This is a genomic window from Luteibacter sp. HAY1-4A, assembly GCF_056755355.1.
Genome location: NZ_JBNDHZ010000031.1, coordinates 1 through 57,553 on the forward strand (window position 1 = coordinate 1; position 57,553 = coordinate 57,553).

47 protein-coding genes are annotated in these 57,553 nt (G+C 64.2%); 16 read left to right on the top strand and 31 right to left on the bottom strand.

Going from position 1 to position 57,553, the window contains the following annotated elements; translation table 11 throughout:
- On the bottom strand, positions 1–423 hold a 423-nt coding region (locus tag ACPYOD_RS11880), incomplete at its 3' end, for an ESPR domain-containing protein (protein WP_481301938.1).
- A gap of 256 nt (positions 424–679) precedes the next feature.
- Between ACPYOD_RS11880 and ACPYOD_RS11885 the strand changes: the two genes are divergently transcribed.
- Positions 680–877 (top strand): hypothetical protein, encoded by a 198-nt coding sequence (locus tag ACPYOD_RS11885; protein ID WP_481301939.1) that lies wholly within the window; start codon positions 680–682, stop codon positions 875–877.
- Positions 878–905: 28 nt separating this feature from the next.
- Here the strand turns inward: ACPYOD_RS11885 and ACPYOD_RS11890 are convergent, their stop codons facing one another.
- Together ACPYOD_RS11890 and ACPYOD_RS11895 are read right to left on the bottom strand one after the other, a co-directional pair.
- Positions 906–1,838, bottom strand: a complete 933-nt coding sequence (locus ACPYOD_RS11890; protein WP_481301940.1) for an RHS repeat-associated core domain-containing protein — start codon at positions 1,836–1,838, stop codon at positions 906–908.
- A 152-nt stretch (positions 1,839–1,990) separates the two neighbouring features.
- Complete coding sequence (locus tag ACPYOD_RS11895) at positions 1,991–7,306, bottom strand: hypothetical protein (RefSeq protein WP_481301941.1); 5,316 nt, start codon at positions 7,304–7,306, stop codon at positions 1,991–1,993.
- Between the two features lie 433 nt (positions 7,307–7,739).
- Between ACPYOD_RS11895 and bamE the strand changes: the two genes are divergently transcribed.
- Entirely contained in the window at positions 7,740–8,114 is a 375-nt protein-coding gene (gene bamE / locus ACPYOD_RS11900) for an outer membrane protein assembly factor BamE domain-containing protein (RefSeq protein ID WP_481301942.1), read from the top strand.
- Positions 8,115–8,189: 75 nt separating this feature from the next.
- Here the strand turns inward: bamE and ACPYOD_RS11905 are convergent, their stop codons facing one another.
- The 5 genes from ACPYOD_RS11905 to ACPYOD_RS11925 all read right to left on the bottom strand — a co-directional run bounded on the left by ACPYOD_RS11905 (position 8,190) and on the right by ACPYOD_RS11925 (position 15,048).
- The gene (locus ACPYOD_RS11905; protein ID WP_481301943.1) at positions 8,190–9,398 is read right to left on the bottom strand and encodes an epoxide hydrolase family protein; all 1,209 of its coding nucleotides are present in this window, start codon (positions 9,396–9,398) and stop codon (positions 8,190–8,192) included.
- Positions 9,399–9,555: 157 nt separating this feature from the next.
- Positions 9,556–10,101, bottom strand: a complete 546-nt coding sequence (locus ACPYOD_RS11910) for a hypothetical protein (RefSeq protein WP_481301944.1) — start codon at positions 10,099–10,101, stop codon at positions 9,556–9,558.
- A 152-nt stretch (positions 10,102–10,253) separates the two neighbouring features.
- Entirely contained in the window at positions 10,254–12,353 is a 2,100-nt protein-coding gene (locus ACPYOD_RS11915) for a peptidoglycan-binding domain-containing protein (protein WP_481301945.1), read from the bottom strand.
- 11 nt (positions 12,354–12,364) lie between these two features.
- Positions 12,365–13,198 carry a hypothetical protein gene (locus ACPYOD_RS11920; protein WP_481301946.1) on the bottom strand — a complete coding sequence of 278 codons (834 nt, stop codon included), beginning with the start codon at positions 13,196–13,198 and terminating at the stop codon, positions 12,365–12,367.
- A gap of 38 nt (positions 13,199–13,236) precedes the next feature.
- Positions 13,237–15,048: a type IV secretory system conjugative DNA transfer family protein gene (locus tag ACPYOD_RS11925; protein WP_481301947.1), complete on the bottom strand. Its 1,812-nt coding sequence runs from the start codon at positions 15,046–15,048 to the stop codon at positions 13,237–13,239.
- A gap of 146 nt (positions 15,049–15,194) precedes the next feature.
- Between ACPYOD_RS11925 and ACPYOD_RS11930 the strand changes: the two genes are divergently transcribed.
- The 5 genes from ACPYOD_RS11930 to ACPYOD_RS11950 all read left to right on the top strand — a co-directional run bounded on the left by ACPYOD_RS11930 (position 15,195) and on the right by ACPYOD_RS11950 (position 19,172).
- Positions 15,195–15,983 (top strand): CDP-alcohol phosphatidyltransferase family protein, encoded by a 789-nt coding sequence (locus tag ACPYOD_RS11930; protein WP_481301948.1) that lies wholly within the window; start codon positions 15,195–15,197, stop codon positions 15,981–15,983.
- Positions 15,980–16,927, top strand: a complete 948-nt coding sequence (locus tag ACPYOD_RS11935) for a phosphatidate cytidylyltransferase (RefSeq protein WP_481301949.1) — start codon at positions 15,980–15,982, stop codon at positions 16,925–16,927. The genes ACPYOD_RS11930 and ACPYOD_RS11935 overlap by 4 nt, the downstream gene beginning before the upstream one ends.
- 603 nt (positions 16,928–17,530) lie before the next feature.
- Entirely contained in the window at positions 17,531–17,809 is a 279-nt protein-coding gene (locus ACPYOD_RS11940; protein ID WP_481301950.1) for a hypothetical protein, read from the top strand.
- A 151-nt stretch (positions 17,810–17,960) separates the two neighbouring features.
- The gene (locus ACPYOD_RS11945) at positions 17,961–18,641 is read left to right on the top strand and encodes a hypothetical protein (protein ID WP_481301951.1); all 681 of its coding nucleotides are present in this window, start codon (positions 17,961–17,963) and stop codon (positions 18,639–18,641) included.
- Between the two features lie 36 nt (positions 18,642–18,677).
- Positions 18,678–19,172: a hypothetical protein gene (locus ACPYOD_RS11950; protein ID WP_481301952.1), complete on the top strand. Its 495-nt coding sequence runs from the start codon at positions 18,678–18,680 to the stop codon at positions 19,170–19,172.
- A 361-nt stretch (positions 19,173–19,533) separates the two neighbouring features.
- Here ACPYOD_RS11950 and ACPYOD_RS11955 read toward each other — a convergent pair whose 3' ends face one another.
- The 4 genes from ACPYOD_RS11955 to ACPYOD_RS11970 all read right to left on the bottom strand — a co-directional run bounded on the left by ACPYOD_RS11955 (position 19,534) and on the right by ACPYOD_RS11970 (position 25,112).
- The gene (locus ACPYOD_RS11955) at positions 19,534–20,829 is read right to left on the bottom strand and encodes an AAA family ATPase (RefSeq protein WP_481301953.1); all 1,296 of its coding nucleotides are present in this window, start codon (positions 20,827–20,829) and stop codon (positions 19,534–19,536) included.
- A gap of 275 nt (positions 20,830–21,104) precedes the next feature.
- Positions 21,105–21,878 carry a TSCPD domain-containing protein gene (locus tag ACPYOD_RS11960; protein WP_481301954.1) on the bottom strand — a complete coding sequence of 258 codons (774 nt, stop codon included), beginning with the start codon at positions 21,876–21,878 and terminating at the stop codon, positions 21,105–21,107.
- Positions 21,879–21,935: 57 nt separating this feature from the next.
- Entirely contained in the window at positions 21,936–22,943 is a 1,008-nt protein-coding gene (locus tag ACPYOD_RS11965) for a hypothetical protein (RefSeq protein WP_481301955.1), read from the bottom strand.
- A gap of 21 nt (positions 22,944–22,964) precedes the next feature.
- Positions 22,965–25,112 carry an adenosylcobalamin-dependent ribonucleoside-diphosphate reductase gene (locus tag ACPYOD_RS11970; protein ID WP_481301956.1) on the bottom strand — a complete coding sequence of 716 codons (2,148 nt, stop codon included), beginning with the start codon at positions 25,110–25,112 and terminating at the stop codon, positions 22,965–22,967.
- Between the two features lie 371 nt (positions 25,113–25,483).
- On the opposite strand from ACPYOD_RS11970, the gene ACPYOD_RS11975 reads away from it, so the two are divergent.
- The 4 genes from ACPYOD_RS11975 to ACPYOD_RS11990 all read left to right on the top strand — a co-directional run bounded on the left by ACPYOD_RS11975 (position 25,484) and on the right by ACPYOD_RS11990 (position 30,724).
- On the top strand, positions 25,484–26,854 hold the full coding sequence (locus tag ACPYOD_RS11975) for a DegQ family serine endoprotease (RefSeq protein WP_481301957.1): 1,371 nt from the start codon (positions 25,484–25,486) through the stop codon (positions 26,852–26,854).
- A 231-nt stretch (positions 26,855–27,085) separates the two neighbouring features.
- Entirely contained in the window at positions 27,086–28,579 is a 1,494-nt protein-coding gene (locus ACPYOD_RS11980; protein ID WP_481301958.1) for a LysM peptidoglycan-binding domain-containing protein, read from the top strand.
- A gap of 3 nt (positions 28,580–28,582) precedes the next feature.
- On the top strand, positions 28,583–29,281 hold the full coding sequence (locus ACPYOD_RS11985) for an HAD family hydrolase (RefSeq protein ID WP_481301959.1): 699 nt from the start codon (positions 28,583–28,585) through the stop codon (positions 29,279–29,281).
- Positions 29,282–29,350: 69 nt separating this feature from the next.
- Complete coding sequence (locus ACPYOD_RS11990; protein WP_481301960.1) at positions 29,351–30,724, top strand: leucyl aminopeptidase family protein; 1,374 nt, start codon at positions 29,351–29,353, stop codon at positions 30,722–30,724.
- A 151-nt stretch (positions 30,725–30,875) separates the two neighbouring features.
- Here ACPYOD_RS11990 and ACPYOD_RS11995 read toward each other — a convergent pair whose 3' ends face one another.
- A complete protein-coding gene (locus tag ACPYOD_RS11995; protein WP_481301961.1) occupies positions 30,876–31,178 on the bottom strand; it encodes a hypothetical protein in 303 nt (100 codons plus the stop codon).
- A gap of 274 nt (positions 31,179–31,452) precedes the next feature.
- Between ACPYOD_RS11995 and ACPYOD_RS12000 the strand changes: the two genes are divergently transcribed.
- A complete protein-coding gene (locus ACPYOD_RS12000; RefSeq protein ID WP_481301962.1) occupies positions 31,453–32,445 on the top strand; it encodes an alpha/beta fold hydrolase in 993 nt (330 codons plus the stop codon).
- Between the two features lie 120 nt (positions 32,446–32,565).
- Here the strand turns inward: ACPYOD_RS12000 and ACPYOD_RS12005 are convergent, their stop codons facing one another.
- The 9 genes from ACPYOD_RS12005 to ACPYOD_RS12045 form a co-directional block, all read right to left on the bottom strand.
- Positions 32,566–33,060 carry a DUF4019 domain-containing protein gene (locus ACPYOD_RS12005; RefSeq protein WP_481301963.1) on the bottom strand — a complete coding sequence of 165 codons (495 nt, stop codon included), beginning with the start codon at positions 33,058–33,060 and terminating at the stop codon, positions 32,566–32,568.
- 223 nt (positions 33,061–33,283) lie between these two features.
- The gene (locus ACPYOD_RS12010; RefSeq protein ID WP_481301964.1) at positions 33,284–33,943 is read right to left on the bottom strand and encodes a hypothetical protein; all 660 of its coding nucleotides are present in this window, start codon (positions 33,941–33,943) and stop codon (positions 33,284–33,286) included.
- A gap of 174 nt (positions 33,944–34,117) precedes the next feature.
- Positions 34,118–35,593, bottom strand: coding sequence for an anthranilate synthase component I (gene trpE / locus ACPYOD_RS12015; RefSeq protein WP_481301965.1), 1,476 nt, complete (start codon positions 35,591–35,593; stop codon positions 34,118–34,120).
- 125 nt (positions 35,594–35,718) lie between these two features.
- Complete coding sequence (locus ACPYOD_RS12020; RefSeq protein ID WP_481301966.1) at positions 35,719–37,716, bottom strand: ATP-binding protein; 1,998 nt, start codon at positions 37,714–37,716, stop codon at positions 35,719–35,721.
- Positions 37,717–37,795: 79 nt separating this feature from the next.
- Entirely contained in the window at positions 37,796–38,485 is a 690-nt protein-coding gene (gene pdsR, locus ACPYOD_RS12025; protein ID WP_481301967.1) for a proteobacterial dedicated sortase system response regulator, read from the bottom strand.
- Between the two features lie 589 nt (positions 38,486–39,074).
- Positions 39,075–39,824, bottom strand: coding sequence for a hypothetical protein (locus tag ACPYOD_RS12030; protein WP_481301968.1), 750 nt, complete (start codon positions 39,822–39,824; stop codon positions 39,075–39,077).
- A 186-nt stretch (positions 39,825–40,010) separates the two neighbouring features.
- Entirely contained in the window at positions 40,011–40,685 is a 675-nt protein-coding gene (rpe, locus tag ACPYOD_RS12035; protein ID WP_481301969.1) for a ribulose-phosphate 3-epimerase, read from the bottom strand.
- A 144-nt stretch (positions 40,686–40,829) separates the two neighbouring features.
- Positions 40,830–41,636: a co-chaperone DjlA gene (gene djlA, locus ACPYOD_RS12040; RefSeq protein WP_481301970.1), complete on the bottom strand. Its 807-nt coding sequence runs from the start codon at positions 41,634–41,636 to the stop codon at positions 40,830–40,832.
- Entirely contained in the window at positions 41,633–41,944 is a 312-nt protein-coding gene (locus ACPYOD_RS12045; RefSeq protein WP_481301971.1) for a c-type cytochrome, read from the bottom strand. Before ACPYOD_RS12045 ends, djlA begins: the two co-directional genes overlap by 4 nt.
- A gap of 209 nt (positions 41,945–42,153) precedes the next feature.
- On the opposite strand from ACPYOD_RS12045, the gene ACPYOD_RS12050 reads away from it, so the two are divergent.
- The 4 genes from ACPYOD_RS12050 (at position 42,154) to ACPYOD_RS12065 (ending at position 44,245) form a co-directional block, all read left to right on the top strand.
- Positions 42,154–43,050: a phosphoribosylaminoimidazolesuccinocarboxamide synthase gene (locus ACPYOD_RS12050; protein WP_481301972.1), complete on the top strand. Its 897-nt coding sequence runs from the start codon at positions 42,154–42,156 to the stop codon at positions 43,048–43,050.
- A 35-nt stretch (positions 43,051–43,085) separates the two neighbouring features.
- On the top strand, positions 43,086–43,553 hold the full coding sequence (locus ACPYOD_RS12055; protein WP_481301973.1) for an Mpo1 family 2-hydroxy fatty acid dioxygenase: 468 nt from the start codon (positions 43,086–43,088) through the stop codon (positions 43,551–43,553).
- A gap of 10 nt (positions 43,554–43,563) precedes the next feature.
- Positions 43,564–43,974: a hypothetical protein gene (locus ACPYOD_RS12060; protein WP_481301974.1), complete on the top strand. Its 411-nt coding sequence runs from the start codon at positions 43,564–43,566 to the stop codon at positions 43,972–43,974.
- Positions 43,975–44,062: 88 nt separating this feature from the next.
- The gene (locus ACPYOD_RS12065) at positions 44,063–44,245 is read left to right on the top strand and encodes a hypothetical protein (protein ID WP_481301975.1); all 183 of its coding nucleotides are present in this window, start codon (positions 44,063–44,065) and stop codon (positions 44,243–44,245) included.
- Here ACPYOD_RS12065 and ACPYOD_RS12070 read toward each other — a convergent pair.
- From ACPYOD_RS12070 to lipB, 9 genes are all read right to left on the bottom strand, one after another.
- Entirely contained in the window at positions 44,228–46,513 is a 2,286-nt protein-coding gene (locus tag ACPYOD_RS12070) for a beta-agarase (protein WP_481301976.1), read from the bottom strand. The two genes, ACPYOD_RS12065 and ACPYOD_RS12070, sit on opposite strands and share 18 nt — an antisense overlap.
- A 143-nt stretch (positions 46,514–46,656) precedes the next feature.
- Positions 46,657–47,982 (bottom strand): APC family permease, encoded by a 1,326-nt coding sequence (locus ACPYOD_RS12075; RefSeq protein ID WP_481301977.1) that lies wholly within the window; start codon positions 47,980–47,982, stop codon positions 46,657–46,659.
- Between the two features lie 164 nt (positions 47,983–48,146).
- Positions 48,147–48,605, bottom strand: a complete 459-nt coding sequence (locus ACPYOD_RS12080) for an REP-associated tyrosine transposase (RefSeq protein ID WP_481301978.1) — start codon at positions 48,603–48,605, stop codon at positions 48,147–48,149.
- 62 nt (positions 48,606–48,667) lie between these two features.
- On the bottom strand, positions 48,668–50,479 hold the full coding sequence (gene lpdA / locus ACPYOD_RS12085) for a dihydrolipoyl dehydrogenase (RefSeq protein ID WP_481301979.1): 1,812 nt from the start codon (positions 50,477–50,479) through the stop codon (positions 48,668–48,670).
- A 15-nt stretch (positions 50,480–50,494) separates the two neighbouring features.
- The gene (gene aceF / locus ACPYOD_RS12090; RefSeq protein ID WP_481301980.1) at positions 50,495–52,198 is read right to left on the bottom strand and encodes a dihydrolipoyllysine-residue acetyltransferase; all 1,704 of its coding nucleotides are present in this window, start codon (positions 52,196–52,198) and stop codon (positions 50,495–50,497) included.
- Positions 52,199–52,477: 279 nt separating this feature from the next.
- A complete protein-coding gene (locus ACPYOD_RS12095) occupies positions 52,478–53,317 on the bottom strand; it encodes a mechanosensitive ion channel family protein (RefSeq protein ID WP_481301981.1) in 840 nt (279 codons plus the stop codon).
- A 186-nt stretch (positions 53,318–53,503) separates the two neighbouring features.
- On the bottom strand, positions 53,504–55,831 hold the full coding sequence (locus ACPYOD_RS12100) for a carboxy terminal-processing peptidase (RefSeq protein ID WP_481301982.1): 2,328 nt from the start codon (positions 55,829–55,831) through the stop codon (positions 53,504–53,506).
- 29 nt (positions 55,832–55,860) lie between these two features.
- Entirely contained in the window at positions 55,861–56,859 is a 999-nt protein-coding gene (gene lipA, locus ACPYOD_RS12105; RefSeq protein ID WP_481301983.1) for a lipoyl synthase, read from the bottom strand.
- Between the two features lie 12 nt (positions 56,860–56,871).
- On the bottom strand, positions 56,872–57,513 hold the full coding sequence (gene lipB, locus ACPYOD_RS12110; RefSeq protein WP_481301984.1) for a lipoyl(octanoyl) transferase LipB: 642 nt from the start codon (positions 57,511–57,513) through the stop codon (positions 56,872–56,874).
- Positions 57,514–57,553 lie beyond the last annotated feature (40 nt).

The following is a 57,553-nucleotide window of genomic DNA, read 5'->3' on the forward strand; positions in this document are numbered from 1 at the left end:
GTGTATAAGAGACAGGCCGCCACCCGTACCGCCGGGCGTGCCATCGCGGTTGCCGGTGGCCCCCTGGCCGCCGCCCCCGTTCGACGGCAGCTCGCCCGGCTCCGGCGTCAGGGTGGTGTTGATGAGTATGTTGCTCCCGCCGCCCTGCCCGTTACCCGCACCGCCGATGCCGGGGCGATCGCCAAAGCCGACGCCGCCCTGCGCGCTGCACGCGGTGACATCCGCCACGGTGCAAACCTGCGCGAAGACGGGCGACGCGGTGGCGCAAAGGCCGACGGCAGCCAGCGCCGTCCACAACGACCGGCGGCGCGGCGACGGCGCCTCGACCGCGGCACGGCCACCGGCCTGCGACGAAGCCAGCTCCGAAGCCACCTGCACGACGCGCAGCGCCCCGTTCCACACGAGATGGTAAATGCGGTTCATTGGAATCCCCTGACGACAGCGCCCCCTGCCGGGCTGGCGCAACAGGCCGCATCTTAGCGCTGTCGGGGGCCTACTGCATGAGTTATGGAGCCGCCACCACATTGAGCAACTCAAGGGCTAGGTCGCGGCAAGCGCCCAAGCGGACAACTCGCCCCCCTTGGGACGCGTCTTTTCGTACAACGCCAGTCGCGCGGACGCGCCTCCCATTGAAAGATGAAGGCTGGGTAACGTCGTCGTACCTTGTCAACGATATGCAGTGACGGGTATTCCACTGCTCGTGATCACCCGCCCCAAGCCACAAATTGTGGTCCTCGTCAGCCAAACTGATCCAGGCCTCGACGGTAACAGTCTTTCCATCGAATGCATCGGGCCGAGCAAGGATCTCGATCATTTGCGGATCCGGATCGTGTCGAGGATTTTTTGGCTGGATGCAGGAAGCAAGGAGTATCGATGAGATCAGCAGGATCAGTTGCCTACACACTTCAATCTCCCTCTTTCATGAATTCTGGGGCCACCTGCTGTTTATCCAGACTTTTTTGCAGGGCATCTGACTCGTGTCTCGACATGCGACCATCGACCATCTGAAACTGAAGACGACCGTTCACGATCTCTGTTACGCCAACACGCCCTTGACTTACGACCCCATTGGGCAATCCTCGTGATATCGGCAGCGCGTCGGCTGGGCTCACCACACCGTCCGAGCGTCCGTCGATGTGCCCATGAATAACCGCTACTGCATTCTCCGGTTTGGTTGCCGATGCGGAGTCCGTCCTGGACGTACGCGAGGTCGTCGCATCTGACGCGAGCGAAACACTATAGCCGCCCTGGCCAGATGGCGTGACAAAACCAATTTTTTCTTTTGTCCCCCCAGGTCCCACCGCAACAACACCCTTGCCAGAAACCATAGCCTCCCGGACCGCTTGCGATGCAACAACTGTCTGACCTGTCGACCTGCTCGCGACGTAGGTGTCGGCCTGGATGCATACGGAACTTCTTTGCCCAGGACACGCCGAGCGGCCATCAGGATCGATGTTAGTGATCGGATTTCCGTCAGCATAGGCGTAGCGACCAAATGCTTGGATTTCCCCAGCACGGGCCGCAGCGGGATCGATGCTTAGAAAGCGACCGGAATCCGGATCATAGTAGCGCGCCTGCATATATATGAGACCCGAGCCTGGATCGTTCACATGCCCTGTGTATGCCGGACCCGCCTCGGGAGTGCCAAATACCCGAGCTCCGTAGGGCCGATAGTCCGAGGCAGAGAGGACAGCTCCAGTTGCATCGGTGGTAGCAAGCACCGTGCCCTGTTGATCTGTGTAGTAATAGGTAACCGTTTCTCCCGCACTTGCTCCTGATGCGAGTACAAGTAGAAGGAGCGTAAGGACTTGACTGCGGATACTCGTCTTCGACGTCATGGTCAATTTCCATATCAACGCGGTGTAAGCCGTACACTGGCACTGACCTCCCTTCCATTTTTTCATGTCGGTAGTTACGGCAAATGTCTCTCCCTTTGTTTTGCCTAGTGCCGTACTTGGCTCTGTTCTCGATGCATTCACCCCATTCTTTCTCAATTCCATGCCGAGCACCCCACAGCGTTGCATGCGCGCACTTCGTATCCGTAGAGGGGAATCTCGCCTACGGGCCCCGTTTCGACGAGCTGTTTGGTAGTGGGTGCATTCACGTACCAAACCTGCCCGGTTTGCCGGCAGTGCACCTCGTAGCGGGTCGCCCCGGTCGATGCGCTCCACTGGATCGTGAGGGTTTCCCGGCTACCGCTGAATCCGTTCACGCTCTGGACGGTGGCGGGAGGCGGCGGAATGTTGGTCACCGTTACCGTCACAACTGCACTATTGGGACCACACCCGCCCGCGTTGCACGCGGTCACGTAATAGGCGTACGAGCCATCACCCCGCCCCGCCGTCGACCACACGCCCGAGGCGTTGTTCTGCACGAGTGTCCAGCCATTACCGTTAAACCGTTCATACAGCGCGTAGCTGGCAGCGCCCGACACGCCCGTCCAGTTCACGCTCCATGCGCCGTTATTGACCGTCGCCGGCGCACTGATGGAAGGGGCGGCACTCGGCGCAATCGTGACCGCCACGCCGCCGCTGGCCTTGTAGGGTCCGCATCCACTGCTTCCGTTACAGCCGCGCACGCGATAGGTGTAGGTTCCAGTGAATCCGACACTGAAGGCCGTCGACGTTGCCGGGCCCGCGTACACTGAGTTCCAAGGACCGCCATTGGCGCTTTGCTCGAGCTGATACGACGTGGCGTAGGTTGCCGCCGACCAGGATACGGTGATGGGGCCGTTGCTCGTCGCGGGCACGGAGATCGTGGCAGGCGCGGGCGGGATATGTGCCACTGTGACCGTGTTCGATACCTTCTCGACGCTGCAATTCACGGTGACGCAGGCACGCACCCGGAAGGTCCAGGTACCGTCAGCCGGGTTGCTCACCACCGTGGAGAGATTCAAGCCGGTGTACACCGCGGTCCAGGCCCCGCCGTTGTACTGCCTCTCCACCTGGTAAGCCGTGGTGCGCGAAGACGCGGCCCAGCTGACCGTGATGGACGCAAGATCGCCTGACACAGCGGCGCTGATGCTTGCCGGGGTGTTGGGCGCCGAGGCCGACGCGGGCACGATCGGCACGCCCGAGTTCGCAAGCTGCTTGTCTGGCCCGCCGATGTTCGAATGCGCCACGACATAGATCGGGGCGCCGGCGTGGTCGAGCCGTGTCGCTTCCGGAATGACGATGGCGAAGCCGTAGGCCGTGCCGGCGGTGCCACACGCGGCGGTATCCGTCGTACTGCTCGGCTTGTTGGCAAGCACGGGAGCTCCCATCGACGTGCCCGTACCGGCGGGGCCCCCAATGAAGACCTCCACGGGTACGGCGTTCGTCGACCCTTGCGAGCAGGCCCAACCGTTGAGTGTCGCGGTCAGGCCACTCTGGGTCACGCCCGCTACGAACCCGAGCAGCGTCTCCTGCACGTTCTCGGCCGAGGCCACCAGCTTCTTGCCGAGGTAGATATAGTCCTTGGCTTTCTGCGAGGCCGGGTTGTATTCCCACATCAGCTGACCCGAGGCGCTATACGCCGAGTACTTCGGCAGCAGCGCCCCGGTAGAGGTCTGCTTCACGCGCCGGCCGTTCGCGTCGTACGCGTAGTTCGCGATGCTGGCAATGCCGCTGAGGCGATCGGCCAGGTCGAATGCCAGCACCTGGCTCCCGCGGTTCGTCACGTTGCCGCGCACGTCGTAGCCGTAGGTCGTGGTCACGCCAGCCGTGGTGGTGATGGAGTCCAGGCGGTTGCTGGCCCCATAGTTGTAGACACGACCGGTCGTCGCGCCGCCACTGAGCGTGTCGACGCCCGTGATGTTGTTCAGTACGTCGTAGTGGTAGGTGTCCTTGCCCCACAGCGACGACTCGGCCGTGGCAAGGCGATTGAGGGCGTCGTACGTGAACGCCTTGCTGCGCTGCGTGTTCACGCTATCGACGATGCTGAGGATGTTGTCTGCCGGGTCGTACGCCAGCGCCTGATCGATGACCGGCGAACCCGCCGTGCCATAGCTGAAGTCTTGCAGCGACTTCCGGCCGTTCTCGGTCGAGGTGTACGCCGCCCCGTTGCCGAACGCGAACGATTCGAGATTTCCGTCGGGGTAGTAGCTCACCGCCGTGGCATACGTGCCCGCCTGCGTGGAACGACCCAGCGCGTCCGGTGCATAAGGCACGACCTTGCCGTCGGGATACGTGATGGAGGCCAACGCGCCCTTGGCGTCGTAGTCGTAGCCGATGTCCCACTGCCGCCCGTCGACCTGTAGCCGCTCCAGGGTCATCAGGTTCATATGGTTGCGAGCATACGACCAGACGGTGTCCGAACCGGCCTGCGCGGTTTCCGGGTTGCCGAGGCCGTCATACGTCATCGTGACCGAGGGCGACCCGTCGGGATACGACACCGACGTCAGCCGATTCATGGCGTCGAAACCACGCACCACGGTGGCGCCAGCCGGCATGTCAGCAGCGGGCAGGCAGCCCGTGCCGGTCACGGCGATACCCCGCGCGGTCTGCACCACGTTGTCCGCACCGTCATACTGCATCACGGTGTTGCCCGTCTCCGGCTCGATCACCCGGCACACGCGATGGAACGCGTCGTACACGTATTGCTTGCTACCGCGCGGATCGCCGGCCAGCTGATGGATGGCTCCCACCTCGCCATAGATGTTGCGGTCGATGACCTGTTCCACGCCTTCCGGCGCCTGCACCCGAAGCGGCTGCTCGTAGGAAGGCGCATCGAACACCTGGAACGTCGTGATGGTCTCGTTCGTGCGCGGGTCGGTGATCTTGCGACGCGCACCGCTGAGGTAGGCCGTTCCCGTGGTAAGCACGCCATCGCTGCCCGCATCGCGTGCCACGCTGATCTCCCGCCCGAGAGCGTCGAAGGTGTGCCGCACGCCTTCCGCGGTGTCCCCGTAGGGCGCCGACCCGGCGATCGGGTACGAAGCGTAGCGCTGGTTACCGCGCCAGTCGTAGGCGGCCAGGGTGGTGATGGCAAGGGCCCCGTCCGAAGCGCGCCGCTGCTCGGTGGAGAGCGGTCGCAGCAAGGCGTCGAAGCGTTTGATCTCCGCACGGTCGAACTGCGTAACGGTCCGCCGCCAATGCACGCCGGCGATGCCGGGCTCGTCACCGACGAACTCATAGGCGAACACCTTGGACGCCCAGGTCTTGCCGTTCGACTCCGCCTGGTAGTCGGTCTGGGTCAGCCGGCCGATGCCGTCGTAGTGGTAAGCCGTGTTCACGCCACGCTGATCGGTCGCCGACACCACCTGCCCGAAGTCGTCGACGACGGCTGTCTGGGTGCGCGTATCGGGATAGGTCACGCTCTGCGGAATGCCGCGACGGTAGTTTCCCAGCGTGGTGGTGTGGGCATTGCCATCGGTGAACGACGCCAGGTCGCCTCCGTTCCACCCGTAGGTCATCACGGCACGCCCAAAGCTCCGGCGCTCGATCGGCCTGGCCAGGGCGTCGAAGATCGTCTCGGATACCGGCGTCGCTTGCGCGCCCTCGATCACCTCGACCTTGCCCGTCTGGCCCAGTACCCAGTACGCCAGGTTGTCGGCATACGCGGTGCGCTCGGTGCGGCTTGCCTGCCCCGCTATGCCGCCACCGCGAACGACGGTCAGCGGCCGGGCGAACGCGTCGAAGCTGCCCGGTGCCACCTCCCACAGGTATGAATCGCCGTCCTGTTGCAAGGTCCGTTTCCGGACCGGTGAAACCGTTTCGGTCTGGTCGTGGTTCATCAAACCCTGGAGGTTGTCGCCCAACCGCGCCGGCCACGGGCCCGCCGTGGCGGCGGCATATTCCGTGATCTCCGAACGCACGGGCGTCGAGCCGCCCGACGGGTAGGTGTCTTCCTGCAGGAGCTGCGTCTCGGTGGCGCCCCATTGGTTGGAGAAGGTATGCCTGACCCGGCTGTTGTCCGGATCGGTTTCCTCCGTCCATACCGTGTTGGCGCAGTCGCTAGCGCAATCGGTGTTCCAGCTTGCGTTCGCCGGCGAATAGGCGAACGTCCATGTCTGCGACACGCCGGCACCGGTGTACTGCTTCTGCGAGATCGCCGACGACACATAGGCGTGCGGGATCTGGATGATGTTCACGCCGCGGTCGAGGATGCAGCGCCGGGGCACATTGGAACGGCCGCGTACGACGGACGTGAGCGTAAAGGTACCCGTCAGTCCCGAAGGGTGGGTAACTGCAAGCGTGCCTGTCTGCGCAGGGCCCGATACGGAATACAGGCAGCCGGTGTAGTCCACGCTCAACTGGCCTGCACCGCCTCCTTGGCCAGTGCCAAGGGCGACCATATTGCTGAACGTCCAGCTAGAGCCGTTTGGCAACGTGACGCTGGAGAGCACGGGCTCATCGGCGGTGCCGCCGTAGTTGTACGTCCAAGTGCGGTCGCCTGTCGCAGCGTGTTGCGTCATGGTGGTCACGCGCTCGCCCATCGGGTAGACGCCCGCTGAGTGGGTCCATTGCTGATAGGTGAACGTGACGCTGCGACCGTCGTCTGCCGTGATCGAAGTGAGGTGGTTGTCGGCGTCGTATCCGTAAGTGAGCGTCCTGCCGAAGCGGTCCTCTGCATGGCTGGCCTGCAAGGTAACGATGCGGCGCTTCAGCGCGCCTCCGCCGGGATGCGCCAGACCCGAAGTCGGCCGCCACGACAAACGATCCAGCCAGTAACGTGTACCGTCGGGACTCACGGCCACGAACGTCTCACCGACGCCTGCCGTGTTCACGCATCCCAGCGCCCAATTCTGGCGCGTTACCGCGGTGAACGGCATGGGCGTGCCGTCTGAACGGGTCATCTGCGGCACATTGTTGTTGGACGGATCGCGTTTGAGCACGTCCTGTGTGCCTTGGCCGGGAATCTTCAGTTGGATGCCGTGCCACCACTGATCCGGTTCCCACATCACCCCTTCTTCACCGGGTTTCGTGGGCACGTCGATAGTGCCGGCGCCATAGAAGGTGCTGCAGCGTTGCGGCTCGTCGAGGAAGTACCAGAAATCGACGTTATTACCGGAAGTGTCGGTGAACTTGGTTTCCGCGGACAACGTTTCCAACTGTGGAGCCGTCAGCTCCCAGTCCGCGAATCCTTGAGACATCAGCGGGAACACATAAGCCTGCGGACCACCAATCGGCCTGGCATGGATGGTGCGTTCGACGACGATAGGAAGGCCGTTGCCTTTGGCCTCGAGGTCCACCTGCCGAAACGACAGAGATCCGTCATATGTACTTATGGATTCGCCAAGGGCATTGGGACCCAGCGGCTGGATGTCTTCGTTGACACGAAGAAGCTTCTTCCATTCCGACTCGATCGACACCGATTGCGCGGACACTGCCGTCGCCATCATCCCTAAGACACACGCGAGCAATGCGTCGCGCATCCGCGACTGCCGGAAAGCACCCATCCGTTATTTCCCCTGTCGAACGCCTTGTTCAGAACGAGAACGGACTAGGTGGCCCGGTCCTCGCGCGCACTTCGTGTCGCAGGTTTATACGAGTTGGCTAGTTGGAAACGCAAGTGCTTGGTGGGAAGTCGAAGGAACGTGCGAATGGGACGCCAACTCGACGAGTGAACTGTCCGCGAGGCTCTGCCGAAAACGTGCATAACGTTTTGAGAACGGCAAGCTGCCGCCTCGGCAAAGCTTATCGATGACGCATTTTTGGGCATTTCTTCCATTGTGAGGCTTCCACCGTCACTACAAACTTCCACCCGAAATTGGCGTGGCTCCTCATGAGTCGTGCGATTCCCGACAGGAAGGAGTGAAGATGAAACGATGGAGCATGTGGGTCGTGGCGGCAGCGGTAGCGATGGAGGCAAGCGGTTGCAGCCTGATGTCGAAGCTGGACACCGTGTCGGGCACCGAGGTCACGCAGGAACGTTTGAAGGGATTCCAAAAAGGAAAGACCACGCGGCAGGACGTCATCGCGGCGCTCGGCCACCCGCCGCAGAAGTCCGAGGTGCTGGGCAATGAAGTATGGACCTATCCGTTCACGCGGATCACGGCGATGCCGGGCGCATCGAATGTCAGCGAGAGCACCGTCTTCGAATTCGACAAGAAGGGCTTGCTGCTCAAGGCGTACAAGACGGGCGGTACGCCTGGGAAGAGCGGCAATCCGATGCTGGATGCGGCGGGCATGTAGTTGCGCGAACGTTTCATCGAGAACCGAGAGCCCGCTGTCCAGGCGCCCGACGCCTTACTGTCCGTCGTCCTGCGATCAGGGGCTCTCCGGTCTCAGCGGACGAAACATTGCCCGCAAGTCGTCGACCACTGCCGCGGGATTCTCGTAGTAGCCGAAGTGCCCACCATGCTCGTGGGCCTTCAGGTAGACCGTGTTGAAGAAGCCCGCTCGTGGCCCGGCCAGGAATGCATCCACTCGCCGTTCCGTCGTTATCCCCGCAGGATTCTCACCGCCAAGGAACGTGATCCCGGTGTGCGCCTCGACGGGGGGCTGGCGATCGTGGGACGGGCTCCACGGATAGCGCGCCGCATCGGCATAGGCGCGCATGGATGAGCCCGCCGTACCGGTTACCCAGTAGATCATCGCGGTCGTAATCATGTGTTCGCGCGTGAACACACGCTCCGGGTCGCCTTGGCTATCGCCCCATGCAACCCACCGTTCGAGCAACCACGCCAGCAGGCCCACGGGCGAGTCGGAGAACGCATAGGCCAGCGTCTGCGGATCCAGCACCTGCACCGCGAAATGCGACGCAAACTTCGTGCTACCCGCCGGAGCGACCTGCTTGCCGGTGTCCCACGATCGCGCGGTCACGTCCCACGGACGATCGGTGTTGAACTGGTCTAGGAGCATGGGGTGCATGAGGTGCACGCCGTAAAGGTCGGCAGCGTACTTGTGCCCCAGTTGCGACGATATGAGGGCACCCCAATCGCCGCCGCTCGTGGCGAACCGGCGATATCCGAGAACTTCCGTCATCAGCCGATGCCACAGATCCGCCGTGCGCCAGAAGTTGACGCCGGCGCGCAGCGGTGGTCCCGAGAAACCATAGCCGGGAAGCGACGGGACGATGACGTCGAACGCATCGGCAGGATCGCCACCGAATGCGCCCGGGTCCGCCAACGGCAGGATCACCTTGCGCATGTCCCAGAACGACCAGGGCCAGCCGTGGGTGATGATCAGGGGCATCGGGTTCGGACCGACGCCGCGCTGGTGGATGAAATGCACCGGCACGTCGTCGATGCGGGCCATGTACTGCGGGAAGGCGTTGATCTCCGCTTCGACCGCCCGCCAGTCGTATTCATGGCGCCAGTAGTCGACCAGGCGGCGGAGGTAGGCGGCATTTACGCCGTAGCGCCAATCGTCGTTGCCGGGGTCGTCGGGCCAACGCGTGCGGGCCAGGCGGTCGGCGAGGTCGGACAGGGTGGTGTCCGGTATGTGGATGGTGAAGGGGTCCAGGGTGTGCGTCATAGGGTTGGTCCCGGGGCTTGGGGCATGTTAGTCGCCGCGCGCTGTAGGGCGCGGCGGCTTACGGAGAGGGACCGGGGAATGTAGGGAGCGCTTTCAGTTGGGGGATAGCGGCGACGACAGGGCTGGGCGGCTCCCGGGCACTGCCCAACAACCATGCTCACTCGACGACGGACTTGTTCTTCATAAGTGCCCGGTCGATATGGTCGGGATCAAACCTCTCCATGGAAATAAGACCGAAGTCCGTTGGAAAGGCCGCCTCTTCCTTTGCGATCACAACGCCATGAGATGATCTCTCGTCATCCTTATAGAACCGCGTTGCGGATTCAAGGTGCCACACATCTCTCGAGAACGCGAAGGTGTAGCTATAGGAACCACCCCTGGGATTCTCGTTGAGGAACGTCACGGAGTTCGGTGAAAGCTCAATCCCATCGTTCAGTCCCAGGTTCGGGGCCCGTCGGTTGAACTCGTTCCAGTCACAGTCGACGACTGAGGCGCTCCGTCCTGTAATCCGCGCAGTTGCGCCCCGCACGTTCACCATCAGCAACTCGCAAGTGTAGGAGACACGGTCGTCCCAGGACGTTGCCCCTTCCGTCTCCGACTCCCCTGGCGAACGCAACACGATGGCCACTACCTCTCCCCCGCTGCCATCAGGAACTGATTTATGAGCAAGAAGGGCTTTGCCCGGCTCAATCAGGGCGGCCACCGGGTCTGAGGACAATGAACGATCAGTAGAACTCCGAGCGGGCAAGGCGCACTTGGCAGACGCGACGCCACATAACGCGACGCCAGCCATCATACTTAGCCATCCTGAGCACGCGGGACGGCACCGCCGAACACCCTTCCAACGACCGCCATTCAACGCGAATGCCCCGCGCTCAACTGAGCCTGCTGGGACTGCACCTCGGCCATCACCTGCGCTTCCTGCTGGTCATGCTGCTGAATTTGCGCGACAGCCTGGTCCGTACGAGGGGGTTCGGCATCAAGGTTTATCTGGGCAGGACTGGTCAATGGACCGGTACCGATAAACGTTATCGTCGACGCCTTGTCGTCAAGGCGGATCTCAGAGAGGTTACCGGCGGTGATCAAGTTCTCATGGCAAGCCGCCGTGAACTGAAGCAGGCGTTCTTCAGAGGCTTGAGGAATGCAGCGACTCAGTTCCTCATAGAGCTCATGCTGCGGGCTATCCGCGTGCCTCGGATCGTTGGCATCGAACTTTGGACCGGATGTCAGCTGATTACCGCCGGTAGCCCGCGCTTCGTGGGAACGGGGCCTAAGATCACCGACACCCTCACTCTCCCTGCGACCAGGGTATGCAGGGTCGTTAGACCCATCCCCAACATCAGGGACGGACTGGAGCGGTATTGACGGATGCGATTGAGACGCTGGCGAAACACGCTGTGCCGTCGGCTCTGAAGACGCGTATGGAACGTTAAATGACTCGACGGTCGCCCGCGCAAGGCTGTCGTAATGCGACTGCTCCACAGTCGCCCTACCATCATAAAGATAGGCAATCTCTCCAGGGTCGACCGAACGTCGCGCATCAATGACTTCTTCGCGCACGGCCTTGAGCGTGGCCGGGCCCGCGATCCCATCCGATACCAAATCGTGCTCGCGTTGAAAGCCTTGGATGGCGGCATGGGTGGCTGGCCCGAAATGCCCGTCCGCATGCAACGGGCGCCCACGAGCGTCGGTAAAGCCAAGCTCCGCGAGCTGCTCTTGAAGCTGCTTCACTTGTTGTCCGTGCATACCCGGCTTCAGTGTTGAGTGCTCGGCGGCCATGCGGTGCGCATGTCCATCGGGGCGGACATGCATCAGAGCACCAAGAGCATCGTCACTGTTGAACGAAAGCACTACAGAACGATCTGGACTATCGATACGCGTCAGTTGGTCACGAGATATCTCCGACCAGGAGCCATTCAGATATGCCACCCCGTGTCCATCGGCATTCCATTGAACGAAGTCTGACCCGGTAGCAAAATAGCCGCTCGCAGTGCGCACATTCGGTTGCGTCTGCGGTGTTCCACGCGCGAAATCTCGACCTTCCTCCAACGCATCGATGAATGATTTAGCATTCGCCGTATCGAGGAACAGGTTCTTGACTGCACGGTAATGCGGAGAAAGGTTGGATCGAGCAGGTTCACTGTCGATAGAAGCCGGGAACACCAACGGGTCACGAAGAACATCATGCCAAGCGTCGTGCAGAGGATGGTCGCTCGGCATAGCGTGAAGGCGGGCAAATATGGCTGAGGCACGGAGCGCATCGTTTCGCCCGTCCTTCATAATCTTATTGAACTTATCGTCGGTGTAAGCCCGGACTTCATCTGCATAGCGAAGTTTCGCCGGACCCATTGCATCAGACATTTGTCCGAGCATTTGCTTGGCGGCCTTCTCGCTCTGATTGAATCCCTTGGCCACTACCGTCGCGAGTTGGATCTTATCGTCGATTGAAGCCTGCACATACGCCGGAGTCACTATAAGCTTAGATAGCGCATATGTGTAGATACGCTCAACTTGAGCAACATCCCTCGCATGCACAAACCTTCTTCCGCCATCCGACCTAAGAAAGTTGTCCAATCGCTCCTTAAGGTCGGAATCGATGGCCCGTCCTCCATCTTCCCGCAATTGCCTTCCGTTCCGGGAAAGATCTTTAATCGCAGCAATTTCCTCATCACTAGAAAGCACTTTGTCAGCTTGATTCGTCTTTGCCCAAGATTGATACGCCGACAATAGCGCTTTCGCCGTCTCTTTCCCGTCCTGCCCAAGATCTTTTTGTAGCGTGCCGATGGAAAGGCCGCTCTGGCCTACCGGGATCATCTTCCCATCCCTGTATTTCCCGGCAAATGACAGCCTTGCCGACACGTCGTGACCACGCAGGCTTCCTTCTGAGCCTACGCCCACCACAAAGTAGGCGATCGCCTTGAGTTCCCTTTCACTGAGATCCGAACGAACCAACATGCCATTTCTCCTTATTTAATGCCGAGCTTCCGATCCAGATAACGAGTGATGTTTTCGATCTTCTCGTCTGCCGCTTCGCTAATCGCCCGCCGTAACGCAACCTCCTCCACGATGTGTAAGTGGGGCGCCGATCCCACCGGACTAAGATCCCTCTGTCGGATTCGAAATACGTACTTTCCACCCGTTATCAGCATTGTTCCGTCCCCGAGATCAAGCGCGGTATTGATAAACGACTCCCACACTCCTTCCGGACACAACGGATGCTCTCCCGACTTATAGAGGGGAAGCTTGCTCCATCTAATAGTCCCGTCATCTTCCTTGCCGCGCACCACCGTCAAATCCACTGGACCACATGCAGTGCCAGCACCAAATTCGATGTACGGCGCACTCACGCCGCGAAAGTCGATACCACCAAGCCCGCCACCGGGTCGCGGGTCCATGAGGCTGAGAAAGACATTGTCCTCGTGCACGACACCCTTCTCGTCAACGAATGAGTCGATGACGCCGTAGTCCGTATTGACAGTGGCGAGGACGATCTCACCCGAGAAGAAGTCGAGCGCCTTCGCCTGTCCGTTCACCGGCGCCATGATCACCCACACCGTCCATTTGCCGTCCACGTACTCGGCGAACATGCTTTCGGGATAGTTGAGGTCGCCATCGCCAAGCTGGCGCTCTGCTATTCCGTTGTCTGGCCAAACCGGGCGGCGAGGACCTTCCTGAGTCTCCGGTGCGGCAGTCGCCGTGGCTGCCAGAGCAGCCGCCATTGCCGCCGATCTAAATTTTTTGTGGACTGGAATATGTGACGATGGGCGTGCGACTGCCTCGTTAAATTCTTCTTGCTTCATGCGTAAATCCATCCTTCGATCAGACCGCGCGTTCGGCGTTACGCCGGGCGCCGAGAGAGTTTGTTCATTACTTGGCTCGCATGCATCAGATCCGCACGCCGCAACTTGACCTTCGCTTTCTCCACTGGCTCTTCTTCTTTATCTACCTCGACCTTTGGCATGGAAGACCTCGCAAGGAACGTCTTGTCTTTAAAGAACCAATTCTTCTGGGCCCTAATCGGCTTGCACCCTTCGTAAAAAATCAACTCGTCATCGGAAGGAAGCTCCTTGATTTCCTGGGGCAGCATCAACGGGCGCCGCTCTTCCACGAAGCTCGTGGAAACCTGCCGCCCGCCCCCTCCGCGGCTGGTGCTCTGCTGTCGCTTTCGTAGTGTCCGATTCCCAAGCATTTCGCTGTACTCGTTGGCATCCGCCTGCTCGCGGGGCGCGAACACCACCTGGGCGCCATGGTTCGTGATGAAGTTCTGGGCATCGTTATCGCCATAGACCGAACGGAGCTGCGACCGGCTCTGGACGATGCACATGTCCCGCACGCCGTAGCTTGCCGAGATGGAGATGCGCTTGGCCCATACGTCCACGCGCCCCATGGCGGTGAACTCGTCCATGAGCATCAGCACCTGGTATTTCAGGTCGGGCTCTTCCCCCAGTTGCTTATCGAGGTTGTTACCGATGACCGTGCTGAAAAAGATGTTCAGCAGCTTGCTGCTTTCGTCCAGCTTGTTGGTCGGGATGATGACGAAGAGCGTTGTCTTGACCCTGCGTAGACTGCGCACGTCGATGTCGGTCGCGTTGGTGGCCGCCGCCAGGATCGGGCTCAGGAACTGCTGCAGCGGTGCTTGCATGCTGGCGATGACGGACGAGAAGGTATCGTCGGCCAAGCCGTAGAGGTTATTGAATACGGTGCGCGTCTGCACACTGGGTGCGCGGATGCCCTTCCGCTTGAGAATGGCCCCCAGCATCTCCTTGGTGGACTGATCTTCCGTGCCACTGGAGAAGCGCAGGATGCGCTCGAAGCTCGGGAAGTCCACGGACGTATTGATGTCGCCGTCGCCCGCCTCCCCTGGCGGATATTTCCTGTCCCAGGACTCGAACATGTAGGAAGCAAAGGCCGTGAAGGCGGCGCGGCTCTGCGCCACCCAGAACGGATCCATGCCGCCGTCCGGATAGAGGATGGCCGCGACGGTCTGGAGTTCGCCGATCCGCTTGGCCGGGCTCATGCCGGCAAGTAGCGTCAGGGGATTGAAGCGGTGCGTCTTCCCATCTTCGTCGAAAGGCGCCCACACGCGGATGACTTGTCCCTGGGAAGCGAGATAGCCACTGGTGTACTTGTGAAGCTCTCCCTTGAGGTCGAGCACTACCATCGATTGCTGGTAAGTGAGCAATACCGGGATGGCGAGGCTTGTTGTCTTACCGGAGCGTGTAGGACTGATAACAATGGTGTGCTGCGCGCCGCCGAGCCAAAGGCGCCGACCCATGTACTTGCCTATGAGGATGCTCTGATCCGTCTGGGTGAGAAGTCCGGCCTTCTTAAGATCGGAAAGCGTGGCGAAACGGGCGTCACCGTGAGTCTTCTCGGGCGTGGATGCCGTCTTCCAGAGAAGAACCAGCACCGACACCCAGACCAGGAACGCCGCAGCGCAACCTACGGTCACCCCCAGCTTGATCTTCCACACATACGGCTCATACGCCGGCTGCCCAAGCGACTGCACGTATCGCCACGCCGTGTCCCAACGCAGCGGATAGCCATCAAGGCCCAGGAACAGGTACGTGAAATAGCCCGAGCCATAAGCTGCCGCCGCGACGGCAGCGAGTGTTGCAGCGACGACAACCGCCGCCTTCCATGGACGCATATAGAGCACTCCTTCCAAGAACGGCGGGAATGCTCGTTAAAGTGGTTTGCGATGGCAATGGTCTGTTGCCTTCTGACGCTGTAGGCCGCGCTATGCAAGAACCTTATCGATTGCCTCACAAGTGCGGCCGACTTTGGAGTCTTCCGATGTTTCTGAAGCTTTCCACTTTCGGCAACGCACGTCAGCCTCGCGCCAGGCGTCGAATTCCCAGGGATTCCTCGCAAACCGCGCTAGCGACACTTATCTTCCGCGCGAACAAGGAAGATCGCATGGAACGACGACCTATAAAGTTTCGCCGCTCACGAGCTGCCGCGTACCTCGCCCATAAGCTTGCATCGCTCGGAGTTACTCCAAATCAGATTTCCACACTTTCCGTGACTTTCGCCCTGGTTGGGGGTGTCATGCTTGGATTGTGGCCACAGTCTGCGGTTGCGTTAGTGTCTATCGGCGCACTCATCCAGTTACGCCTGCTGTGCAATTTGTTGGACGGCATGGTGGCTATCGAAGGCGGGAAGGCCGATTGCGTCGGGCCATTCTTCAATGAAGTACCTGATCGTCTGGCCGATGTACTTCTTCTTGTTCCGCTCGGCTACGCCGTTGGCGAGGAGTGGCTGGGTTGGCTGATCGCCTGCTTGGCGCTTAGCGCGGCGTACCTGCGCGCCTTCGGTGCAGCGCTCGGGTTTGGCAACGACTTTCGCGGCCCCGGCGCAAAGCCCCAGCGGATGGCGATTCTCACGTGCACTTGCCTCTTGGCGGCTCTGGAATCTCGCTGGACTGGGCCGCTCTTTAGCTTCTGGGCGGGCGCGATCGCGCTGTGTGCGCTGACCACCCTGACAATCGTCCGACGTTCGCTGCGCATCACCGAGTGCCTGCATGCACGGGCGGCGGGTGAGGCCGAGGGGACTGGCGCAGTCCAGCGGACCTCGACCGAATGACGGCACTCGGTATGTTCACCGCCGGACTATCCGTGTTCCTGCTAGCTGCCAGCATCGTAGGGCGGCTACTGGCTCGCGGCAACTCTACAGGAGCCCGCGCGGCCTCGACAGAAAACCTCAATCAGCGCATCCAATCCTGGTGGTTGATGGCGTTTGTACTTTTAGGCAGCCTTTGGGCTGGAAAGAGTGCGACTTTGCTTCTCTTCGCCGCCTTGTCAATTTGGTCGCTGGATGAGTTCTTCGCGGTCACCCGCGTTAATAGCGCCAGGCGAGGGGCACCGGGCCTGGCCATCTACTGGATTGTTCCCACGCAGTACCTGGCCATTGCCATGGGATGGAGCGGATTCTTCACGGTTCTGGTCCCGTTGAGCGCCTTCCTACTGCTGCCGGCGATATCGGCCATCAAGGGAGACACAAGCTCATTCCTGGAACGGAACATGGGCACTCAATGCGGCTTGCTCTGGACCGTGTATTGCATCAGCCACGTACCGGCGCTTCACCTGCTGCACGGAGCAGACGGTCGGGAGCGAGCCACCTTGCTCATCCTCTACTTCCTCGTGGTGGTGCAAATGAGCGACGTTCTCCAGTACATCTTCGGAAAGGTCTGGGGAATGCGGCCTATCGCTCCCTCGGTCAGCCCATCGAAGACGATAGAGGGACTGGTCGGTGGCGGCTTGTCCGCAACGGTGTTGGGGAGCTTCTTGTCGTGGATGACGCCTTTCACTATGGCGATGTCCACCGCACTCTCCGCGCTGATCGTTATTTGCGGCTTTCTCGGCGGCCTCACCCTGTCCGCAGTGAAGCGAAGCTTTGGTGCCAAGGATTGGGGGTCGCGGATCGGAGGCCACGGCGGGATTCTCGACCGGCTGGACTCCGTGTGTTTCTCGGCCCCTGTGTTCTTCCACGTCGTGCGGATCCTCTACGACACCACCGCCGTCGGATAGCAAACCTCCGAAGATTCTTACGACGACACAGGCGGGATTCCACTTCGGAATCAACCTTCATCGGCGGCCTTGGAAGCCCTGACGCACGGCGTTGTTGCACCTACAGACAATCCCGAAGTGGATTGATATCTTCGGGCCGTTGCCTGCGCTGTCCGTCGAAACACGTTGCGCAGGCAACCATCGCTTTCATGCGGTGAGAGACGCGAGCCAAGGGTGCGCCAACACCCCTGACTCGCTGGCCATAACCAACCAGTTAGGAAATCGATCATGGTTGCTTTCAATTGTACGGCACCCGCCCGTCCGCCGGACCCTTCCGGCGCCTCCCCCACCGGTTACCGAGCCGTCTACAGTCTTCGTAGACCCGGTTAACTAACCGGCGGCGTCGCCGTCTCGCCAAGATGTTTCTCAGCCGTTATTGACCCGGCGCGTACGCGTGCGCGCAGCTTGCCGGGCCGTCGGCGCCGCCTCTGTTCCGCATTCGATCGATTCGGCGCCCCGTGCTCGGGTCGCCGGTGAATCCGTGCGCTCCTGGATCGACAGGGTGCAGCACGGTCTTGAACGACACCGCACCCGCGCATCCGACGACACGACAAGGAGAACACAATGAACGGACCGAACGACCGCATCTACCTCGCCAGCCCCGACGCCACCGCGCACGAACTGATGAACGACGCCACCGAGTTGCTGCAATACGCTCGCGGCCTTACCGGCCTCCTGGCCGAATTGATCTACGAAGCCGACGAGGTGAAGTGCCGGGACATGGCGACCGCCCTCGACGCCATCCAGGCGCTGACGCGCATGGGCCTGCAATGTGCCACGCAGGCGCATACGCGGATGATTTGGGATCAGACACCGCCTGTGAGCGATATGCTTAGCCATTAGGCTGACGGTCTCGGATGGGGAAACCGACGCGCGGGCGGTGTGCACCTTTCCCGCCCGTGCATGAGGCTGTCGCGCTCAGTCTGTCGGTCGGTATATATTCCGGTCCGGCCATGGTTGCCAGGGGGCAGCCAGCCAGACAGAGAGCATCGACATGGAGCAGGAGAGCTCGCTCAGCTTCTTTGAATTGAATCGCCGGCTTGATGCGATGCCGGAGTTCGAAGCCTCAATGCCAGGCTCGACCCGCCGGACCATGTACGGATTCGCGCTTAGTCTGCTCGCGTACTGCGTCAGCTTCCTCGTTCCCCGGCTTTCACTAACTCCCCGTGCTCAACTGATCGCCCTGTGCGTGGTAGTTGCCGTGGAAGTTATTGGCCTATGCATAACCGTGTGGTACTCGCGAGGCGAATTCCGCGGCATGCATGAACCGCTGACTAACTTCGCGAGGCAGCTTGATCATGACTTCCCCCATCACTTCGAACTCATGACGTGGCTTCGGGGCCAGCCCCTGCCATTGCTGGAGCGCCACGCGTTGATGGCTCGCTTTCGGAAGGAACGCTTTGGGCAAAAGCTGCCACTTATTGCTGGAAGCATTCCCACGCTGGGACTCGTACCGGTTGCGGTAGCTCTCTACTTCCAGATCCGAGAATTCGCGGCTGGCCGCCATCCTGGCGCAGTGGATTTCGTCGCCGGATTCGTCATCGTAGTGCTTTATTTCATCTCCTGGATTTCGGCTCTCATGAAATCACGCCTCGAGGCGATGGAGATGTACCTTCAAATGGCGCTGGACATGAAACGCGAAGAAGCTCCGGCGGAGCCGATCGAAGCTTCTTGATCCTCTACTTACCAACGGACGGGAGCCTGCTTAATCGTGGAACGCTTTTATCTTACCGCCATTTTTGCCATTGGGCTCGGCGCTACGCCCCATGCAGAAGCTGCCTCCTGCGCCTATGAGCATGCGCACTACACGTACACCTCGGACCACACCTTCACGGCTTCCTTCGTAAAGCTCCCGCCCACGGTCGACTACCTGGGCGACCTCGGGATGGTCCTCGATGTGCGTGGCAAGCATGCCTACGCTTTCGTCATCGATGGAGGCTCGCGCTTTACGACGTCGGCCATCCCTGTGCCGCTTACCGGCCCGGACGCCTGGACGATCGAGGAAGGCCAGCCGGGTGCACCGGGCTTGCGGGAAATGGATTTCCATCAGTGGAGTGGCGACAAGCTCCTCGACACGATTCCGAAAACCGGCGCCCAGGCACCGGAGGTGCTTTTCATGCCGGCCCTGGACGAATCGTTACGGCACAACTCCGCCGTCCCGATCAAGCCGGCACCGGGATTCTTCAAGCTGTCGCACTGCGGGTAATCGCCCGCTTTCACGCCTCTCAGCTGGTGATACTCGGACGAGGCAGAATGTCGCCATGTCCGATCTCCTGCCGACTTTCTGACGACGACGTTCGCTGGCTCATGGTCCGCACTGCGCGGTCGCTCGCGCGGCTGTGGGCGCGGTTGAAACATTTCAGCGTGCAACCGGGGCGAAACGAGCATTGGATTCTGGACGTCAACTTTATCCAAAGCCGTCGAGCCAAGATGACGTTGCATCCGATGTCTCTCACCGCATAAAGAAATCGTCTCTATCATCGATGCCTCCTCATCAGAAGCCTGACCGTCTGATTCAATTCAGATCCATTGCTCAGGTTATTGTCTGCAGCTAGGCCAGAACTGACTTAGGACGGTCGCAAGTTCATGTCGGATACTGAATCGTCGAATGAACGCAAGTAGAGCTGCTCGTCAGAAGTCTTTGTCATTTTTAGGCGAATAATCATACGCAATTTTGGATCAACGAAACGATAGGCGTCCCCTCTAGGCGTGCGTCGTATAAGCGGCTTGCTGGACGACGCAAGCTCTGACAGAAGCTGAGGAACATTAAGAACGACGCCATTGCAGCTGCCGGGGAATTCCTTTCGAATTATCTTTTCGATCTCGACACTAGTTAAATCGTAATTGGCGCAAACGCCAAGCGCGTAGATAACTTGATTTTTTCTACCGATCTTTGTTGTGCGAGAGTTCATATTGAACTCAACGACTGATAACTCACTTATGAGCGATGCCCGCACCCAATCATGCCGCCCCTTATCGAATGCAGAAAAATCGATCACGTTTCCATTTTCCTGCGCGCGAAAAGCGATCTGAAGGCAAATATCTTGCAGATACTGCGGAATGAGATCTGCATAGTGAATTATTTCATCGATAAAGTAGTTCAAATTGAATTTAGCACTAGGCTCAATCTTATACCCTAAAATTTCGATGAAGCCCCGAACGGCTAATATTCGCGCCTGCGCATCCGATAGACGTGCAACCTCCGGTATTTCCATCAACCTATTGGTCACGGTGTTCGAGTTGAACGCGCGAGTTATATATGAGCGAATGTCATTTGACGTGCCAACAAGCAAAATTTTTACGTCGTATTGAGCGTAATTGCTGTCATCAACCAGCAGTAGCAACCCCACTAATTCCTTGATCAGTTTGGGATCGTCAAGAATGTGCTCCAAGTTATCGAACACTAGGCAGCAACGACGCTTGGTCCCGGCTTTCGCCCTCACCGCCTTGAGACAGATTTCAAAGGCATCCTGCTTCGGCAAGTTATACGTGTCGGCATGCGTCAATTCGCCTTCCGCAACGATTGCCTTAACCGAGGCCTTCTTCTCTTCAGAGTATCCGGTTCGCGTCGCCAATTCGTTTCTTGCGAGAGTATTTTCCACCACGGCTAAGATGGTGCCTGCCGCACTTGCCCGACCGAGATTAATCACTTCATAAGGGATATCTTCTGCCTCGAACAACCTCTTATAAAGCCATGACTTACCCGCACCGCTTTCGCCGTGTATCACTACGTGTTTTGACATTCGCAATGCGCGGAGGAGTGCTTGCTCGAGATCAGGGCGCTCTATGTACATATCACCCCGCACTCTGTTGGCACGCGGGGTGAACACCGTCTCCGGCTGCACAGCATTTCGTACGACCATATCTGCCTTCCGTTAGAAGTCGTTGCTCACGCGCATTTTTTAGGCGCAAACATCGTGTTCGTTCCCTGACTCTATTTCATTAGCAGAGGTCGTCCAGCCAACCTTCATGTATGAGCGAGCAACGAGAACTCTGTATTAGAAAAGAAGCACAGCTCCGCCAACGCGTGTCGTTAACCGCCATCGGAACGAGGATCTTTGAGACCATATTGGACAAGCATGGCTCGATTGACTCGAACCAGAAAGTTATCCAAGCGGCCTTGTCCAGGGAGATTCACTCACCCGCACTTCGAATACCCACAATTCAAACAAGTCTGGCACCCATCCATCAGCACCAGCGCCTGGGTATTGCACTTCGCGCAAAGGGTGGCGCCGGGCGGGAAGCCTGAGGCATTCGTGGTGTCCGAGGCGGCCTCCTGGTTATCGCCGGCGGAGCCGGCTCCCACAGGGGCGGTCGTCGCGGCGGCTGTGGCCGGCTTGGCAGCCTTCTCATAAGCCGCGCGCTTCTCCGCGATGAGCTGCCGGGTCGCATCGCTCATCTCGGGGTCGTGGATCAACCCGATCGACTTCATGTGCTGTTCGATCACGCCGCCTATCTCGGCGACGATGCTGGGCATGTAGATGCCGCCGGCCTTGAAGTAGCCGCCGCGGGGGTCGAAGACGGCCTTGAGCTCTTCGACGATGAAGGTCACGTCGCCACCCTTGCGGAAGACGGCGGACAGGATTCGGGTGAGCGCCACGATCCACTGGAAGTGGTCCATGTTCTTCGAGTTGATGAAGAGCTCGAAGGGGCGGCGCTGTTCGTGCGGGGTGCCGGCGTTCAGGACGATGTCGTTGATGGTCACGTACAGCGCGTGCTCGAAGAGCGGCGACTTGATCTTGTACGTGTTGCCGACAAGGGTTTCCGGTCGCTCCAGGCTTTCGTGCATCTGGATGACCTCGGCCACGGGCGCGGTGTCCTTCACCGGCGCGGCGGCGGGGGCCGGTGCGGCCTTGTCCTCGGGCTTAACGACGTTGTAGCCCTTGATCTTCTTTTCGATCTTGATCGCCATGACTCTTCTCTTATAGGTATCCGGCCCGGCGCGTGCGCCGGGCCGGATGGGTACTACTTACTTGCGACGGCCACGGGCGGCGGACTTGCGCGCCGACGTGCGGCCGGTCTTGCTGGCAGTGGACCTCTTTGCCGCCTTGGAGGCGGTTTTCTTACCGACAGCCTTGCGGGCAGTCGTCTTGCCGGCGGCCTTGCGGACCGTCTTCTTCGTAGCGCTGCGGCCGGCACCCTTGCGGGCGGTACGACCAGCGGACTTCTTCGCGACGCGACCGGCGGCCTTGCGGGCGCCAGCCTTCTTCGTCGCGCCCTTGCGGGCAACCTTCTTCGCGGCGACCTTCCTGGTGGCGACCTTGCGAGCGCCAGCCTTCTTCACCGCACCCTTGCGGGCGACCTTCTTGGCGGCAACCTTGCGGCCGGCCGACTTCTTCACGGCCGCCTTGCGGGTGGCCTTCTTGGCCGCCGACTTCTTCGCCGGTGCCTTCTTTGCAGAAGCCTTCTTCACCGAAGCCTTCTTCACGGCGGACTTCTTGGCGGCTGCCTTCTTGGCAGTGCCCTTCTTCGCCGCGGCCTTCTTGGCAGCCGACTTCTTCACGGCAGCCTTCTTCGGAGCGGCCTTCTTGGCAGCAACCTTCTTCGCCGCAGCCTTCTTGGCGGTGCCCTTCTTGGCGGCAGCCTTCTTCGCCGTGCCCTTCTTCGCGGCAGCGGCCTTCTTGGCCGGCGCGCGCTTGGCGGCCTTCTTCGCCGCCGGGGCCGCCGGCATGGCCGTGGTCTCGGTGGATTCGGAGGAACCGCTGCTCTGCGCCGCAGCCTTCTTCGGGGCCTTCACCGCACGCGTGGTGCGCATGGCGGGCTTGCTGGTTTCGTCTTCCACCGGTGCGTTGGCACCCGGTGCCGGCGTGGGCTCGATCACCTTGCGGGCAACGGGCTTGCGCTTGACGACCTTCTTCGCGACGGCCGGTGCCGGGGTCACGTCGGCCGTGTCGGCTTCGGTGTCCGGGGTGGTGTCGGCATCCGTGGTATCGATCGAGGACATTTCGTCCTCGACGGTCTGGTTTTCGATCGACATACTTTTTCCCTCTCCGCGGGGTCAGAACTTGCCGTAGTAACCTTCTTTCAGGGCATCGAAAAGGTTGGCGGCGGTGTGCATTTCACCGTCGTACTCCACCTCGTCGTTACCCTTCAGTTCGACAACGCTACCGTCTTCCAATTCGAAGCGATAGAGGGTGTTCTCGAGATCGGTTTCCTTCACCAGCACACCCTGGAACGCGGCCGGGTTGAAACGGAAGGTGGTGCATCCCTTCAGACCCTGCTTGTACGCGTAGAAATAGATGTCCTTGAAGTCTTCGTACGGGTAGTCCGTAGGCACGTTGGCCGTCTTGGAAATGGAGGAGTCGATCCACTTCTGCGAGGCGGCCTGGATGTCCACGTGCTCTTTCGGGCTGATGTCGTCGGCCGACACGAAGTATTCCGGCAGGCGGGTCTTCGGGTCGTCGGAGAACGGCAGGGCGTCGCCGTTGATGAGGGCGCGATAGGCCAGCAGCTCGTAGCTGTAGACCTCCACCTTCTCCTTCGACTTCTTGCCTTCGCGGATGACGTTGCGGGAATAGTGGTGCGCGAAGCTGGGCTCGATGCCGTTGGAGGCATTGTTGGCCAGGCTGAGCGAAATCGTACCGGTGGGCGCGATGGATGAGTGGTGGGTGAAGCGCGCGCCGGTTTCGGCCAGGGCCTCGACCAGGTTCGGCGCCACCTCGGCCACGCGCTGCATGTAGCGCGAGTACTTGGCGTGCAGCACGCTGCCCTTGATGGCCTGGCCGACCTGCCAGCCGTCCTTCACCATCTCCGGGCGCTTGCGCAGCATGTCGCCGGTGACTTCGTATTCGCGCGCCAGCACGGGGGCCGGGCCCTTTTCCTTGGCGAGTTCCAGGGCCACTTCCCAACCGGCCACGGCCATCTCGCGCGACACTTCCTCAGTGAAGGCCACGGCGTCGGCGGCGCCGTAGCGCATCTTCAGCATGGTGAGCGTGGAACCCAGGCCCAGGAAGCCCATGCCGTGACGGCGCTTGGAGAGGATCTCCTCACGCTGCTGCGGCAGCGGCAGGCCGTTGATCTCCACCACGTTGTCGAGCATGCGGGTGAACACGCGCACCACTTCGCGGTATTCGTCCCAGTCGAAGCGGGCCTTCGGGCCGAACGGGTCGCGCACGAAGGTGGTGAGGTTCACCGAGCCCAGCAGGCACGAGCCGTACGGCGGCAGGGGCTGCTCGCCGCAGGGGTTGGTGGCGCGGATGTGCTCGCACCACCAGTTGTTGTTCATCTCGTTGACGCGGTCGATGAGGATGAAGCCCGGCTCGGCGTAGTCGTACGTCGAGACCATGATCATGTCCCACAGATGGCGGGCACGGATGTGGCCGTAAATCTTGCAGGCCACCAGGCCGTCTTCGCGGGTAACGTAGTTTTCCTTGGTGGGCCACTCGCGCCACACGACCTTGGCGGGGTCGGTGAGGTCGATCTCGCCCTGTTCCTTCACGTGCACCGGGAACACGGTGGGCCAGTCCTGGTCGTTTTCCACGGCGTCCATGAAGCCGTCGGTGATCAGCAGCGACAGGTTGAACTGGCGCAGGCGCCCGTCTTCGCGCTTGGCGCGGATGAATTCCTTGGCATCCGGATGGGCGATGTCGAACGTGCCCATCTGCGCGCCGCGGCGGCCGCCGGCAGACGAGACGGTGAAGCACATCTTGTCGTAGATATCCATGAACGACAGCGGGCCCGACGTGTGGGCGCCGGCGCCGGACACGTAGGCGCCGCGCGGGCGCAGCGTGGAGAACTCGTAGCCGATGCCGCAGCCGGCCTTCAGCGTGAGGCCCGCCTCGTGCACTTTCTCGAGGATGTCGTCCATCGAGTCGTGGATGGTGCCCGACACGGTGCAGTTGATCGTGGAGGTGGCGGGCTTGTGCTCCAGCGCGCCGGCGTTGGACGTGATGCGGCCGGCGGGGATGGCACCGCGGCGCAGGGCCCAGAGGAAACGCTCGAACCAGTGGCTGCGCAGGTCGTCGGTGGCTTCCACGTCGGAAAGCGCACGCGCCACGCGCTTGTAGGTCTCGTCCACCGAGCCGTCGACGGGTTCGCCGGTCTTCGACTTCAGGCGGTACTTCTTGTCCCAGATGTCATACGAGGCGGGCTGAAGCGGGATCGCCGCGGTCTCAAGCCCCATGGCTTGCGCACGTGCAGTGCTCATGAATGTGTCGTCCTCGAGTCTTGGCCTTTGGAAGGCCTTCTTATTGGCATGCGTCGGCGCAACACCGTCGACGGTCCCTCCCCCCGGAGATACCTGTCGACCATCCTTGTCTTCCCTTCGCCAGCCTTTCAAAAAAGCCTTTACCGACGATGGTTTGAAGCTTGTACCTGACTATCCGCAGCACCAGCACTTGGTAAGTGGCGAACGAAGGAACACAAGATGTTGTGGTTGCGGCCGGAGTGAACCTTAAACCGGCAAGGGGGCGATGTAAAGTATCTGCGACGTGCGTCTCAAGGACTGAAACCCGCGGCGCGGATTGTTGTCGAAGGCGCCGATCCACGTGCCCGGAGCACACAGCCAAGGAGTTCCCCATGCCCGCCCACCGTTACCGGCGAACCACGCGCCTCGCCATCAGCCTTGCCCTCGCCATGGGCCTGGCATCGCCCGCCTTCGCCTCCCTGCCCCCGGCCGTCGACGGTCAGCCGATACCTTCCCTGGCGCCGATGCTCGCGAAGGTCACCCCGGCGGTGGTGAACATCTCCACGAAAACCCGTGTGCGCGTGCGCGATCCGTATTTCGACGATCCACTGTTCCGCCAGCTTTTCGGCGGCAGCGGGGCGCCGCGCGAGCGCGTGGAGCAGAGCCTGGGCTCGGGCGTGGTGGTCGACGCGGCCAAGGGCTATGTGCTGACGAACAACCACGTGGTGGGCGGCGCCGACGACATCACCGTTACCTTGCAGGACGGCCGCGACCTGAAAGCGAAACTGCTGGGCAGCGACCCGGACACCGACGTGGCGGTGTTGCAGATTCCGGCCGATCGCCTGCAGGCGCTGCCCATTGCCGATTCCTCGCAGCTGCGCGTGGGCGACTTCGTCGTGGCCGTGGGCGACCCGTTCGGGCTGGGGCAGACGGCCACCTCAGGCATGGTGTCCGCGCTGGGCCGTTCGGGGCTGGGCAAGGGCATCCAGAACTTCATCCAGACCGACGCTTCCATCAATCCGGGCAATTCCGGCGGCGCGCTGGTGAACCTGCGCGGCGAACTGGTGGGCATCAACTCGATGATCTTCACGCCGTCGGGCGGCAACGTGGGCATCGGCTTCGCCATCCCCACCGAGTTGGCCATGGGCGTGATGAAACAGCTGCTGGTCTACGGCAAGGTGCGCCGCGGCAACCTGGGCGTGGAGGTGCAGGACATCACGCCGCGCATCGCGAAGGCGCTCGGGTTGAAGGACACCAACGGCGCCGTGGTCACGCGCATCAACGAAGACTCCCCTGCCGAAGGCGCCGGGTTGCAGCCGGGCGACGTGCTTACCGCGGTGAACGGCAAGCCGGTGCGCGCGGCCCAGGACCTGCGCAATGCGGAAGGCCTGCTGCCGCTGGGCGCGAAGGTGAAGCTCACCGTGCAGCGCGACGGTGCCACGCGCGATGTGGAAGCCACGGTGGCGGCGGAGAAGATCGCCACGCTGGATGGCGCGAAGGTGGACAAGCGGCTGGCCGGCGTCACGTTGAGCGATCTGTCGCCGGAGCAGAGGGCGGACGGGCTGTATGGCGTGGCCTTGAGCGGCGTGAAGCGCGGCTCGGCCGCCGCGGCCGCGGGCCTGCAGGACGGCGACATCGTGGTGGCCATTGCACAGCGCCGCATCACGGGCGTGAAGGGGTTGCCCACCACCGGCTCGCTGGGCGGGCGGCAGTTGCTGCTCACGGTGGTGCGAGACGATGCGGTGTACTACGCGGTGTTGTGACATCCCCCTGTGGGAGCCGGCTCTGCCGGCGATCCCGCGGCAGCGGGCAAGTCTGCCGCACGCCGTATCGCCGCTGAAGCGGCTCCCACAGAGTCTGAAATCCCCTACAGCCTACGTTACGTTTCCCGATTGCAGGATGCTGAATGATGTCAATGCTGCGCGCGGCGGCGGGATGCCCCACAATTGCGACGTACCAGCCTTATTCGCCCCGTCCCGAGGTCCAAGCCGTCCATGTCTCTTCGTTTCGCGCGACTGTTCACTGCCACGCTGATCGGCCTTAGCGCCTCCGCTACCGTCCTTGCCGCCGAGACCTCGCTGGTCTGGCGCGGCGACATCACCACCGCGCGCGGCGTGGTCACCGACGTCGCCAAGGCCTACGAGAAATCCGGCAAGGGCAAGCTCGAACTGCAGCCGTTCAACACGGCCTCCGGCATCGATGCCGTGGTGAAGGGCACCGCCGACCTCGCCGGTTCGGCCCGCCCCGCCATCGGCGCCGCCGAGCAGTCGCTCACCTTCACGCCGGTGGCGTGGGACGCGCTGGTCATGGTCACCTACCCGTCCAACCCGGTCAGCAACATCACGCTGAAGCAGCTCCATGAGATCTACATGGGGCACATCACCAACTGGAAGGAACTCGGCGGCAACGATGCCCCGATCAACCTCTATGCGGTGGCCAGCCCCGCCGACGGCGTGGAATACAGCCTGCGCCGCCTGCTGTTCGGCCGCGGCAACCAGCCGGTGGCCGCGCCGCGCCTGTACGTGAACGTGGCGAAGCTCGAAGAGGGCGTCACCCTCGACAAGCAGGGCCTCGGCGCCACCACGCTCGGCGGCGTCGCAACGAACAAGAAGGTGAAGATCCTCTCCATCGATGGCGTCGCGCCGTCGATGTCCACGGTGGGCAGCGGCGCCTATCCGCTGTACACCGAGATCTACCTGGTCACCAACGAGACCGGCCCGAAGGCGGCCGCGGCGAAGGACTTCGTTTCCTTCGTCACCTCCAGCCAGGGCAGCTCGCTGATCCGCTCGCATAGCCTCGTGCCGTATGCCGACGGCGCCGCGCTCGCCTCGAAGGACGCCGCGCGCCGCGCGGCCATCGCTTCCGCCGTGGGCACGCGTGCGAACGCCGGCCAGGCGATGACCACGCCGACCGCCGTCGCCGCCGCGCCGAGCGCTGCCGATACCGCGAAGGAAGCCGCGCTCGCCAAGGCCCAGGTCGCGGGCAAGGGTGCCAAGGCCGCGAAGGAAACCAAGGGCTCCGTCGCCGCCACCACCGCCGAGCCGTCGCAGTTCGCTCGCGTGATCGCCAGCGTCAGCACATCCGCGCACATGGGCTTCTCGGGCGTGCACGCGGAAGCCTTCACGTTGTCCGACAACGCCAAGGTCGGCGGCCGCTTCGCCAAGGTGCATGGCGATGCCGTCACCGTCCGCGGCAAGCCCTCGGCCAAGGCCGTCGCCGCTGCCAAGGCAGACGCGTCGGAGAAGTCCACGGCTGTCGCCACCCCGAAGGTGGCCGACGCCAAGCCGGCCGCCAAGCCCGTGAAGGCCGTGACGAAGGCTGCCGCCGAGAAGGCGTCCGCCGCACGCACCTACAAGGTGGCGCCGGGCGACACGCTGTACTCCATCGCGAAGAAGAACGCGGTCGACGTGAACAAGCTGCGCGCCATGAATGGCCTGAAGGACAACAACGTCCGCCTCGGCCAGGTGCTCAAAGTCGGCGCACGCTGAGCCGTGCCGGTTCGCGCCGTCTCGCTCGACCTCGACGATACTCTTTGGCCGGTGCTGCCGGCCTTGATCGAGGCCGAGCACTGCGTGAATCGCTGGCTCAGGGAACACCATCCGGAAGTGGCGGACGCATGGCCCCTCGAGGCCATGCGCGAGCTGCGCGAGAAGATCGCGCGGGAAAACACCCACCTTTCGCACGACTTCAGCGAACAGCGGCGCCTCACCATCCGCCACGCCTTCGCCGCCTGCGGCATCGACGATGCGCCGGTGGACGAGGTGTGGCGCATCTATTTCGCCGCGCGCAACGCGGTGGAACTCTATCCCGACACCCTGCCGGCCCTGGAGCGCATTGCCGCCCGCGTGCCGCTGGTGAGCATTTCCAACGGCAACGCCGACCTGGAAGTGATCGGCCTGCACCACCTCTTCCATACGCGCTTGAACGCCAGCGGCGTGGGCGTGGCCAAGCCCCATCCGCAGATCTTCCTCGCGGCAGCCGAGGCCCTGGACATCGCTCCCGCCGACATCGTGCACGTGGGCGACGATCCGCTGCTCGATGTAGCGGGCGCACGCGAGGCGGGCATGACCACGGTGTGGCTCAACCGCACCGGCGAGCGCTGGTCGCATGGGCCCGCACCGGACTATGAATTTCCGGACATGACCCATCTTGCGGACTGGGTTGACGCGTCGGTCGCGGCGGACCGCTAGAATGGCGGTTCACCGATAGCAAGAACCCTTAAACGCGGCCGCGCGCGACCGCGAGGCACGGGAGGCCTGATGTCACCGCTGATCGATCGCAAGTCCGGCAAACGCGCCGTCCCTATCGAAACCGTCGATGCGGGCAGCATGGCTGCCGCCGAGGCACGCCTGGACGCCGCGCAGCGCCAGTGGCTCGTATCCACCGGCTTCCGGCCGAAACCGGGCGCGCTGGCGGCACTGCCAGGCACGGGGGGCGAGATAGCACGCGTGCTGGTAGGCGTCGATCGGCACAACCCCCTGGGCGCGCTGGGTGGCCTTCCCTTTCGTTTGCCGGAAGGCATCTACGAACTGGCCGCCGATGGCGTCTTCGAAGATCGCGAACTCGCGGTGCTGGGCTGGGCGCTGGGCGCGTATCGCTTCGACCGCTATCGCTCGTACGAGCGCAAGCCGGCGCAGCTGCTCGTCACGCCGGCCACCATCCGCGCGCTGCAGCCGCTGATCGACGCCACCTTCGAAGTGCGCGACCTGGTGAACACGCCCACCGAAGACATGGGCCCCGAACACCTGGCCCAGGCCATCCATGCGCACGCCGAACAGCACAAGGCCACCGTGCGCGAATGGGTGGGCGACGAACTGCTGAAGGACAACTTTCCCACCATCCACGCCGTGGGCCGCGCCAGCCATCGCGCGCCGCGCCTCATTGAACTCACCTGGGGCAAGGCGTCGAACCCGAAGCTGGCCATCGTGGGTAAGGGTGTGTGCTTCGACACCGGCGGCCTCGACATCAAGCCGGCCGACGGCATGCGCTGGATGAAGAAGGACATGGGCGGTGCGGCGCACGCCATCGCCCTGGCAGGCCTGGTGATGAAGGCGAAGCTCCCGGTGCGGCTCACGCTGCTGGTGCCCGCCGTGGAAAATGCCATCGCCGGAAACGCCATGCGTCCGGGCGAGGTGATCCGCACGCGCGCGGGGCATACCGTGGAAGTGGACAACACCGACGCCGAAGGCCGCCTGGTGCTGTGCGATGCGCTGGCCTACGCGGTGGAGCAGGCGCCCGACCTGATCGTGGATTTCGCCACGCTCACGGGTGCGGCGCGCGTGGCGCTGGGGCCCGAGGTGCCGGCACTGTTCACGAACCGCGACCAGCTGGCCGACCACGTGATCGGCGCCGCGGAGTCGACGCACGACCCGATGTGGCGTCTGCCGCTGTGGCGTCCGTATCGCCGCATGCTGGAGTCGTACGTGGCCGACTTCGCTAACGCTGGCCCGTCGCGCCATGCCGGCGCGATCACCGCCGCGCTGTACCTCGAACGCTTCGTGCCCGACAACCAGAACTGGATGCACCTGGACACCTACGCCTGGAACGACGGCGACCGCCCGGCCCACCCGCGCGGCGGCGAAGCCCAGGGCCTGCGCGCGTTCTTCCGGTTCCTGTCCGAGCGCTATTCCTGAGCTGCACAGGGCGCCTGCCGTCGCGACCTGTAGGAGCCGCTATAGCGGCGAGAGCACACGTGCGGTCTGTCGCGAGATGCCCTCGCCGCCATGGCGGCTCCTACAAGAGCACGTGAACTGACGCGAAAAGCTCAGCGCGCGACGCGCGCTCCTACGGTGCTTCGTCGGCTTGCGCCCGCTTCGCTTTCCACGCCACCACAGACCGCAAATTCCGCTCCAGCTCCGCAACCGTCAGCGGAAAATAATTCTCGTCGCTGTCGGTGACCTGCCAGCTGGCCATCCGCTTGTCCGTCACCGCCACGCCATGCGCGATCAGCGCATCGCGAACATCCGCGGGATCCAGATCGGTGGCCTGGAGAATCAGCTGCCACAGCCAGTTCATGCGTTGCGGATCCACGCCGCGAGTCAGCGGCGGGCGGGTATAGCTGGGGGCGGGTGTGTCGAAGGTGCTCATGGTGTACTCCCTCCTTGCGCGTGCCATGGAGTATGGCGTCGGCAGCCATGATGGGTATCGGCGCGTTGCCCGAATTACCTTGGGGTTTTCCCACACGCTGTCGGCTCGCCGTACTGTAGGAGCCGCTATAGCGGCGAGAAAACCTCGCGGCCACGCCGCAAGAACCCCTCGCCGCTATAGCGGCTCCTACAGCGTCGAATGGGGTCGGGCGGCATCGACCGCGGCTGAACGGCCTTTTCGCTAGGCTTGGCCATCCCCCGCATGGAGTTTCGTGATGCGCTTCCTCATTCCCGCCCTGCTCCTCGCCCTGCCCCTTCCCGCATTCGCCGACGACGCCCCGAAAGTGCAGGCCCTGGGCGCCCGCCTGGAGCATTTCGAGTACCCCTACCCCGTCACCATGTTTCCGGTGAAGAACCAGGGCCAGTCGCTGGAAATGGCCTACATGGACCTGAAGCCGGAGCACGCGAACGGCCGCACCGCCGTGCTGTTGCATGGCAAGAACTTCTGCGGACCTTACTGGGCCGGCACGGCGGAACACCTGCGCAAGGGAGGCTATCGCGTGGTGATTCCCGATCAGATCGGCTTCTGCAAATCGTCCAAGCCACACACCTACCAGTACAGCTTCCACCAGCTCGCCGCGAACACGCATGACCTGCTCGCCAGCCTCGGCGTGGACAAGGTGACGATGGTGGCGCATTCCATGGGCGGCATGGTGGGTGCGCGGTATGCGCTGATGTATCCCCAAGGCGTGGAAAAACTGGTGCTCGTGAACCCCATCGGCCTGGAAGACTGGAAGGCCAAGGGCGTGCCGTGGCAGAGCGTGGATGCGTGGTATGCGCGCGACCTCAAAACCTCGTACGAGGGAATCAAGCGGTACCAGCTCGCGCACTACTACGCCGGCCAATGGAAGCCCGAGTACGACCGCTGGGCGCTGATGCAGGCCGGGCAGTACGAAGGCGACGGGAAGGAAACCTCCGCATGGGCGGGCGCGCTCACCTACGACATGGTGTTCACCCAGCCGGTGGTCTACGAGTTTCCGCAGATCAAGGTGCCCACGGTGTTGATCATCGGCCAGCGCGATACGACCGCCATCGCGGACGGTGCGCCCTCCGACGTGGCGGCGAAGCTCGGCAATTATCCCGAGCTAGGCAAGGAAGCCGCCGCGCGCATTCCCGGTGCGAAGCTGATCCCGCTGGAAGGCCTGGCGCATTCGCCGATGATCGAAGCGCCGGAACGCTTCTATAAGGCGTTGGACGAATCGCTCTAGTCCACCTATTGCCGACCCTTGTAGGAGCCGGCTATGCCGGCGATCCCGCGGCAGCGGGCAGGCTTGCCGCGAGCACCCATCGCCGCTGAAGCGGCTCCCACAAGAGGCTTTTACGGCAGATTATTGAGCGAAGGAGATTTCTCGCTGCACGGGGCGAATCACGTAACCCACCGGCAACCAGCTGCCGCCACCTGGACCGCCAGGCGCCAGCGACACGGTTTCGAACAGCACCGCGCGCGTGTAGTGCGATACGAAGATCACGTTGAGATAGTCGCCGGCGGGAAGTCCGACCGGATCGCGCACGCGCGTCACTTCGAACCATTCGCGTCCGACGAGCTGGCCACGGTCGAGGCGGATCTTGCGCAGGTAGCGCACCCACTCGGCGCGCGGCACCATCTTCTGCATCATCGCGCCAGCTTCCAGCCACATGGCGTCCGCCCGACGGCCGTCGGACATGCGCACCCAGTGGGTGGCGCAGCTCACAGCGTTGTCCAGCGAATTCGGTTGCGGACCGAGTCGCGGGGCGTTGCTGATGCTCAACAGGGAACCGAGCGCGTTCGTTCCGGGAACGCCGGTCGGGGCAAGCTTTCGTGCGGGTGTGGGCACAGTGGACATGGTCCCTCCTCCGTCATGGGGACAGGCCCAGCTTCCAGTGCCCGGGGCCCGGTGCCAAGTCGGCCGGATGGGATACGCGGGTTGGGAGGGGGCGGTAGGCCCCGCCCACGGCCGCTCCCTGTAGGAGCCGCTATAGCGGCGAGGAAAATCTTGCCGCGGTGTGGCCAGGTTGTTCTCGCCGCTATAGCGGCTCCTACAGGCTCCGATGGCCTCGGCTTCAGCTTCAGCGCCGCCCGAAGGCGAGGACTTCGGCGGTGTAGGTCTCTACAACGAGGCTGAAGGGCTGGTTGGCTTCCGTGAACAGCACCGCGCGGTGACGCAGCACCTCGTGCGGAATGGCCAGCGGCCCCTTATGCGGCGCGGGCAGCGGCGCATCCATCTCCCACCCGGCGGGCAGCGGCGACCACAGCAGGTCGGCGCTGAGCGTCTGGCGACGGAAGTGCAGCGCCTGCACCACCTTGCCGAAGGGCTGGTCGGTCGAGTCGAGAACCTGGTTCATCTCCGGGGTGAGACGCGACGGCACGTACCAGTTGTCGGCCTCGGAAAGTACGTGCTCGCCGCACGCCAGCTGCACGCGACGATAGCGCACCGGCTCGTCGGGTCCGATGCCGAGGGTGGCGCGCTCGGCGTCCGGCAGCGGCTTGTCCTGACCCTTCACACGGCGGGCGAGGATCTTCGCTTCCGGCGCCAGGTCGTGGCCGCCGCACCAGCGCTCCAGGGTGAGCGTGGCGCTGGGGTGGCTGAGCAGGTCGGCGTTGAGGGTTTGCAGCAGCGCCAATGCCTGCGTGCGCGACGCCACGTCGTCGCTCCACGGCTCGCGCGCCTGCGCGGTGGCCGCCATGACGGCGAGGGAGGTCGCGGCGATGATGGTGCGGTGGTCCATGGGTAATCCTTCACGGTGGTCGTATGACTGAACTGTGGAAGCAGGCATCTTGTGGGAGCCGCTTCAGCGGCGATGGGTGCTTGCAGTAACCTCGCCCGCTGCCGCGGGATCGCCGGCAAAGCCGGCTCCCACAAGGAACCCTGTTCCAATGAGAACCTGTACAGATCGCGACGGTCAGAGTCCCTTCGCCGCCTGCGCCACCGCGCGGAACAGCGCGCGGCCCTTGTTCATGGTTTCTTCCCATTCGGCGGCCGGGTCGGAGTCGAAGACCACGCCGCCGCCGGCCTGCACGTGCAGGCGGCCGTCCTGGATGACGGCGGTGCGGATGGCGATGGCCGTATCCGCGTCGCCCCACCAGCCGAGCCAGCCGATGGCGCCGGCGTAGATGTTGCGCTTGAACGGCTCGAGTTCCTGGATGATCTCGAGCGCGCGGATCTTCGGCGCGCCGCTCACGGTGCCTGCGGGGAACGTGGCCTTGATCACGTCCATGTACGACAGGTCGTCGCCGATCTCGCCTTCCACCTGCGACACGATGTGCATCACGTGCGAATAGCGTTCCACCACGAACGATTCGGCAAGCTCCACCGTGCCCGTCTTGCTCACGCGGCCCACGTCGTTGCGGCCGAGGTCGATGAGCATGAGGTGCTCGGCACGTTCCTTCGGATCGGCGAGCAGTTCCGTCTCGAGCGCGACGTCTTCCGCTTCGTCCTTGCCGCGCCTGCGCGTGCCGGCGATGGGACGCAGCACCACGCGGCCGTTCTTCAGGCGCACGAGGATCTCCGGCGACGAGCCGACGATCTGCGTCGGGCCGATGTCGATGAAGAACATGTACGGCGAGGGATTCATCGCGCGCAGCGCACGGTATACGTCGACGGGACGCGCGTTGAAGCCGATGCTCAGGCGCTGCGAAGGCACTACCTGGAAGATGTCGCCTGCGCGGATGTATTCCTGCGCGGTGCGTACCATCGCCTCGTATTCCTCGCGGGTGAACGAGGACTTGAAGTCGGACTCGTCGAGCGCCTCCGGTTGCAGCAGCTGCGGATACGACACGCCACCCTGGCGCAGGCGGAAGGCGAGCGTGTCGAGGCGCCGCGATGCTTCCGCGTACGCCTGCGGCCGCGACGGATCGGCGTGCACGATGAGGTAGAGCCGGCCCTTCAGATTGTCGAACACCGCCACTTCGTCGGCGAGCATCAACAGCACGTCGGGCGTGCCCAGCTCGTCCTTCTTGTCCCACTGCGCCAGGCGCTTCTCGATGTAGCCGATGGTCTCGAAGCCGAAGTAGCCGACCAGGCCGCCGGTGAAGTCCGGAAGGCCGGGAAGCTTCGGCACGTCGTACTGCTTGCGGAGGATTTCGATCTCGCCGAGGGGATCGTCGAGGTGACGCCGTTCGACGACCTCGCCGCTTTCCTCCACTTCCAGTTCGTGCCCGCGCAGGCGATACACGCGCCGCGCCGGCAGGCCGATGATGGAATGCCGCCCCCAGGTGGCGCCGCCTTCCACGGATTCGAACAGGAAGGTGTACGGGCCATCGGCCAGCTTCAGGTACACCGACAGCGGCGTGTCGAGGTCGGAAAAGACCTCGCGCACCAGCGGAATGCGCGTATGACCCTGCGCGGCGTAGGCGTCGAATTGTTCGCGGGAGATCATCTGGGGGCGGCGGATTCGGGGACGAATTCCCGATTGTAGTGTGGGAGCCGCTTCAGCGGCGATTGCGGTTGCCGTGGGGTTGCCCGCTGCCGCGGGATCGCCGGCAGAGCCGGCTCCCACACCCGTCAAGCCAGCCGCTGGCGAGGCAGGCCCTTCAGGTGCAGGGTGAAGGCCACGCCATCGTCGAGGTTGCGGGCGCTGGCGCTGCCCTGGTGCCGCTCGGCCACCAGGCGCACCACGTAGAGGCCCAGCCCCAGGTGCGGCGCGTCGCCCGGCGTGGCTTTGTCGCGCAGGCTCACCAGCGAGTCGAACAGGCGGCCCTGCATCGCCGCCGGCAGCGGTGGGCCCTGGTTGGCGAATTCGATGTCCGCGCCGTCGGACGTCGGCCGCAGCGCGATGCGCAGCCATCCATCCGCCGGGGTGAACGACAGCGCGTTGTCGAACAGCTTGTCCAGCGCCTGGGCCACGAGTTCGGGCGACACGTGCATGAACACCGGCGTGGCGGGCAGTTCCACTTCGAGGCGCCGCCCGCCCGCCAGCACGCGATAACCCTCCGCGCAGCCGCGCACGATGTCGGCCAGGTCGACATCCTCGGCTTCCGCCGCGGCGATGGCCCGCTCCATGCGGCTGGCTTCGCTCATCGCGCGCACCAGTGCGCCCAGGCGCGCCACGCCGTCGCGGGCACGGGCCAGATAGGGCTCCGCTTCCGCGGGCAACCCGGCGTGGTCGAGGTTGTCCAGCGACGATTTCACGATCGCCAGCGGGGTGTTCAATTCGTGCGAGAGCTTCGAGGCCAGCGTGCGCAGGTAGTCGGTATAGCCACCCACCACGTCGAACAACCGCTCGAAGCTTCGCGCGAGGTCACCCAGTTCATCACCGGCATCCGTGAGCGGGAACGGCCCGTCGAGCCGGCCGTCGTTCGCCTGCGCACGCTCCGCGGCATTGCGCAGGCGACGCAGGCGGATCGTGAGCCGCGTGGCGAACAACAGCAGCACACCACCGGCCACGAGCAGCACCGCAAAGCTGGTGAGCAGCAGGCCGAACAGGGCCCGGTTCGCCAGCAGCGGCACGGCGCGGCTCGGTTGCTCCAGCAGCACCACGCCATGCAGCTTGCCGCGCATCTGCACGGGCAACGCCACGGCCAGAACGACGCTGCTCCGCGCTTCGCCCGCACGCCATGCGGTGGCAGGCTTCCCCTGGATGGCTTCACGCACTTCCGGCAGGTCGATGCGCGGGGCGTCTTCCGCCCACGCGCTTTCCGCGTCGAAGCGCGTCGCGAGCAGCGAACGGTATACCAGCGACGCGAACCAGCCTGGGCGCTCCGAGGCGGGAAGGTCGGGCAGGTCGAGCCTTCCGCTCTGCGCCACCAGCCACGCATCGGCCGACAGCAGCCGCACGCGCACGCCGTCGGGCGCCAGGCGCGCCAGTTCCTGCGACAGCGCGGGGGAGAAGTCGATGAGCGGACGGCTTTCGGCACTCAGCGGTTCGCTGTCGCCCGCGGCGGCCACATGCACGCCGAGACCGAAGCGGTCGAGGCGAAGGCCACGCGGCAGGCGGAATTCCACACGGAAGGTGCCGCCGTCTTCCTGCCATTGCGCGTTGATGCGATCGGGAAGCACACCCGCTTCGGCATCGAGTGCGATGGCCGTCGTAGGCCCCGGCGCGGCGCTGGCCAACAGGTAGCGCTGCGCATCCTCGCCGCTGGCGATGGAGACGATGAGGTGGTCGGCGCTGAGCGCCAGCCGGTCGCCGGCATCCGCGCGCCGGCGCTGCGGTGCGCGCACTTCCACGCTGAAGTACAGCCAGTGATCGTCTTCGGCGAGCATCACCTTCGCGTTGTTGCCGAAGTTCTGCGCCCACGGGCTGAGCGGCGCCCAGTCGTCGCCATAGCCGTCGATGGTGATCGGCACCGGCGTGCGCTGCAGGTACCACGCCGGGCCCGCGGGTGGCAGCGGTGCGTCCACCACCACGAGGCTGCGCGCCATGGCGCGCGCCGACGCCAGCAGCGCCTGGGCCTGCCCTTCGCGCAGCAGCGTTTCCATCTGCCGCACGTAGAGCCAGCCGGCGACGGGAAGCGCCAGCGTGCAGAGCGCGACGAGGAGGAGTTTCTGGCGGAGGGTCATGGGAAACGGGTTATCGCCGCTGAAGCGGCTCCCACATAAAGCGCGCTCCTTGCGGGAGCCGCTTCAGCTGCGATGCTCTTCAAGGTGTCCAACGATAGCCGACACCATGCACCGTCTCGATCGCATCGAAATCCGGCGCCAGGGCGACGAATTTCTTGCGGATGCGCTTGATGTGCGAGGTGATGGTCGCGTCGTCCACTACCAGTTCCGCCTCGCGCATGAGCTGGTCGCGGTTCTTCACGTGGCCGGGGAAGCGCACCAGCGTGTGCACCATCCAGAACTCGGTGACGGTCAGCGGAATCTCGATGCCGTTCCACTGCACCCGCATGCGCTCCGATTCCAGCTTCAGCGGGCCGTGCTCGATCACCGTCTCGGTGGCGGTGGGCGTCTTCAGCGACTCGATGCGGCGGAACAGCGCCGCGATGCGCGCGGCCAGCTGGTGCAGGCTGGTGTCCTTCGAGAGGTAGTCGTCCGCGCCGAGGCGCAGCCCCGAGATCACGTCGAAGTCGGAGTCCCGCGCCGTGAGGAAGATGATCGGCAGCGTGGCCGACTTCGCGCGCAACTCGCGGCAGAGGTCGAAGCCGCCCTCGGGCTCGTCGCCCAGGCCGATGTCGATGATCACCAGTTCGGGCAGGCGCATGGCAAAGGCGTTGGACGCCTCGCCCCGCGAGCCGTAGCCGCGCGTTTCATAGCCGAAGCGATTCAGGGCTTCCACGTAGTTGGCGCGGATCAGGGGTTCGTCTTCGACGATGGCGATGCTGCGGGCCATGGGGCATTCCGTTGATGGGTTCGGCGTGCGCAGCGTGCTATGCGCCCGCCCCCGCTGCAAGACCCGCAGCCGTATTGCCCGCGTTTCGCCTCCCTGAACGCCGACCGCAAGCACGATTCCGGCACCTCCGGCCGTGCACGAAGTCTTTGCCCTCCTTTTGCCATAAACGATCCGCGGATTGCCCTGGACAGGACGCTCCGCCCGCCGCGTGCGGCTTTCAACTGTGCATGACGGCGCGCCATCCGGCGCCGGAGGAGAACCCATGAAGACCAAACCCGACGCCGACAACACCGAACTCGAACGCGACTTCGAACCCTTGCGCGTGGCCCTCGCCCTGGGCGCGCTGCTGCTGGGCCTGCTGTTCGGCATGCATTGACGGAGGCACTTCATGGATCTTTTCGACGACTTCGTGGAACCGGCCATGGAAGGCCTTGGCGCGGCCGGTGCGCAGGGAAGTGCACCGGTCGCCGGGCCGCTGGAACCCGACCCGAACTGGCATCCCGTTTAACCCTTTTCCCCTGAGCTCCTTCCCCGGGAGCATCCTTCACTCCCCCATCCGCATGGACGGGGGAGCTTTTTTTGGCGTGAGCTACTGGGGCGCGGCAGCGCGCGAAGTCACCTGGCTGATCGGCACCAGCTCCGCATCGCCCACGAACACATGGCTGTTGTACCCGTAGAAGTACATGGCCTTCTGGGTCTGCAGCAGACGGCCGAGCGAGAACCCGCTCTGCAGCGGTGCACCGCCCGGTATGCCCGCGTAGCTGTAGGGCAGCGTCACGCCGTCGATGAAGATGCTGCCGCCGAAGTTGACGGCCCAGGCGATCTGCCGGTACTCGCGATCGAAGCGCCTTTCCGCGCGGGGCGCCGCCACGGCATCGGCGTAGGTGCCCTTCATGTCTTTCCAGTACGCGTTGGCCTGCGCGAGTTCTTCCGGCGTCACCTGCTGGAAGGCGGAGATGAAGGCCGGCTCGTAGGCGGGGTCGTGCCTTTCGGAAGCCAAGGCGAGCCAGGCAAGACCGAGCGGACGGTTCTTCGCGGCGTGGTCGCCGTTGAAGTACATGACGCCCAGCGCATATTGCGCGGGCTTGCTGCCCCACTCGGCGGCGTTCAACAGGCTTTGCCGGGCAAGGCCGTCGTGGCCGCTCCAGTAGCTGCGCGCGGCGGAACAGAAGTAGTACTCGCCAGGGAGGAAACGCTCGAGTCCGCCCGGACACGGCATCAGGGAACGCGATACGGCGTCCTTCTGGTCCGGTAGTGGCTGGGGTTTCTCCCCGGCCAGAGCGAGGGGCGCAACGGCGAGTGCCGCGAGGGACAGAACAAACGACGTCAGGGATTTCATGATCGACTCCGACTGTTTGCTGACGGTACCCCCCGGTACGCGTGGCATAAGGACCGTGTCGAGTCCTCCCCGAAGTCGCCGTCACGGTCCGCGAACGGCGTCCCCTGCCCGGCCGGCACGACTCCCGGCGGGCGGCTTCACCGTAGCACCGGGTTTGATATCTTTCCGTGAAGCAGCCGGTGGGACTTACTGGCCGGCGATGGCGGCGTGCATGCGGCGGATCACGTCCGCATAGTCGGGCGCGTTGAAGATGGCCGAACCGGCCACGAAGGTGTCGGCGCCGGCGGCGGCGATCTGGCCGATGTTGTCGGGGGTGACGCCGCCGTCCACTTCCAGGCGAATGGCGCGACCGCTCGCATCGATGCGCTCGCGCACGTGGCGGATCTTGTCCAGCGCCGTGGGAATGAACTTCTGCCCGCCGAAGCCCGGGTTCACCGACATGATCAGCACCATGTCGATCTTGTCCATCACGTAGTCCAGCCAGGAAAGCGGCGTGGCCGGATTGAACACGAGGCCGGCCTCACAGCCTTCGTCCTTGATGAGCTGGATGGTGCGGTCCACGTGCTCGGTGGCCTCCGGATGGAAGCTGATGCTGCGCGCGCCGGCTTTCGCGAAGTCCGGCACGATGCGGTCCACCGGTTTCACCATCAGGTGCACGTCGATGTGCTCGGCGATGCCGTAGTTGCGCAGCGCCTTCAGCACCATCGGTCCGATGGTGAGGTTGGGCACGTAGTGGTTGTCCATCACGTCGAAGTGCACCCACTGCGCACCGGCGTCGAGGACCTTGCGCGTGTCCTCGCCTAGCCGGGCGAAATCGGCGGAAAGGATGGACGGGGCGATAACGGGAGATTGCTTGGCCATGATGGATACCGTTCGTTTGGAGCCCTTTGGGAGCTCTAATGTGGGAGCCGCTTCAGCGGCGACAGGCTCGCCGTAAAGGTGCCCGCTGCCGCGGGATCGCCGGCGGAGCCGGCTCCCACAGGAGCATGGCTGGCCGCTGCAAGATTACTTGAACCCACGCTCCGCCTTGATTCGCTCATACGCCGCGTTGATCTCGCTGGCGCGCGCTTCGGCGCGACGGCGCATGTCGTCGGGCAGATCGCCCAGGCGGTCGGGATGGTGTTCGGAAATGAGCTTGCGGTACGCGCGCTTGATGGCACGGTCGTCGGCGTCGCGCTGGATGCCGAGCACGGCGTAAGGATCGGGGCCCTGCGTATTGCGCTGAGGAGGCACATAGCCGCCACCGTTGGCGCGGCCGCCGTATGCCCTCCCCCCGGCGCTCGCGTTCCAGGCATAGCCCTTCATCGCCATCAGCGCCATCAGTTCCATGTCGCTGACGCGCAGCGCGAATGCCAGCTGGCGCAGCAAGGCCATCTTTTCCGGCGACGGGTTGCCCTCCGCCAGCACCGTCTCGATCACCACGTCGATCACCGGGAAGGCATGGTCGCGACGGTGACCGACCCAGTGGCGCAGTTCGTCGATGACGGCGGTGGCGTCGAACTCGGGCTGCTTACCCTCGTTGAAGGCGTCGATGGCGGTGCGGCGGTCGTCCTGGCCCAGGCCCATCCGCGCCATCAGGCGCTCCGCGATGGCGATCTCCGCCTCGGACACGCGCCCGTCGGCCTTGGCCACGGCACCGATGAGAGCGAACAGCGGAGCGATGTAGCCGCCCTGGGCAGGTGTGCGGCGCCGCTGCTGCTGGCGGCTGGCGTCGAACATGAAGCCGAGCGCGCCGCCGACGATGGCGCCGATGAGGTTGTGGGTGATCCACATGCCGAGGACGGCGCCGATGAGCGTGCCGGTGAAATTCATTGAGCGGCCTTGGGAGGCGGAAGGGCGGAGTACCACTGGGCGAGCCCGTCGAGTTCCGCATCGGTGAGGGGACCGGTCGCGGCGCGCATCACGGGGATGTCGCGGCGGCCGTCGCGGTACTGGCGCAGGGCCTCGCGCAGGTAGTCGAGTTTCTGCCCCGCCAGGTTGGGCGCGCCGGGAATCCTCCCGACGCCGTCTTCGCCATGGCAGGCGGCGCAGAGGCCGAGGCGCGCCGGCTTCGCGGGCGGCGCGGCGAGGACAGGGGCGGAGAGGGCCAGGGCAAGTGCCGCGGTCGTGAGAGTTCGCATGGCAGGGCTATGGGGGCGTCAGCGCAGGATTCTAGCAGGCCGACCGGCACAGGCAGGCTTGTGTGGGAGCCGCTTCAGCGGCGATGGGTGCTTGCGGCAGGCTGGCCCGCTGCCGCGGGATCGCCGGCATAGCCGGCTCCCACAGTTGCCCGGCATGGCCGGCTTCCACAGTTACAATGTGGGGATTGCCGTCCTCATCGGAGCCCGCCGTGCCCACCACCCTCTCGCAATCCGACCTGCCCGGCCTGGAACTCATCCATCGCGGCAAGGTGCGCGACGTCTACGCCCTGCCCGGCAACCGCCTGCTGATGGTGGCGACCGACCGGCTTTCGGCGTTCGACGTGGTGCTGCCCGATCCGATCCCGGGCAAGGGCGAGATGCTCACGCAGATCTCCAACTTCTGGTTCGCGAAGACGGCGCACATCATCCCGAACCATCTCACTGGCGAAGACGTGGCCTCGGTGCTTCCGGAAGGCGTTGACCCGGCGCTGTACGCGAAGCGCGCCGTGATCACGAAGCGCCTGAAGCCGGTGCCGGTGGAAGCCATTGCGCGCGGCTACCTCATCGGTTCCGGTTGGAAGGACTACCAGGCCACGGGCGCGCTCTGCGGCATCACGCCGCCGCCCGGCCTGCGCCAGGCCGAGAAACTGCCCGCGCCCATCTTCACCCCGTCGACGAAGGCCGCGGTGGGCGACCACGACGAAAACGTGAGCTTCGACACCGTCGTGGCAGCTGTGGGCGAAAAGCTTGCCAACGCCGTGCGCGACGCCACGCTGAAGATCTATGCCTTCGCCGCGGCCTATGCCGCCGAGCGCGGCATCATCGTCGCCGACACGAAGTTCGAGTTCGGCACGGACGAGAACGGCGTGCTGCACATCATGGACGAGATGCTCACCCCCGATTCCTCGCGCTTCTGGCCGGCCGACGAATACGCCGTGGGCATCAGCCCGCCCAGCTACGACAAGCAATTCGTGCGCGACTACCTCGAGCGCGTCGGCTGGAACAAGACGCCGCCGGCGCCGAAGGTTCCGCAGGACGTCATCGACGGTACCGCCGCGAAATACGCCGAGGCGCTCGACAAGCTGGCCGGCATCCGCCTGGACTAAGCTAGCCGCATCGAGGCAGCACGGAGGGGACAGCCATGCGCGACGCAGCCACCTGGTTCGGCAACTACAGCCGCGACCACCAGAACCCGACCAACCAGTTGATCCACTGGATCTGCGTGCCGGCGATCACCTGGACCGTGGTCGCCTTCGTCTGGCTGATCCCCGTGCCGCAGTGGCTGGGCAAACCCGGCTTCTGGGCCGTGTTCGCGATGTTCCTGGCCTTCTGTTTCTACTATTTCCGGCTGTCGCGGGTCATCGGGTTGGCCATGGCCGGCGCGTTCTTCGCGTTGGCGCTGTTCACCGACATGCTCTACCGCGGCATCGGCATCACCGGCCTCACGAAGCTGGCGATCGGCGTGTTCGTGCTGGCCTGGATCGGCCAGTTCGTCGGGCACAAGATCGAAGGCCGCCGCCCGTCCTTCTTCACCGACCTCCAATACCTGCTGATCGGCCCCGCGTGGCTGATGAGCAAGGCCCTCGGCCGCTTCGGCGTGTCGTACTGACGGACACGCCGTGACCCAGTCGCTCCTGACCCTGTTTTCCGCCGCCATCTGGTGGGTGATCTATTCCAGCGCCATCGCCGTCGTGCCCGCACTCATCGTGTGGCTGGCGCTGCGCTGGCTGGAGAAGACGCCGGTGGTCTTCAACCGGGCCTACCTGGCCAGCCTGTTGTGGGCGCTGGCAGCCGTGCTCACGGGCGGCCTGGTCATCGCTGCGCAGCATGGCCGGGCGCCGGGCGAATCCATCTTCACCCTGCCCTGGATGCGGGCGTCCCTGGTGGTGGACATGGTGCTGGGTGCCTGGCTGGTGTGGTGGATGGTGCCGCGAGTGGATGCGCGCCGGGTAAAGCCCACCAGTGCGTGCATGGCGGTGGCGCTGGTCATGGTCGTGGCCATGGTCGTCGGCACGGCCATCCGCCGATAGGTAAGCCCTATCGGCGCCATTCGCAGCATCAGTTGGACTTGCGCCCGGCCGTCCCCATAATGAGATTCATTCTTATTGGGAGTCGGCCATGGCTCGACAGATCAAATTCGCAGCGACCCATTTCAGCATCGCCTTCTCGATGAGCTATGCGGTGAACCAGAACGTCGCGCTCAGCACGTTCTTCGGCATTGCCGAGCCCATCGCCTTTGCCTTCGGCCGCGACCTCAAGCGCGGCGACCAGCGTGGCGTACCGCTAACGTCCGCCGCCTGACCCTCCGCCCACACGGGCGTTGGTGTCGGTCACCGCGCGCGTGAAGCTTTCGAACGGGATGTCGGTGATACCGACCAGCCCGATATGCGCGTTCTCGCCATCGAGAATGCGCCCCGTCACCGGCTGGTCCACGTACTGGAACCAGTGCGTGCCGACGACGACACCCGACGCCACCGCGGCATCGACGAAACGCGCATAGGCCTTGCCGCGCTCCTCCTCGTTCGCCACGGCCGCGACACCGCTGCCGAATGGCCCCCTGTCCGCCGAACCGAAGTGGAACTCGGTAATCAGCACGGGTTTGTCGAGCTTCCGGAAGGCGGCAACATCGAAGCCGTGTTCCGGCACGTCGGTATAGGTGTTGATGCTGGTGACGTCGGCGTAGGCCGCACTGGCCTCTTCCACTTCGGGCGTTCGGACGGCCAGACGGCCGCCGAGGAAGAGGTGATGCGGATCGGCCTTCTTCAGTGTTTCTGCCACCGTGCGGAAATACTGCGCCGCGTACAGCTTGAGGAACGCGATGTAGTCGGCGGCGATGGCGGGATGCGCTTCGTCGGGCGGCGGGGCTTTGAAACCTTGCACCATGACCTGGTCCCAGCTCGTTGCCGACACGCCCCACGCCTTGGCGAACGCCGCGGCGTCGCCATGGGTCTTCTTCAGGTAGGCCAGGAAAGCCTGCTTGGCGGGGCTGCCTGACCCTTGCGCGAGGGTTCCCGTGGCGAGTGCCCAGCGACCTTGCGGGCCTTGGCCCGCCCAGGCCAGTTCGTTGTCGGCGAAATAGCCGAGGAGCCACGGATCGTCTTTGACACCGTGCGTCGCTTTCGCCACGGCAGCCTTGGTCGCTTCCACGAAACGCGGATCGAACGGGTCCGGCATGCGGCCCCAGTAGTCGAAACCGGTGCTCACCGAGTTGAAGTCGCCCACGATGAGGATCGGGACGGTATAGGCGATGCGGGATTCGTCGGCGCACGCGGGGACACCTGGGCTGACCTTGTGGGAGCCGGCTGTGCCGGCGATCCCGCGGCAGCGGGCCGGGTTGCTGCGAGCACCCATCGCCGCTGAAGCGCCTCCCACAGAGAGAGCAGGATCGCTCCAGTTGCCGAGGGTATTGAAGCGCCAGGCCTTCAGGCGATCGATCGTGCGTTCGCGCCATGCGGCACGCATGTCGCCGTCGCCAAGCGTGCGCGCCACGTTATTGGCGTAGACGTCCCACCAGCGGCCGTGGTTCATCGCGTTGTCGCGTTGCGAACCCAGGTCGCTGCGGCTGTCGCCCACGCCGCCGAATTTGCCGTTCGCAGCGGCCGGGTCGGTGAACATGAATTCGCGCCCCTGCACATAGGTGCGGCCGTCGGTGAGGTTCACGGCGTTCACACCCAGCGAGAAGAACGCATGTCCCTCGGGTGTCACCAACCACCAGCGCCCGCTCTGCTTCTGGGTGTGGAACCACCCGGTAGTCGGCATCGCCGGAAGGTCGGTGCGGCCGCCGAAGCGGTCGAGGTTCTTCGGCTCCGTCGTGGTGGGGGCCGCGTTCGCACGAGCCTTCAGTGAGGCGTCGTCGGCGACCTTTTCCGGCCACGTGGCACGCGTGTACTGGCCATAGCGATCGACGATGCCGGTATAGGCGGCACGCAGGTCGCCATCGCCGGCCACATCGTCGAGCCGGCCAAGCAGGATCGTCTGCGCCGCGCCGGGGCTGGGCATCGACAACGTCACGGCGGTGACGGCCCCGGCATCGACGGCACCGTCCACGGCGGTCGCCACAAGCCAAAGGTTCCCAGAAGCTGCGCCCCCTGCAGGAGCCGCTATAGCGGCGAGGGCACCCTCACCCCCACCACCCCTGACGAATGGCATCGGCGGCCCGACCTGCATGCCGAACGCACGCGGCGACGTCGCGTGCAACGGCACCGACAGCGTCATCGGCGGTCCGGGTGGCAGGCCCACCGTGGCAGTGAGGTGCTTCGCCCCGGAAGCCACGTCGACGACCAACGTCACGGGCCACGGCATGCCGTTCTGCACCCGCATGCGCATCGTCCCACCCGCCGGCCAGGCCCATGTTCCCTGCTTGGGCGACAAGACGAGCGTCGGCTTCGCCGCGGGGTTGAAGGTGACCGCCACCAGTTCCTCCCCGCCGGCCGCCTTACGCACCGTCGCGTCAAAGGTGGCATCCGTGGCCGCGACATTGAGGGTGCCGGCCGGGTGAACGGGATCCACCGCATGACCGAAGGCCGTTGCGGTGAACGTCGCGAGCAGGAAGGCAATGGGCGTGCGCATGCGCGCAATCTGCCACGAGTCACGTGAACGCGGCCGCCAACGCCCCCCCCTGTAGGAGCCGCTATAGCGGCGAGAGAACCTTGCGAAGACCGTGGCGAGGTTTCCTCGCCGCTATAGCGGCTCCTACAAAGGCAGGCGTGCCTTCAGACGGGGCCGGAACGACGTCGCCAGTAGTAGTACACCGGCACGCCGAGCGCGATGATCAACAGGCTCATGCCGGCATCGCCCGGCGCGGCGATCGCGGTCGCCGCGATCACGCACAACACCGTGGTCGTGAAGATCAACGGCAGCCACGGATACCCCGGCACGAGATACGGCGACGGCTCCGACTTCAACTTCTTGCGATACCAGAAGATCGTCGCGATACCGAACGCATGCGACAACCACTCGCCGACGGTCGTGTAATTCAGCAGCGCGTTGAAGCTACCCGAGACAATCAGCACGATGGCCCAACCACCCAGCACGACCAGGGCAAACTGCGGCGCGCCGGTACGCGGCTCGATGCGTGCGATGGGCCGGAAGAACATGCCGTCTGCGCTCATCACCTGCAGCACGCGCGCGCCACCGGCAATCGCGATGCTGCAATAACCGAAGGTGGAACAAGCGATACCCACGGCGATGATGGTGGCGCCAGATTCGCCGAAGACGCGACGCATCAGGTCGGCGGCAGGCGCCGTACTGGCAGCCAGACCCGCGTGCCCGAGGCCGGCCATGTAAGCGATATTCACCAGCACATAGCAGACGACGACGCTGATCATGCCGAGGCCGAGCGCGCGGGGAAGCGTACGCTGCGGCTCGCGGACTTCGCCGGCGAGGTCGTTGAGGTAATGGAAGCCGCCATAGGCGAACAACGCCGGAAGCAACGCCCCGACGATGGTGCCCACTGGCATGTCGTGGGTTGGATCCTTGGCGAACGCAAGGCCGAGATGGCCTTGCGCGAGGAACAACCCGACCACGATGAGCAACGCGACGGCACCGAGCTTCAGCACGGTAAAGATATTCTGGACCCACGCGCCAGCACGGATGCCGAACAGATTCACCGCCACGATGAAGCTAATCGCGCCGACAGCCAGGGGCTTCACCCACTCATGAGGGAGACCGATTGCACGGCACGCGTAGTCGGCGAATGTGGTCGCCACCGCGGCCACGCTGCCGGGGTAGTTGATGAGCGCCATAGTCCAGCCGAACAGGAAGGCCGGCAGCTGGCCGAAGGCCTCACGAAGGTATACGTAAGTACCGCCAGCCTGGGGTCGTCTGGCACCGAGTTCGGCATAACAGAGCACGCCGGCGAGGGTCAGCAGGCCGCCCAATGTCCACAGCACGATGACTTCGGTGCCGGAACTGGTGAGCTGCGCGACGGTGGCCGGCGTGCGGAAAATGCCCGCGCCGATGACACCGCCGATGACGATCATCGCGGCATCCCAGATGCCGAGGCGACGGAGGTAGTGGGCTGGCTGAGGTGCTGGCATCCGGCGACCATGCCATAAGCCCGCATTGGAGCGATAGAGCCCGGCGCGGAGAATGGTGCGGACGGCGGCGTTGTGTGGGAGCCGGCTACGCCGGCGATCCCGCGGCAGCGGGAACACGTGTCGCAAGCACCCATCGCCGCTGAAGCGGCTCCCACACAGAGCCGTCAGAGCCAGACGGCGTTCCAGTACGAATAGTTGCCGATCCGGTCGACCAAGCCGGCACGGAGCGGATTGGCAACGAGATAGCGCGCTGCCGCCTTTAGATCGTCTTCCTTACGAAGTGCGCGGTCCTGAAACGATTTTTGCCAGACTGGAGTTTTGCGGCCGCTCGCGCGCTTGATGGCGCTGGAGACCAGGGCCTTATATCGGGCAACGGCGAGGGAGATATCCCCTTCGTGCAATTCGACCAGGCCATGCCAGTGGTCCGGCATGAGGACCCAGGCGAGGCAACGTGCACCTTTCCAGGTGGCGGGGGAATGACAGATGCGGGAAGCGCGACGAGCGCAGGAAATATCGCGAAAGATCGGTGCGCGATTCCACGTCACCGCGGTGATCAGGTAGATGCGTCCCGGCTCGGATATCCGGCCTCGACGAAGATCCTTGGAATGGGAACGTTCCGGCATCCCCCGACAATGTCGCCCGCCGGACGCCCGCGATGCCGGATGGCACCGCGGGTGGCCGTAGCTTATTTCTTCTTCGGAATGTACAGATCCGTGATCGTGCCCTCGTATACCTCTGCCGCCATGCCGACGGATTCGCCGAGCGTGGGGTGGGGGTGCACGGTGCGGCCGATGTCGCCTGCTTCCGCGCCCATTTCGATGGCCAGGGCGAGTTCGGAGATGAGGTCGCCTGCATGCGGGCCGACGATGCCGGCGCCTACGATGCGGTGGGTTTCCTCGTCGAACAGGAGCTTGGTGAAGCCTTCGGTGCGGTCGATGCCGATGGCGCGGCCGGAGGCCGCCCAGGGGAACTTGCCCACGCCGATCTTCAGGCCCTTTTCCTTCGCTTCGCGCTCGGTCACGCCGACCCAGGCGATTTCCGGATCGGTGTACGCCACCGACGGAATCACGCGCGCATCGAAGAAACTCTTCTCGCCGGCCGCGGCCTCGGCGGCCACCTTGGCCTCGTGCGTGGCCTTGTGCGCCAGCATCGGCTGGCCCACGAGATCGCCGATGGCGAAGATGTGCTTCACATTCGTGCGCATCTGGCGGTCGACCGGAATGAAGCCGCGGTCGGTGACTTCCACGCCCGCCTTCTCCGCGCCCACCTTGCCGCCGTTCGGCACGCGGCCCACGGACACGAGCACGCGGTCGAACACGGTGGTTTCGGGAATGCTCTCGCCGTCGAAGGTGACTTCGATGCCCTTCTTCGTGGCCTTGGCTTCCACCACCTTCGTCTTCAGGTGGATGCCCTTGTAGCGCTTGGCGATGCGCGCCTGCAACGGCTTGATGAGGTCGGCGTCGGCGCCCGGGATCAACTGGTCGGCGAGTTCGACGACGGTGACTTCGGAGCCCAGGCCCGCGTACACGGTGGCCATTTCCAGACCGATGATGCCACCGCCCACGACGAGCAGCTTCTTCGGCACGTCGGGCAGTTCGAGCGCGCCCGTGGACGTGATGATGCGCTCGTCGTCCCACGGGAACGACGGCAGCTTAACCGGCTGCGAGCCCGCCGCGATGATCGCGTTGCGGAAGCGCATGAGCTTGGTGCCTTCGGCCGTCTGGACTTCCATCTCGTTGGGCGAGATGAAGCTGCCGACACCCGTGACGGTACGCACCTTGCGCGCCTTCGCCATCTGGGCGAGGCCGCCGGTGAGCTTGCCGACCACCTTGTCCTTGAACGTGCGCAGCTTGTCGAGGTCGATCTTCGGCTTGCCGAAGGTGATGCCGTGATCTTCCATGTGGGCCGCCTCGTCGATGACGGCGGCCGCGTGCAGCAGCGCCTTCGACGGAATGCAGCCCACGTTGAGGCACACGCCGCCGAGCGATTCGAAACGCTCGACCAGCACGGTGTCCAGGCCGATGTCCGCGCCGCGGAACGCCGCGGTGTAGCCGCCCGGACCGGAGCCGAGTACCACCAGTTCGCACTCGATGTCGGCCTTGCGGCCCGAGTCGCCGGCTGCCGTGGGCGCCGGAGCCGACGCGGACGCTGCCGGCTTCGGCGGCGCGGGTGCGGGCGACGGCGGTGCCGGCGGAGGCGCTTCCTTGGTCACCGACTGCCCGACCACCTTCTCTGCCGCCGGCGCTTCCGCAGCACCCTCGGCTTCGATGAGGGCGATGACGGTGCCGTCGTTGACCTCGTCGCCGACCTTGACCTTCAGCTCGACGATCTTGCCGCCCTGCGAGGCGGGTACGTCCATCGTGGCCTTGTCGGACTCCAGCGTGATCAGGCTCTGGTCCTTGGCGACTGTGTCGCCGACCTTCACCAGGATCTCGATGACGGGTACGTCGTGCGAGCCGCCGAGATCGGGAACCTTCAGTTCGATCGTGTTAGCCATGCGTGCCGGCCTCCGTCAGAGCAACAGGCGACGGATGTCGCCGAGCTGGGTGGCGAGGTACACGGCGAAGCGCGCGGCCAGGGCGCCGTCGATGACGCGGTGGTCGTACGACAGCGACAACGGCAGCATGAGGCGCGGCGCGAATTCCTTGCCGTTCCACACGGGCTTCATCTGCGCCTTCGACACGCCGAGGATGGCCACTTCCGGCGCGTTGATGATCGGCGTGAACGCCGTGCCGCCGATGCCACCGAGCGACGAGATGGAGAAGCACCCGCCCTGCATGTCGTTGGCGGTGAGCTTCTTGTCGCGCGCCTTCTTCGAGATCTCGGCCAGTTCGGCGGCGAGTTCGAGCAGGCCCTTCTTGTCGGCGTCGCGGATGACCGGCACGACGAGACCGTCCGGCGTGTCCACGGCGATGCCGATGTGGAAGTACTTCTTCAGCGTGAGGTTTTCGCCGGACGCGTCGAGTGAGGCATTGAAGGTGGGGAACTTCTTCAGCGCCGCGACCACCGCCTTGATCTGGAATACCAGCGGGGTGATCTTGAGGTCCTTGTTCTCTTCGCCGAGCTTCTTGCGGAAGGCTTCCAGCTCGGTGATGTCGGCATCCTCGAACTGGGTGACGTGCGGGATCATCGCCCAGTTGCGCGAGAGGTTGGCCGCCGAGATCTTCGGAATACGGCCAAGCGGCTTCTCTTCCACTTCGCCGAACTTCGAGAAATCCACCTTCGGCCACGGCAGCAGGTTGAGGCCGCCACCGGCGGCGACGGTGCCACCCGCGGACGGAGCCGCGCCGGAGGTCATCACCTGCTTCACGTAGTTGCTGACGTCTTCGCGCTGGATGCGACCGCCGCGGCCGCTGCCCTTCACCTGGGCCACGTCGACACCGAGCTCGCGCGCGAAAGCGCGCACGGCCGGACTGGCGTACGGCGCGTTGGCCGGCATGATGACGCTGGCGTCGAACGACACCGGCGGCGTGCGCGGCGCGCCGCCCGTGGGGGCGTTGTCGGCGGCGGGCGCCGGAGCGGCTGCACGCTGCGGCGCCGGCGCCGGTGCTTCGGCGATGCCGGGCTTGTCGGTGGACGGCGCAGGCTGAGCGTCGGCCGAGGCGGTGTCGCCGCCCTCACCTTCGAGAATGGCGATGACGTGACCGTCGTTGACCTCGTCGCCGACCTTGACCTTCAGTTCCTTGATCGTGCCCGCGGACGGCGCGGGAATGTCCATGGTGGCCTTGTCGGACTCGAGCGTCATGAGGCTCTGGTCCTTCTCCACGCGGTCGCCGGCCTTCACCATGATCTCGATGATGGGCACCGGCTTGCCACCGATGTCGGGCACCTTCACTTCCACCGGGCCCGAGGACTTCGATGCCGAGGGAGCCTTCGCGGCCGCCGGTGCAGGTGCTGGTGCGGGTGCCGGAGCTGCAGCCTGCGGGGCTTCGGCCTTCGGCGCCTCGCTCTTCGGCGCGGCGGCAGCCGGGGCGTCGCCCTCGGCCTCGACCAGCGCGATGACCGCGCCCTCGTCGACTTCGTCGCCGACCTTGACCTTCAGTTCCTTGATGACGCCCGCGAAAGGCGCCGGCACTTCCATCGTGGCCTTGTCGGATTCGAGCGTAAGGAGGCTCTGGTCCTTTTCGACGCGGTCGCCGACCTTGACCATGATTTCGATGATCGGCACCGGCTTGCCGCCGATATCGGGAATGCGGGCTTCTTTGACGTCGGCCATGGAACCTCCTAGAAACAGGCGCTTGCGGGCGGACGAACCCGCTGGCGGGGGAATGAGGGCGCCCGTGCTGCGGCGCAACCGGTCGATTGTAATCCCTCGGGGGCGCGCCCGGACCCGTTTTCCACGATTAAAACGGTCGTTTGGGCGGATTTCTGGTTTGCGGGAGGGTTCTGAAAGAGACAGGTGCGGATTGTGGGAGCCGGCTATGCCGGCGATCCGCGGAAGCGGGCTGGCTGCCGCAAGTACCCATCGCCGCTGAAGCGGCTCCCACAGAGGGCCTCAATCGCTTGTCGGCGGCTGGCCCACCAGCCGGATCTCGCTCTGCGGATACGGGATGGTGATGCCCTCTTCGTCGAAGCGTTCCTTGATGCGGCGGAGCAGCGCGGTCTGGGCTTCCCACATGTTGGCGGTGGTGGTCCAACCGCGGATGACGAGGTTCACGCTGGAGTCGCCCAGCGCCTCCGTCCACACGCCCGGCGCGGGGTCCTTGAGGATGCGTGTGTCGGCGGCGAACAGCTCCTGCACCACTTGCATCGCCTTGCCGATGTCGTCGCCATAGCCGATGCCGACCTTGAGTTCGAACCGGCGCGTGCCGCGCACGTTGTAGTTGATGATCGCGTCGCCGCCCACTTTCGCGTTCGGGACCACGGCCTGGCGGTTATCGGGCGTGATCAGGTAGGTGTGCATGAGGTTCACGCTTTCCACCGTGCCGTCGACTCCGCCCACGGTGACGAAGTCGCCCACGCGGAATGGCCGGAACAGGATCAGCAGCACGCCCCACGCGAGGTTGGACAGCGAACTGTTCAACGCGAGGCCGATGGCCAGGCCGGCGGCGCCGATGGCGGCGATGAAGGAGGCCGTCGGCACGCCCATGGTGCCCAGCACCTGGATGAAGAGCAGCGCCAGCAACACGCCGTAGATGAGGTTGCGCAGGAAGAGCGCGAGGGTGACGTCCACCCGTGCGCGCTCGAGGGCGCGACGACCGACGTTGGCGATCCGCGCGGCGATCCAGAAACCGACCACCAGCAGCAGGAGGGCCAGGCCGATACGGATGGAATACGTGACGATCAACACGCGCATGGCGTGGTCGATGCCGAGGCGGTCGAGGAAGTCGATCATGTGTCCCTGCCTTTGATGCGTTGGAAAAGCGCATCGAGGCTAGCAGGTGCCGAATGAAATCGCAGTCTCCAACCGGACCATGCCTGCAAGTCAGGACTTCATGTGGGAGCCGCTTCAGCGGCGATGTCCCGCGGCAAGCTTGCCCGCTGCCGCGGGATCGCCGGCAGAGCCGGCTCCCACACGTTCTTACGGCGTGCTGTCGCCTGCCGGTTTGGCCGGCACCTGGGCCGTCTGCGGTGCGTCGATCTTGCGGCCGCCGTAAGGCAGCACTTCCGCGGCGAGCTTCGGGTCGGACTTGATCATCGCCACCTCGTCGCCAACGATGTGCGCGGCCTCGTCGAGCGGCGTGTCCTTGGCCTTCTTCGCATCGGCTTCCTGCTTGATTTCCGACTTGATGCTGCGCTCGTTCGGGTTCAGGCCGTCGTCGGCGGTGTTGCCGGTGTCGCCGAGTTCCGCCGGGCTGCCGTCGCCGCCGAAGATCGCCTTGCGGCGGTTGCGGAAGTCGGTCTGCATGGCTTCGTACTGCTTGCGCTCGGTCTGACGCGCCGCGAAGTTGAGCGAGATGTCGGTCTTGTCGCGCAGCTTCTGGTATTGCGCCAGTTCGTCGAGCATCAGCTTCCACGCCGGCGAATTCGCCACGCGTGCCTGGTGTTTCTCATTGAGCGGCCCGACGATCGGCTTCAGGTCCGCCACCGGCTTGTAATCGGCCGGATCGATGTGCCGCCACGGCAGCGCGTTGTCGTAGGTGGACTCGCCGAATTCCTTCGCGTCGCCGTTCTGCGGGAACTGCACGTCGGGCGTGACGCCACGCAGCTGCGTGCTGTCGCCATTGATGCGGATGAACTCGGCGATGGTCATCTTGAGTTCGCCGTACTTGGCGTCCTCGCCGGTGGTGGCCTTGCCGAAGCGGTCGAGGTCGACCAGGTTCTGCACGGTGCCCTTGCCGAAGGTGGGTTCGCCGATGATGATGCCGCGGCCGTAGTCCTGGATGGCGGCGGCGAAGATCTCCGATGCCGACGCCGAACCGCGGTTCACCAGCACGGCCATCGGGCCGTCCCACGCCATGCCCGGCGCGTCGTCGCCCTGCGCCTCGACCTGGCCGCGCGCGTCGCGCACCTGCACCACGGGGCCGGTGTCGATGAACAGGCCGGTGAGTTCGGTGGCTTCGTTGAGCGAACCGCCGCCGTTGTTGCGGAGATCCATGATCACGCCTTCCACCTTCTGCGCCTTCAGCTCGGTGAGGAGCTTGGACACGTCGCGGGTGGCGCTCTTGAAGTTGGCGTCGCCGTTACGGCGCGCGCCGAAGTCCTGGTAGAACGTGGGCAGTTCGATGACGCCGATCTTGCGCGTGACGTCGCCGTCCTTCACGTCGATGACCTTCGACTTCGCCGCCTGTTCTTCCATCGTGACCTTCTTGCGCACGAGGGTCACGATCTCGTGCTTGCCGTCCACGCCGGCGTCGGCGGGAAGGATCTCGATACGGACGGTGGTGTCCTTCTTGCCGCGGATCAGCTTCACCACGTCGTCCTGGCGCCAGCCGACCACGTCGACCATGGGGCCGGTCTCGCCCTGGCCGATGGCCACGATGCGGTCGCCCGGCTTCATCTTGCCGGACTTGACGGCCGGGCCGCCCGGAACGAGTTCGCGGATGGTGGTGTAGTCGTCGCGCGCCTGCAGCACCGCGCCGATACCTTCCAGCGACAGGCGCATGGCGATGTCGAACGCATCGGCCGCGCGGGGGCCGAGGTAGTCGGTGTGCGGGTCGGTGGAGTTCGCGTACGCGGTCATGAAGGCCTGCGTGGCGTCCTCGTCGTCGAGCTGGCGCACGCGCGAGATGTACGTGGCGTAGCGCTTGTCGAGCGTCTTGCGGATGTCGTCGTCGTTCTTGCCGGCCAGCTTCAGGCGCAGCCAGTCGTTCATCGTGCGCTTGCGCCACACGTCGTCGAGCTCGGCCTGGTTCTTCGGTGCCGCGGCCTTCTTTCGGTCGAAGTTGAAGCTTTCGTTGCTGCTGAAGTCGAAGCCCTTCTTCAGCAGGCTGCGCGCGTAGTTCATGCGCTCGACGGCGCGCGTGATGTACAGGTTGAACACCGAGAACGGACCGGAGAGGTCCTGGTTCCAGATGGCGTCGTCGAACTGTGTCTTCAGTGGTTCGAACTTGGCCAGGTCTTCCTGGGTGAAGAAGACTTTCTCGCTGTCGAGCGACTCGATGTAGGCCTTGTAGATCTTGGCCGACATGGCGTCGTCGAGCGGTTGGGCCTGGTAGTGGAACCGCGTGAGGAAGCGGGCCGACAGCTGCGATGCCTGCGTCTCCGCCGCCGTGGGCTTCAACGGCAGGCTGGACTCCTTCCGCTGCGGCTGCGGCGAGGTGGCGGCCTCGGAAGCGTCCTTCGGCTGCGGGGCGGACTTCGTCGCCGGCGCGGTCGTGTCGGGCTGCTGCTGCGGGGCGGCGGCCTGTGCCTGGACGCCCGCGGCCGACAAGGCCAGCAGGAGGGCGATCGCGGGGCGGAGAGTCATGTAGTCGGAGCCTCGGTGTGCTTTGGCGTTTATTCGACGACGCCGGCGGCGTGAGCCATCAGGTCGGCATGGTAGGAGGATCGCACCAGCGGACCGGAGGCGACATGGGAGAACCCCATCTCTTCGCCGGCGACACGCAGGGCTTCGAACTCGTCCGGCGTCCAGTAACGGACCACCGGGTGGTGGTGCGCCGTCGGCTGCAGGTACTGGCCGATGGTGATCATGTCGACGTCATGGGCACGTAGATCCCGCATGGTTTCGAGCACCTGCTCCATCGTTTCCCCCAGGCCCAGCATGATGCCGGACTTGGTGGGCACCGTGGGATGCTGTGCCTTGAAATTCTTCAGGAGATCGAGCGACCACTGGTAATCCGCGCCGGGGCGGACTTCCCGGTACAGGTGCGGCACCGTTTCCAGGTTGTGGTTGAAGACGTCGGGCGGGAAGTCCTTCAGGACGTCCAGCGCGCGCTCCATGCGGCCCTTGCCGCGGAAATCCGGCGTGAGGATCTCGATGCGGATGTCGGGGCTGGCGTGGCGCACGGCACGGATGCACGAAGCGAAGTGCTCGGCGCCACCGTCGCGCAGGTCGTCGCGGTCGACCGAGGTGATCACCACGTAGCGCAGGCGCATGTCGCGGATGGTCTCGGCCAGGCGCGCCGGCTCCAGCGGATCGGGCGGCAGCGGGCGGCCGTGGGCCACGTCGCAGAACGAGCAGCGGCGGGTGCAGACCTCGCCGAGGATCATGAAGGTGGCGGTGCCCTTGGAGAAGCACTCGTGGATGTTCGGGCAGGAGGCTTCTTCGCACACCGTGACCAGCGAGTTCTCGCGCAGCCGCGCCTTCAGCTGCTGCACGGCGTTGCCCTGCGGCAGGCGCACGCGGATCCAGCCCGGTTTGCGCAGCGCGGGCAGCGCAGTATCGAAGCCGGCGCGGTTAAGGCCGATCTTGTCGTTGCCGAGCATCTTCTCGCCGGGTTTGTCGACGACGGCGATGGGGATGCTGCGGGAAGGGGAAGCGGAAGTCTGGCTCATGGGGCTACAGCCTCAGACCGCAAGGCGCGCGGGGAGTTCGGGGAGGATGGGATCGGCGGGCACGGCGTGGAAGCCGAACTGCTTGCAGAATTCCTGTACCAGGACGTCTTCCACGTCCGCCAACCGCGACGGACCGCCCAAGTCTACCACCTGGGTGGACTCCAAACCCTTGTACCCGCAGGGATTGATGCGGTGGTAGGGCTCCAGGTCCATGTTCACGTTGAAGGCCAGGCCGTGGAAGCTGCAGCCGCGGCGGATGCGCAGGCCGAGGGCCGCCACCTTGGCTCCCGCCACGTAGACGCCGGGAGCGCCCTCGCGGCGTTCGGCCCCGATATTCCACTCGCCGAGGGTGTCGATGATGGCCTGTTCGATCCGGTTGACCAGCTCGCGCACGCCCACGCCGGTGCGGCGCAGGTCGATCATCGGATAGGCCACGATCTGGCCGGGGCCGTGGTAGGTGACCTGGCCGCCACGATCCACCCGCACGACGGGGATGTCGCCCGCGAACAGCACGTGTTCCTCCAGCCCCGCCTGGCCCAGCGTGAACACCGGATCGTGCTCCAGCAGCCACAACTCGTCGACGGTGTCGTCGGTGCGGTTGTCGGTGAAGGCGCTCATGGCCTTCCAGGAGGATTCGTAGGGGACGCGCCCCAGCCTGCGGACGTTGAGGGGGAGCTGTCTCTTATACACATCT

What these genes read in the sequence shown, in the direction of transcription:
- ACPYOD_RS11890 (WP_481301940.1), bottom strand. Translation starts at nt 1,838, where the DNA reads ATGACGTCGAAGACGAGTATCCGCAGTCAAGTCCTTACGCTCCTTCTA.
- bamE (WP_481301942.1), top strand. Translation starts at nt 7,740, where the DNA reads ATGAAACGATGGAGCATGTGGGTCGTGGCGGCAGCGGTAGCGATGGAG.
- ACPYOD_RS11905 (WP_481301943.1), bottom strand. Translation starts at nt 9,398, where the DNA reads ATGACGCACACCCTGGACCCCTTCACCATCCACATACCGGACACCACC.
- ACPYOD_RS11915 (WP_481301945.1), bottom strand. Translation starts at nt 12,353, where the DNA reads ATGTTGGTTCGTTCGGATCTCAGTGAAAGGGAACTCAAGGCGATCGCC.
- ACPYOD_RS11920 (WP_481301946.1), bottom strand. Translation starts at nt 13,198, where the DNA reads ATGAAGCAAGAAGAATTTAACGAGGCAGTCGCACGCCCATCGTCACAT.
- ACPYOD_RS11925 (WP_481301947.1), bottom strand. Translation starts at nt 15,048, where the DNA reads ATGCGTCCATGGAAGGCGGCGGTTGTCGTCGCTGCAACACTCGCTGCC.
- ACPYOD_RS11930 (WP_481301948.1), top strand. Translation starts at nt 15,195, where the DNA reads ATGTTTCTGAAGCTTTCCACTTTCGGCAACGCACGTCAGCCTCGCGCC.
- ACPYOD_RS11935 (WP_481301949.1), top strand. Translation starts at nt 15,980, where the DNA reads ATGACGGCACTCGGTATGTTCACCGCCGGACTATCCGTGTTCCTGCTA.
- ACPYOD_RS11940 (WP_481301950.1), top strand. Translation starts at nt 17,531, where the DNA reads ATGAACGGACCGAACGACCGCATCTACCTCGCCAGCCCCGACGCCACC.
- ACPYOD_RS11945 (WP_481301951.1), top strand. Translation starts at nt 17,961, where the DNA reads ATGGAGCAGGAGAGCTCGCTCAGCTTCTTTGAATTGAATCGCCGGCTT.
- ACPYOD_RS11955 (WP_481301953.1), bottom strand. Translation starts at nt 20,829, where the DNA reads ATGGTCGTACGAAATGCTGTGCAGCCGGAGACGGTGTTCACCCCGCGT.
- ACPYOD_RS11960 (WP_481301954.1), bottom strand. Translation starts at nt 21,878, where the DNA reads ATGGCGATCAAGATCGAAAAGAAGATCAAGGGCTACAACGTCGTTAAG.
- ACPYOD_RS11965 (WP_481301955.1), bottom strand. Translation starts at nt 22,943, where the DNA reads ATGTCGATCGAAAACCAGACCGTCGAGGACGAAATGTCCTCGATCGAT.
- ACPYOD_RS11970 (WP_481301956.1), bottom strand. Translation starts at nt 25,112, where the DNA reads ATGAGCACTGCACGTGCGCAAGCCATGGGGCTTGAGACCGCGGCGATC.
- ACPYOD_RS11975 (WP_481301957.1), top strand. Translation starts at nt 25,484, where the DNA reads ATGCCCGCCCACCGTTACCGGCGAACCACGCGCCTCGCCATCAGCCTT.
- ACPYOD_RS11980 (WP_481301958.1), top strand. Translation starts at nt 27,086, where the DNA reads ATGTCTCTTCGTTTCGCGCGACTGTTCACTGCCACGCTGATCGGCCTT.
- ACPYOD_RS11990 (WP_481301960.1), top strand. Translation starts at nt 29,351, where the DNA reads ATGTCACCGCTGATCGATCGCAAGTCCGGCAAACGCGCCGTCCCTATC.
- ACPYOD_RS11995 (WP_481301961.1), bottom strand. Translation starts at nt 31,178, where the DNA reads ATGAGCACCTTCGACACACCCGCCCCCAGCTATACCCGCCCGCCGCTG.
- ACPYOD_RS12000 (WP_481301962.1), top strand. Translation starts at nt 31,453, where the DNA reads ATGCGCTTCCTCATTCCCGCCCTGCTCCTCGCCCTGCCCCTTCCCGCA.
- ACPYOD_RS12005 (WP_481301963.1), bottom strand. Translation starts at nt 33,060, where the DNA reads ATGTCCACTGTGCCCACACCCGCACGAAAGCTTGCCCCGACCGGCGTT.
- ACPYOD_RS12010 (WP_481301964.1), bottom strand. Translation starts at nt 33,943, where the DNA reads ATGGACCACCGCACCATCATCGCCGCGACCTCCCTCGCCGTCATGGCG.
- trpE (WP_481301965.1), bottom strand. Translation starts at nt 35,593, where the DNA reads ATGATCTCCCGCGAACAATTCGACGCCTACGCCGCGCAGGGTCATACG.
- ACPYOD_RS12020 (WP_481301966.1), bottom strand. Translation starts at nt 37,716, where the DNA reads ATGACCCTCCGCCAGAAACTCCTCCTCGTCGCGCTCTGCACGCTGGCG.
- pdsR (WP_481301967.1), bottom strand. Translation starts at nt 38,485, where the DNA reads ATGGCCCGCAGCATCGCCATCGTCGAAGACGAACCCCTGATCCGCGCC.
- ACPYOD_RS12030 (WP_481301968.1), bottom strand. Translation starts at nt 39,824, where the DNA reads ATGAAATCCCTGACGTCGTTTGTTCTGTCCCTCGCGGCACTCGCCGTT.
- rpe (WP_481301969.1), bottom strand. Translation starts at nt 40,685, where the DNA reads ATGGCCAAGCAATCTCCCGTTATCGCCCCGTCCATCCTTTCCGCCGAT.
- djlA (WP_481301970.1), bottom strand. Translation starts at nt 41,636, where the DNA reads ATGAATTTCACCGGCACGCTCATCGGCGCCGTCCTCGGCATGTGGATC.
- ACPYOD_RS12045 (WP_481301971.1), bottom strand. Translation starts at nt 41,944, where the DNA reads ATGCGAACTCTCACGACCGCGGCACTTGCCCTGGCCCTCTCCGCCCCT.
- ACPYOD_RS12055 (WP_481301973.1), top strand. Translation starts at nt 43,086, where the DNA reads ATGCGCGACGCAGCCACCTGGTTCGGCAACTACAGCCGCGACCACCAG.
- ACPYOD_RS12065 (WP_481301975.1), top strand. Translation starts at nt 44,063, where the DNA reads ATGGCTCGACAGATCAAATTCGCAGCGACCCATTTCAGCATCGCCTTC.
- ACPYOD_RS12070 (WP_481301976.1), bottom strand. Translation starts at nt 46,513, where the DNA reads ATGCGCACGCCCATTGCCTTCCTGCTCGCGACGTTCACCGCAACGGCC.
- ACPYOD_RS12075 (WP_481301977.1), bottom strand. Translation starts at nt 47,982, where the DNA reads ATGCCAGCACCTCAGCCAGCCCACTACCTCCGTCGCCTCGGCATCTGG.
- ACPYOD_RS12080 (WP_481301978.1), bottom strand. Translation starts at nt 48,605, where the DNA reads ATGCCGGAACGTTCCCATTCCAAGGATCTTCGTCGAGGCCGGATATCC.
- lpdA (WP_481301979.1), bottom strand. Translation starts at nt 50,479, where the DNA reads ATGGCTAACACGATCGAACTGAAGGTTCCCGATCTCGGCGGCTCGCAC.
- aceF (WP_481301980.1), bottom strand. Translation starts at nt 52,198, where the DNA reads ATGGCCGACGTCAAAGAAGCCCGCATTCCCGATATCGGCGGCAAGCCG.
- ACPYOD_RS12095 (WP_481301981.1), bottom strand. Translation starts at nt 53,317, where the DNA reads ATGATCGACTTCCTCGACCGCCTCGGCATCGACCACGCCATGCGCGTG.
- ACPYOD_RS12100 (WP_481301982.1), bottom strand. Translation starts at nt 55,831, where the DNA reads ATGACTCTCCGCCCCGCGATCGCCCTCCTGCTGGCCTTGTCGGCCGCG.
- lipA (WP_481301983.1), bottom strand. Translation starts at nt 56,859, where the DNA reads ATGAGCCAGACTTCCGCTTCCCCTTCCCGCAGCATCCCCATCGCCGTC.